At 38.6% G+C, this 57671-nt stretch carries 41 protein-coding genes and 1 pseudogene (1 of these 42 running past the window's edge); 16 read left to right on the top strand and 26 right to left on the bottom strand.

Annotation, left to right across the window (positions count from 1 at the left end):
- Positions 1-787, top strand: the 3' portion of a protein-coding gene (locus AC2SLP_RS08195; protein ID WP_486536185.1) for an endonuclease/exonuclease/phosphatase family protein. The gene continues 365 nt to the left of window position 1, outside the view; only the last 787 of its 1152 coding nucleotides appear in the window; its start codon lies off the left edge, out of view; the stop codon is at positions 785-787.
- 685 nt (positions 788-1472) lie between these two features.
- Here AC2SLP_RS08195 and AC2SLP_RS08190 read toward each other — a convergent pair.
- From AC2SLP_RS08190 to rodA, 4 genes are all read right to left on the bottom strand, one after another.
- Positions 1473-2675, bottom strand: a complete 1203-nt coding sequence (locus AC2SLP_RS08190; RefSeq protein WP_486536184.1) for a glycosyltransferase — start codon at positions 2673-2675, stop codon at positions 1473-1475.
- Positions 2676-2949: 274 nt separating this feature from the next.
- Positions 2950-3942, bottom strand: coding sequence for a TIGR03915 family putative DNA repair protein (locus AC2SLP_RS08185; protein ID WP_486536183.1), 993 nt, complete (start codon positions 3940-3942; stop codon positions 2950-2952).
- A gap of 89 nt (positions 3943-4031) precedes the next feature.
- Complete coding sequence (locus tag AC2SLP_RS08180; RefSeq protein WP_486536182.1) at positions 4032-5300, bottom strand: putative DNA modification/repair radical SAM protein; 1269 nt, start codon at positions 5298-5300, stop codon at positions 4032-4034.
- Positions 5301-5534: 234 nt separating this feature from the next.
- Complete coding sequence (gene rodA / locus AC2SLP_RS08175) at positions 5535-6677, bottom strand: rod shape-determining protein RodA (RefSeq protein ID WP_486536181.1); 1143 nt, start codon at positions 6675-6677, stop codon at positions 5535-5537.
- Between the two features lie 518 nt (positions 6678-7195).
- Between rodA and AC2SLP_RS08170 the strand changes: the two genes are divergently transcribed.
- On the top strand, positions 7196-8068 hold the full coding sequence (locus AC2SLP_RS08170; protein WP_486536180.1) for a D-Ala-D-Ala carboxypeptidase family metallohydrolase: 873 nt from the start codon (positions 7196-7198) through the stop codon (positions 8066-8068).
- Between the two features lie 193 nt (positions 8069-8261).
- On the top strand, positions 8262-8858 hold the full coding sequence (locus AC2SLP_RS08165; RefSeq protein ID WP_486536179.1) for a hypothetical protein: 597 nt from the start codon (positions 8262-8264) through the stop codon (positions 8856-8858).
- 149 nt (positions 8859-9007) lie between these two features.
- On the opposite strand, the gene AC2SLP_RS08160 is transcribed toward AC2SLP_RS08165, so the two are convergent.
- Together AC2SLP_RS08160 and AC2SLP_RS08155 are read right to left on the bottom strand one after the other, a co-directional pair.
- Positions 9008-10543: a M16 family metallopeptidase gene (locus AC2SLP_RS08160; RefSeq protein WP_486536178.1), complete on the bottom strand. Its 1536-nt coding sequence runs from the start codon at positions 10541-10543 to the stop codon at positions 9008-9010.
- A gap of 226 nt (positions 10544-10769) precedes the next feature.
- Positions 10770-12239 carry a M16 family metallopeptidase gene (locus tag AC2SLP_RS08155; protein WP_486536177.1) on the bottom strand — a complete coding sequence of 490 codons (1470 nt, stop codon included), beginning with the start codon at positions 12237-12239 and terminating at the stop codon, positions 10770-10772.
- Between the two features lie 634 nt (positions 12240-12873).
- Between AC2SLP_RS08155 and mnmG the strand changes: the two genes are divergently transcribed.
- The 4 genes from mnmG (at position 12874) to AC2SLP_RS08135 (ending at position 16560) form a co-directional block, all read left to right on the top strand.
- A complete protein-coding gene (gene mnmG, locus AC2SLP_RS08150) occupies positions 12874-14769 on the top strand; it encodes a tRNA uridine-5-carboxymethylaminomethyl(34) synthesis enzyme MnmG (protein ID WP_486536219.1) in 1896 nt (631 codons plus the stop codon).
- Between the two features lie 67 nt (positions 14770-14836).
- The gene (locus AC2SLP_RS08145; protein ID WP_486536176.1) at positions 14837-15046 is read left to right on the top strand and encodes a ChaB family protein; all 210 of its coding nucleotides are present in this window, start codon (positions 14837-14839) and stop codon (positions 15044-15046) included.
- A 34-nt stretch (positions 15047-15080) separates the two neighbouring features.
- Entirely contained in the window at positions 15081-16067 is a 987-nt protein-coding gene (locus tag AC2SLP_RS08140) for an AEC family transporter (protein WP_486536175.1), read from the top strand.
- Positions 16068-16209: 142 nt separating this feature from the next.
- The gene (locus tag AC2SLP_RS08135; protein WP_486536174.1) at positions 16210-16560 is read left to right on the top strand and encodes a hypothetical protein; all 351 of its coding nucleotides are present in this window, start codon (positions 16210-16212) and stop codon (positions 16558-16560) included.
- Positions 16561-16685: 125 nt separating this feature from the next.
- Here AC2SLP_RS08135 and AC2SLP_RS08130 read toward each other — a convergent pair whose 3' ends face one another.
- Both AC2SLP_RS08130 and AC2SLP_RS08125 read right to left on the bottom strand, forming a co-directional pair.
- Positions 16686-17687 (bottom strand): LLM class flavin-dependent oxidoreductase, encoded by a 1002-nt coding sequence (locus AC2SLP_RS08130; protein ID WP_486536173.1) that lies wholly within the window; start codon positions 17685-17687, stop codon positions 16686-16688.
- 250 nt (positions 17688-17937) lie between these two features.
- On the bottom strand, positions 17938-18870 hold the full coding sequence (locus tag AC2SLP_RS08125; RefSeq protein WP_486536172.1) for a LysR substrate-binding domain-containing protein: 933 nt from the start codon (positions 18868-18870) through the stop codon (positions 17938-17940).
- A 216-nt stretch (positions 18871-19086) separates the two neighbouring features.
- On the opposite strand from AC2SLP_RS08125, the gene AC2SLP_RS08120 reads away from it, so the two are divergent.
- Both AC2SLP_RS08120 and prmC read left to right on the top strand, forming a co-directional pair.
- Positions 19087-20979 carry an AmpG family muropeptide MFS transporter gene (locus AC2SLP_RS08120; protein WP_486536171.1) on the top strand — a complete coding sequence of 631 codons (1893 nt, stop codon included), beginning with the start codon at positions 19087-19089 and terminating at the stop codon, positions 20977-20979.
- A gap of 18 nt (positions 20980-20997) precedes the next feature.
- On the top strand, positions 20998-21942 hold the full coding sequence (prmC, locus tag AC2SLP_RS08115) for a peptide chain release factor N(5)-glutamine methyltransferase (RefSeq protein WP_486536170.1): 945 nt from the start codon (positions 20998-21000) through the stop codon (positions 21940-21942).
- Between the two features lie 139 nt (positions 21943-22081).
- Here the strand turns inward: prmC and rlmKL are convergent, their stop codons facing one another.
- The 11 genes and pseudogenes from rlmKL to trmB all read right to left on the bottom strand — a co-directional run bounded on the left by rlmKL (position 22082) and on the right by trmB (position 37178).
- Positions 22082-24484, bottom strand: coding sequence for a bifunctional 23S rRNA (guanine(2069)-N(7))-methyltransferase RlmK/23S rRNA (guanine(2445)-N(2))-methyltransferase RlmL (gene rlmKL, locus AC2SLP_RS08110; RefSeq protein WP_486536169.1), 2403 nt, complete (start codon positions 24482-24484; stop codon positions 22082-22084).
- 259 nt (positions 24485-24743) lie between these two features.
- Entirely contained in the window at positions 24744-25922 is a 1179-nt protein-coding gene (locus AC2SLP_RS08105; protein WP_486536168.1) for a mechanosensitive ion channel family protein, read from the bottom strand.
- Between the two features lie 217 nt (positions 25923-26139).
- Positions 26140-27699, bottom strand: coding sequence for a dihydrolipoyl dehydrogenase (locus tag AC2SLP_RS08100; RefSeq protein ID WP_486536167.1), 1560 nt, complete (start codon positions 27697-27699; stop codon positions 26140-26142).
- Positions 27700-28050: 351 nt separating this feature from the next.
- Positions 28051-28546, bottom strand: a pseudogene (locus AC2SLP_RS08095) (peroxiredoxin).
- A gap of 493 nt (positions 28547-29039) precedes the next feature.
- Positions 29040-29375 (bottom strand): hypothetical protein, encoded by a 336-nt coding sequence (locus tag AC2SLP_RS08090; protein ID WP_486536166.1) that lies wholly within the window; start codon positions 29373-29375, stop codon positions 29040-29042.
- Positions 29376-29684: 309 nt separating this feature from the next.
- Positions 29685-30458, bottom strand: a complete 774-nt coding sequence (gene queC / locus AC2SLP_RS08085; protein ID WP_486536165.1) for a 7-cyano-7-deazaguanine synthase QueC — start codon at positions 30456-30458, stop codon at positions 29685-29687.
- 179 nt (positions 30459-30637) lie between these two features.
- Entirely contained in the window at positions 30638-31441 is an 804-nt protein-coding gene (locus AC2SLP_RS08080; RefSeq protein ID WP_486536164.1) for a DODA-type extradiol aromatic ring-opening family dioxygenase, read from the bottom strand.
- Positions 31442-32271: 830 nt separating this feature from the next.
- A complete protein-coding gene (gene cydB / locus AC2SLP_RS08075; protein WP_486536163.1) occupies positions 32272-33288 on the bottom strand; it encodes a cytochrome d ubiquinol oxidase subunit II in 1017 nt (338 codons plus the stop codon).
- Positions 33288-34781, bottom strand: coding sequence for a cytochrome ubiquinol oxidase subunit I (locus AC2SLP_RS08070; RefSeq protein ID WP_486536162.1), 1494 nt, complete (start codon positions 34779-34781; stop codon positions 33288-33290). The genes cydB and AC2SLP_RS08070 overlap by 1 nt, the downstream gene beginning before the upstream one ends.
- A gap of 455 nt (positions 34782-35236) precedes the next feature.
- Positions 35237-35725, bottom strand: a complete 489-nt coding sequence (gene rlmH, locus AC2SLP_RS08065; protein WP_486536161.1) for a 23S rRNA (pseudouridine(1915)-N(3))-methyltransferase RlmH — start codon at positions 35723-35725, stop codon at positions 35237-35239.
- Positions 35726-36392: 667 nt separating this feature from the next.
- Positions 36393-37178, bottom strand: a complete 786-nt coding sequence (gene trmB / locus AC2SLP_RS08060; protein WP_486536218.1) for a tRNA (guanosine(46)-N7)-methyltransferase TrmB — start codon at positions 37176-37178, stop codon at positions 36393-36395.
- Positions 37179-37409: 231 nt separating this feature from the next.
- Between trmB and AC2SLP_RS08055 the strand changes: the two genes are divergently transcribed.
- Positions 37410-38360 carry a DUF2628 domain-containing protein gene (locus AC2SLP_RS08055; RefSeq protein ID WP_486536160.1) on the top strand — a complete coding sequence of 317 codons (951 nt, stop codon included), beginning with the start codon at positions 37410-37412 and terminating at the stop codon, positions 38358-38360.
- A gap of 220 nt (positions 38361-38580) precedes the next feature.
- Here the strand turns inward: AC2SLP_RS08055 and AC2SLP_RS08050 are convergent, their stop codons facing one another.
- Both AC2SLP_RS08050 and AC2SLP_RS08045 read right to left on the bottom strand, forming a co-directional pair.
- On the bottom strand, positions 38581-40431 hold the full coding sequence (locus AC2SLP_RS08050; protein WP_486536159.1) for a monovalent cation:proton antiporter-2 (CPA2) family protein: 1851 nt from the start codon (positions 40429-40431) through the stop codon (positions 38581-38583).
- 27 nt (positions 40432-40458) lie between these two features.
- Positions 40459-41181 carry a hypothetical protein gene (locus tag AC2SLP_RS08045; protein WP_486536158.1) on the bottom strand — a complete coding sequence of 241 codons (723 nt, stop codon included), beginning with the start codon at positions 41179-41181 and terminating at the stop codon, positions 40459-40461.
- 426 nt (positions 41182-41607) lie between these two features.
- Here AC2SLP_RS08045 and der point away from each other — a divergent pair, with 426 nt between their 5' ends.
- Complete coding sequence (der, locus tag AC2SLP_RS08040; RefSeq protein ID WP_486536157.1) at positions 41608-43029, top strand: ribosome biogenesis GTPase Der; 1422 nt, start codon at positions 41608-41610, stop codon at positions 43027-43029.
- A gap of 150 nt (positions 43030-43179) precedes the next feature.
- Here der and AC2SLP_RS08035 read toward each other — a convergent pair whose 3' ends face one another.
- Both AC2SLP_RS08035 and AC2SLP_RS08030 read right to left on the bottom strand, forming a co-directional pair.
- Positions 43180-44376 carry a D-alanyl-D-alanine carboxypeptidase family protein gene (locus AC2SLP_RS08035; protein ID WP_486536217.1) on the bottom strand — a complete coding sequence of 399 codons (1197 nt, stop codon included), beginning with the start codon at positions 44374-44376 and terminating at the stop codon, positions 43180-43182.
- 390 nt (positions 44377-44766) lie between these two features.
- Complete coding sequence (locus tag AC2SLP_RS08030; protein ID WP_486536156.1) at positions 44767-45204, bottom strand: MCR_0457 family protein; 438 nt, start codon at positions 45202-45204, stop codon at positions 44767-44769.
- Positions 45205-45741: 537 nt separating this feature from the next.
- Between AC2SLP_RS08030 and AC2SLP_RS08025 the strand changes: the two genes are divergently transcribed.
- Positions 45742-46527 carry a peptidoglycan DD-metalloendopeptidase family protein gene (locus AC2SLP_RS08025; protein WP_486536155.1) on the top strand — a complete coding sequence of 262 codons (786 nt, stop codon included), beginning with the start codon at positions 45742-45744 and terminating at the stop codon, positions 46525-46527.
- Positions 46528-46629: 102 nt separating this feature from the next.
- Here the strand turns inward: AC2SLP_RS08025 and AC2SLP_RS08020 are convergent, their stop codons facing one another.
- Positions 46630-48102 carry a peptidylprolyl isomerase gene (locus AC2SLP_RS08020; protein ID WP_486536154.1) on the bottom strand — a complete coding sequence of 491 codons (1473 nt, stop codon included), beginning with the start codon at positions 48100-48102 and terminating at the stop codon, positions 46630-46632.
- A gap of 116 nt (positions 48103-48218) precedes the next feature.
- A complete protein-coding gene (locus tag AC2SLP_RS08015; protein WP_486536153.1) occupies positions 48219-51248 on the bottom strand; it encodes an LPS-assembly protein LptD in 3030 nt (1009 codons plus the stop codon).
- Positions 51249-51750: 502 nt separating this feature from the next.
- Here AC2SLP_RS08015 and AC2SLP_RS08010 point away from each other — a divergent pair.
- A complete protein-coding gene (locus AC2SLP_RS08010; RefSeq protein WP_486536152.1) occupies positions 51751-53121 on the top strand; it encodes an aminoglycoside phosphotransferase family protein in 1371 nt (456 codons plus the stop codon).
- 92 nt (positions 53122-53213) lie between these two features.
- Positions 53214-53984 carry an N-acetylmuramate alpha-1-phosphate uridylyltransferase MurU gene (gene murU / locus AC2SLP_RS08005; RefSeq protein ID WP_486536151.1) on the top strand — a complete coding sequence of 257 codons (771 nt, stop codon included), beginning with the start codon at positions 53214-53216 and terminating at the stop codon, positions 53982-53984.
- A gap of 189 nt (positions 53985-54173) precedes the next feature.
- Here the strand turns inward: murU and AC2SLP_RS08000 are convergent, their stop codons facing one another.
- Positions 54174-55085: a hypothetical protein gene (locus AC2SLP_RS08000; protein WP_486536150.1), complete on the bottom strand. Its 912-nt coding sequence runs from the start codon at positions 55083-55085 to the stop codon at positions 54174-54176.
- Positions 55086-55922: 837 nt separating this feature from the next.
- Between AC2SLP_RS08000 and AC2SLP_RS07995 the strand changes: the two genes are divergently transcribed.
- Both AC2SLP_RS07995 and AC2SLP_RS07990 read left to right on the top strand, forming a co-directional pair.
- Positions 55923-56861, top strand: a complete 939-nt coding sequence (locus AC2SLP_RS07995) for an OmpA family protein (protein ID WP_486536149.1) — start codon at positions 55923-55925, stop codon at positions 56859-56861.
- 63 nt (positions 56862-56924) lie between these two features.
- On the top strand, positions 56925-57671 hold a 747-nt coding region (locus AC2SLP_RS07990; protein WP_486536148.1), incomplete at its 3' end, for an Ig-like domain-containing protein.

Genomic DNA, 57671 nt, shown 5'->3' with positions numbered 1-57671 from the left:
AGTTAATTTAGTTAAGCAAAGACAGCCTGATGTTTTGATCACACTGGAGTCAGATAAGAAATGGCAAGATGCTTTGAGCGCGATTGAAACAGATTATCCATACACTGTAAAAGTACCACTGGATAATTTATACGGTATGCATTTATATTCTAAGCTTGAGCTTATTAATCCTCGAGTAAAGTTCTTATTAGTAGATGATATTCCCTCAATTCACACTCAGCTGCGCTTACGTAATGGGAAGGTTATATGGCTATATTGTCTACATCCCATGCCACCAAGTCCCACAGAAGCGGACAAATCTACCACGCGTGATGCCGAGCTATTGATGGTAGGACGCCATATTAAGGAACACGGTCAAACGGCGATATTGGCAGGTGATTTAAACGATGTGGCTTGGTCTAAAACTACCCGAATGTTCCAGCGTATTTCGGAGCTATTAGATCCACGCGTCGGACGATTCTTTATCAACACTTTTCATGTCGATTATCCTTTTTTGCGCTGGGCGCTAGATCACATCTTTCATAGCGCTTGCTTTACGTTAGTGGATATTGAACGATTACCTTCAATTGGGTCGGATCATTTTCCTGTTTTAACTACCTTACAATACGAACCTTCCTCCAAGAATGAGCAAGAACAAAACGCCCCAGTGGCTAGTGATCAAGACAAACAAAATACTGAAGATAAAATCGAAGAGGGTAAGGTTGAGGGAATAAAAGAATCATCAAAACGTAGTAACAAAGACTTAGATACGGTGCCAGCAGTATCAATCGCGATATCGCCGCAATAACTCGGCAATAACTTAACGTAAATAGTGAGTTAAGTTAATAATGAGCCTGCGAAATTCAATTATGTTTAAAAGAACAGCTTGTATTGGATAAATACTATGAATTTCAATAGCTTAGCGGTGTAAGCATTTACTTACATTAAAATGAGTTTTTTGCTGCTAGTCACTCATTAAGCTTAAGCATACAATAGGCTCATCAACACATGGATGTCAGGGATAGCAGTGTTGAATTAGCAGCATAATTTATAGATGAAGCCATCTAGCTAAGCTTAACTAAATGACTTTATTGCCCTGTAAGGTTATATATGAGTTTAGTGTTATGGAAGCTAATACGACTTAGGATGAGTCTAAATATAATAACTATAAAACGCGCCTAAAACCCAAGTCTCTGCCCTAGACTTGGGTTTTTTCTTGTCTGGATTTTAATATGTTGCCTATTCGAAAGTTGGCTATACAGTCTGTATCTTTAAAAGTTTATATTATGATTAACTTTGCAGATTTATCCCTATAGTGACTTGAAATTATTTATACGGGTTATAGGCCAGACTTTGGCAGCTTCTTATATCACCCAGTTATTAGCCTGATAACAACCATATAGCAACGAGTAAGCAACTAATTTGCTCAAAACACTTATCTTAAACCTATTGATTTATCCTTCAAGCAATACACTTATCTTAAACCTGTTAATTTATCCTTCAAGCAATTCATCTGAACGATCATTTTTAACCTCAATCTTAGTCTTAAAAGAGTCAGTCGTATAAGATTTAAGCTGCTTTGACTCGTATAATGTCGTATAAACCTCAAGGGTTTCTTTAATCATTTGTTGGATGGTGAATTGATCGGTGATGTAGGGTCGCATGGCATTTTCTAACTGATTGCTAATCACCTTACATAGTGCAAACGCATTATAATCTCGTACCAAACCTTGAGGGTATAAAGGCTCTAAAATCTCTGTAAATGCCGCTCTGTTCCAGCCAATAACAGGCGTACCTAAATGAACAGCTTGAATAATATTAATACCAATAGATTCAGGCTGATCAGCAAGTGCTAATACCACATTAGATGCTGCTAACCACTCACGCATATCATTGCGTTTTGTTCCAATAAAAGTAAAGAAATCATAGAGCTCTAATGCATTGATACGCTGTACAAACTCTTCATGCAGCACTGAGGGTTTAGACTCTTCATCCATGATAATAACATGTATATTGGGGAACTCTTCTTTTAAGTTGCCAACCACGTCAATCAGCCATTCTTGACCGTATTCTGATCCAATAACGGTGGGAAATAGTAGCCATTTTTTATTTTCAAGTTGCGGATATTCGGCGAATGTACTACGAAGCCAATATACTGACGGATTGTGACGATAGGGGAATTTGCGGGTATCAACTCCGCGGTATATACGAGTAATCACTTTGGGAGGCATTTTAATTTCATTCAGCGCATTTAGCAAATAGTCTGTCACGCTGTCAGAAACTGTAATAACTCTATCTACATTTAAGATTGCCCGAGAGTAGCCATTAATTGGATAAAAGCCATACATGGTCGAGACAAGCTTAGGCTGTGTTCTTAATTTTGCGCCCCTTAATGCCCAACGAAGAATCCAAGCAGGGGTTCGTGAGTGTATATGAATTATGTCTGGCTGGTGTTGCTCAATTAAGCGGCGTAGCGGATAAATCTGACGCAGTGCAAGCCATGATTTTTTTTCAATCGTTAACTGATGATAGATGTTGCCGTCACGTTCTAAACGTTTAACCAAGTCATTATCTTCATTAGCAGCTGAGACGATAATAGAGGTGTATCCGCGCTTTACCAGCGCACGACCCAAATGGAATATTCCCCGTTCGGATTCATCGTGCTTTAGGGAGGAGAGCAGACGCATAACTTTCATAATAGTAACGATGCTTTTTAAATAAGTATGGATGTATTAGATATAGAACTGCGCATTTATTTAATCTATATATATAATGGCAATATAGTCAGCTAAATAAAGCTTCACTCAACTTGAATATAATAGCACTTTATAAAAGCTGTGCGTGCTTTTCTGTATAATTGTAATATTGAAAAATTATTTTCTGAGCAGTTTTTATTCTGAATAAATAATAGTCTGAACAATTTATACAGCAAATTATTAAAACAATGCAAAGATCTGTCTTCATCTAAAATCAGCGTTTTTTAGCTAAGTGTTCTGCATTAGGTAGTACCTGTTTTTCACTTAAATACTTCCAGTAGCGCTGCGGTAAATACTGTTTATGGAGTTTGGGGTTTTTACGCTCTTTGATATTAACATTCGTAAAATATCCTTGCCAAAATCTCTGATATTGCTGTTCTTGTTCACTATAAACACTACTTGGATTAGAGATGACGCCGTCATCAATATCCGTAATAGTTTGAAGGGGAGCAGGCTTAGTAGCTGTAGATAACGTCATGTCAAAAAAGATACCATAACTTCGACGTATATCATATATTGCCCAATGCTGGTCTTGATACCTCTGGCGGAAATGTTCACCTATGAGAGGTAACACATTAAAGTCAGGTTCTACGCGCGCAAAATAGACATCTTCAGTTGTATGCTCAAACCGAACAAAAGCTTCCATACGGTGCTTTTCCCGGCCAACAGATTTAACGGTTTGAGCCAGCTCTAACACATCTAAATTACCTAAATCCTGTAATACTTGACGCTGTGGATAGTCGATAGCGTACTTCACGACACTAAACAAAGTAGAGCCTATATCGATTTTTTCAGATAAAAACCCCCATAACAATTGACGCATTCCTCTTCGGCCAAATAGAGCATTTAGCTTTTTTAACACACGTGCGGATTTGATGTCATCAAGAGGCGCATAGACAGCAGTATCAATTAATGAGGGCGTATAATCACTTTTATCAATAAGCTTTAGGTAGGACGCATGCTGAAGCTTATGCTCATAGATATAAAACACAGCGCTGAGCCAACCCTCAAAGCTTGGCTCATAAACAATAATAGTTGGTTCAACATGAACAGGCAGCTTTGAGTTCGCAGCTTTGTGTTTGGACGATGTCCTACTGTTTGATGACGTATCTTTGATCGATGATGCACTACTGGACGATGAAGCACTACTGGTTGATGATGCACTAATGGTTAAAGAACCAAAGTTTGACGCTGTAGAGTTATTCATCGACACCTCGTTGTATAGTGAGTCTGTATTGCTAAATTCTGCTTAAATAAAGCCTGTATAAATAGAGTGCGATTGAAATAAAAGCTGGATTAAAATAAAGCCAGTTGTCCACTACGTTCATCGTTAAATTTGGTTTGGGTTTGCGCCAACACGTATTGTCTAAAGTTATCACGTGTAAGATGAGCTAAATGTTCATTCTTCCCTGAGGTTGCGATAAAGAACTTAGCACGATTAACCGCAGCGCCCATTTTCTTAAGGTGATCTAAGGTGATTTGATTAAATTTACGTGCTTTAACGATTTTTATAGCTGTCTTGATACCTATACCCGGAATACGGACGATAGCTTCATAGGGCGCTTTTTGAATGTTAACCGGGAAGTGTTCGCGATGACGTATGGCCCACGCAAGTTTTGGATCGCATTCTAAATCTAAAAAAGGGTCGTCTGGCTCTACAATTTCATGCGCTCCAAAGCCATAAAATCGCATTAACCAGTCCGCTTGGTATAATCGGTTTTCACGCACCATAGGCACAGGCGTACCAATTGCAGGCAAGCGGCTATCCGACAACATGGGTACATAGCCTGAATAATAAACACGTTTAAGGTCATACTTTTTGTAAAAATGACTGGATAATTGAATAACTTGCAGATCTGTTTCGTTACTGGCACCGACAATCATTTGGCTGGTTTGCCCAGCAGGGGTAAATTTAGGGGCAGATTTGTGCTTTTTACGACTCTCCTTAATCGTAATAATTTCTTCTTTAACCGTCTCCATTGGAGCTTTGAGCTCATCATGGCTTTTTTCAGGTGCCAATAGTGCCAAGCCAGACTTGGTAGGGATTTCAATATTTGAGCTGAGTCTGTCGGCGTATAAGCCTGCTTGGTACAAGAGCTCTTTACTTGCACCAGGAATGGTCTTTAAATGGATGTACCCATTGAAGCGCTCACGCGTACGTAATAATTTGGCGACTTCAACCAGTCGCTCCATAGTGTAATCACCACTTTTGAAGATACCAGAGCTTAAAAACAATCCTTCGATATAGTTACGGCGATAAAACTGCATAGTAAGTTCAACCACTTCTTCAACAGAAAAAGCAGCGCGCGGCGTATCATTACTACGTCGAGACGTACAATACGCACAATCGTAAATACAGTGATTGGTTAATAAGATTTTGAGTAAACTAACGCAGCGTCCATCTTCGGTATAGCTATGACAAATACCTGTTTTGGAGGCATCGCCAAGACCACCGCCTTGATTCTTACGTTTGCCGCCTGATGATGAGCATGACACATCGTATTTAGCGGCATCTGCAAGTATATTTAGTTTACCTTGAAGTCTTTCATAATTGATTGTAGCCATAAGCATTTAAACCAGTTACCAATAGATGGATATCATAGCAAATATTAGGTTAAACGTATGTTATAAAAGGGTTTAGATGGTTTATAAACGACGGTGAGTGTCGTGAGAAAAGGTATAAATTGGTAATGTAGTCTATAAAATTACATTTAAAGCATGCGTCTTTAGGGATATGACTAATAGATTTGGTTTTAAAAAAATATTATGCAATTAATTAGGGGCTGTCTAGAATAATAGCTATTTAGTATTATGTGTATAGATAGACATGAGTAAACCAAACCCAGCCATTAGAGTAATCACCGCAGTACCGCCATAACTTATCAAGGGTAGAGGTACGCCAACAACCGGTAAGATTCCGCCTACCATACCAATATTAACAAAGATATATACAAAAAAAGACATGCTAATAGCACCTGCTAACAAACGGCCATAGGTATTGAGATGAACGGCAGCAATATACAATGAACGGACAAGTATACATGCATAAAGAAATATCAATACACTCACACCTGCCAGTCCAAATTCTTCTGAAAATGCGGCAATAATAAAGTCTGTGTGTCCCTCGGGCAAAAATTCTAACTGAGATTGGGTGCCTTCTAGATATCCTTTACCCGTCAATCCCCCTGAGCCGATAGCAGTCTTTGATTGAGTGATGTTCCATCCTGCTCCTAGTGCATCGGCCTCGGGGTTAAACATGGTCATTACCCGCTGCTTTTGATAGTCGAGCATATAAAAATTCCAACCTGCCCATCCAACCGGAATCATTAAACCAATCGCTGAACCGATAATCCACCAAGGTAAGCCTGATAGAAACAAAACAAATATTCCACTGGCCGCAACCAATAGAGAGGTTCCTAAATCAGGCTGCTTTGAAATAAGTAGAGTAGGTACCAAAATAATAACAAGGGTAGTTGCCACTGAGACTATATTAGGTGGTAACTCTCGCCTAGATAAATACCATGCACACATCATAGGTAGCCCAAGCTTCATAAACTCAGAAGGCTGTACGCTACCAAAGCCTGGAATCCTAATCCAGCGCTGTGCACCCATCCTCACTTCACCAATCAGCTCTACAACGATCAGTAAGAAAATACCTAAGATATAAAAAATAGGGGTAAAGTCACGGTATACCCCAGGCGGTATTTGAGCCATGCCAATCATGACGCCAAAGGCTATACCATAACTGACCATTTGGCGGGTAACCATAGAAACATCTTGTGTAGACGCACTATATAAAATTGCCAACCCAATAAAACAGATGGTTAATAATAGGATCATTAACCAAGGGTCTATATGCACCCGTTCCCAGATGCTTACCGTATCATCACGACCAAAGTGATGAGATTGTCTAGAAAACCGATAATGCTGTTGCTTTGACATAGGGGAAAGTTTATATTGAGTCAGCTTATAAAGGATGCGTAAGTCCATTCGCATTTATACGACAAGGACCGTAGGCATAAGGTGTTTTGCCTGTCACAGATAATTAAACCAACGAAGTGAATTAAAGCCAGTTATCGCACTATTGTAGTTTATACACACTGTTCTAAGTTTAAACATTAGGCGTTAAGATACGCTATTAGCAAATCATACAAACTAGAGCAATAGTCTGGTAATATCTTGGGCGCTATATTTTAGCGTGGCTGGACAAAATTTGATAGTATCGAATAGAAGATAATTTTAAGGTTACTTTTATAATGCCATAATAAGCCATCCTATACTTAGTTGACCCTCTATAGCAAATATACATTATAGCGATTAAATTACTTTGATTCGCTATTGACGCTATTGTTCAAAGCTAGAGCTAATAGTTATGGAAGGTTAAGCTTGTAATTGCTCTGATCTCTAAACTCACATTGTTTATTCTTATTAAGCTCAACCCTACTAAGCCAAAACCTACTATGCTAAAACCTATTTTAAATAACACAGACAAGTCAATGATTTCAATGTTGTCAGCGGCTTTAATACTAGTTGCTGGGTGTACCTCAGCGCCTACAAAAAATAATCATGAGGTAAATCGCACCCCAACTAATACGAAGTATCCAAATACGCAAAGCTCAAATCATAGTTCCAAAAGCAACAATACTAATGATGCGATTGATGCATTGATAACTGATAAAGAAGAGCGCTATGTTGGATATGGATTAATAATTGAAGAAAGAACCCGTCGAGGTCAGCAAAGCAATACACCATATCCCTCAGAAGGCGGAATCATATTTGATAACTTAAGTTTTGATCAATGGTTGAGTGTTTCCTCATACCGTGCCAATCAAGTGGCTCAATACCAAAGCTATCTGGCCAGTTATGTCGGAATGTACGCTGTACCACCTATGAAGCAATTACTGACAACAGCGCGAAGTTGGGAGCGCTGCGGGTATGAACCTTATCAGCTACCGCCGCGTGAGCTTTGGTCTAATATGATCAATACGCTGACATTGTATGATACGCTTAAAGCAAAAGGCGTATTGCCGCAGACGACTCAAATACGCTCCGTATATCGTTCACCATCACTTAATTCATGCGCCGGCGGGGCCCGAGCTAGTAAACACATGACAAATGGGGCTATAGATATATGGGTGCCTGAGTATGATGGGCAGCCATGGTATATTAATCCAATGCAAGATAAATTATGTCAGTTTTGGAATATGGAAGGACAATCTTTTGATTTTGGACTCGGCTTATATGCGACAGGCTCGGTACATATAGACACTCAGGGATATCGCTTGTGGGGCGCTTCTAATGCTTCGTATGATTCATATTGTCGGTATTTATAAATTACAATTTTGTAATCTTTAACGGTATAATACGCGCTGTATATTTTATCAAAGTCTTAACTTGGCTTAGTATAGTACATCATGACTGTCTTTAAGCATAAATTGATAAACATCGATTAATACATGCCGATTAAAATCACCGATTGAAGCAAACCGCACTAGCAAACCGTACTAGCAAACTAAGAGGTTCGAATTGAAGCTAAATTCACCATCCTATTATGGCCGAATAACCATATGCGCAGCAGCTGTTTTACTCGCCTCATGTGATGAACACAAGAGTTTCTTTGAAAGCGTTACTACCTCCAATCAGGGTGAGTGGAAGGATATTTCCAATAGCCAAGCATCCGAATTGTCCGATTTGGTTACGACCTTGGATGTCAATCAAAGAATGGCTTCCATTGGTCGAATCAAACCTATTGAAAATACGCAGAATCTACAAACTATCAACATCGATAGGTTTCAATCTTATCAAGATGACATCGCCTGCGATCAACTTATGATAGAAAACAATACAAATGATTCGATTGAACGTATCACTCAAAACCCTGTTGATAATATCTGTGATTATTATTTATATGCTGATAAAGGTGAGAATGTTCGTATTGAATTATTCACTGATGATATTAAGGCGACACTGCTAAAACCTTCATTCCATGACTTCGAAAATGGGTCTTATAGAATCAAACATTCAGACAAACATGTGATACGCTTTGAATTTGATACTAATAAGTACCGTTCTCAGCCTATGGACGATGATATGATCATCACTATTGAAGACACGTTAATTTAAATGTGTTCATAAAAAATTGTAACCATCAGCATAACGTCGTTATCTTAATTTTGTTGTTATATAAATAAAAATCAAGACGCCTAATTAAATTGGCGTCTTTTTTATGCAATCAAAAATTTTGAGTAAATCATCTACAATACTCTAATCAATTACTCTTCTTTTAAGTCGTGCAATGGTGAACTTTTAGCTATCTCAGGGTTGCCAACAGTCACAATGATAAATTTCTCTGGCGTTAAAGTTTCTTTAAGCACTTGGTTCACCTCATTAATATTGGCACTTTCAATACGGTCTATATAATTGGTTACATAGGTATCAGGTAAGTTATTAAAGTTAAGTAGCCCTAGCATTTGATTGATGCCTTTATTGCTTGAAAAGCTCATAGGATAACTATTTATTAAGCTCTCCTTGGTAATAGTAAATTCTTCTGGGCTGACACCATTTTCAAGCGTGTTATTAATCGTTTGTAAGGTTGCATAAATAGCATCATCAGCTTTTTCATTACGCGTTGAAAAACGAATAGCATAGGGGCCATTGGTTTGCATGGCAGTCATACCACCACTGATGCCATACGTATAACCGAGCTCTTTGCGTACCTTACCCATAAGTCTGGAATTAAACCCACCACCCGCTAGTATTTCATTGCCGATACTAAAATTGGTGTTGCGTTTTATATTCGCTTCACTATTTTTTAATTTATAGCCTAATTGGCCAATTAAAACTGAGGTTTGATCGCTATCATAGTCCACATGTATCCATTTACTGTCAGCGATGGGCGTAGGGGTTGGGAGCTTGTCAGCGGATTCTCCTATTGGTAAATCTTTAGTGATTGTCTCGGCGATGGCTTTAGCTTGAGCGGTTGTTAAATCCCCTGTTAGACTCAATGTGGCGTTATTAGCAACTATATATTTTTGATGGAACTTTTGTAGATCATTAATACTTAGCGTTGGTATGGAGTCAACCGTGCCATATGAGGAATGCGCATAGGGATGGGAGCCATACAAAGCATTACTAAAAGTGTTACTGGCAACAAAAGATGGATTTTGCTGCATTTGTTTTAAAGCCAGAACTTGCTGGGCTTTTGTGCGCTCTAGTACCGAGTCATCAAATCTTGGTTCATTCAATACTCGGCTTAGTAAATTTATTGCAGGTTCTAGATGGCTGTCATCCGATAAGCTACGTAAGCTTATAACAAATTGATCTTTATATGCTGAGCTTTGAAGCTCAATGCCCAACTGTTCTATTAATTCAGCAAACTCTGTTTCATTCAACTGTGATGTGCCTTTTAATAATAGATTGGCAGTCATGTTAGCAAGTCCATAACTGCCCTCACGTATACTTTCATCGCGAGCACTGCCTGCATTAAATCGTAAATCAACATCAACAATAGGCAGTTGATTGGTTTTGAAGAAAATCACAGGTACGCCATTTTGAGTCGTAAAATGCTGAAACTCAGGTATTTCCATGACGAGCTTTTCGGTGTTTTTTAAGCTCTCAAGGGTATTTAAGGCAGCTATGGGTTCAGCGATGTCTACATTAGTATTACTATGTTCGCCTGTGATTATAGGGCCTGCATCTGCATAGGCTTGACCTATACTTAATAGGGAGCTTAAAACAATGATGGTGTACGTTAATAACGATCTTGAGCGTCGTAAATCAAAATGGTGGGCTGAGGTAAGTTTTTTCATTCTAATTTTAATCCAAGGTTGTTATAAGTAAAAAGAGTTCAAATAATGAATTAGTTGTAAGAACCTATATTCACAAACTACAATTGACTATTTATGCCTATAATGCGCCAATACTTCGTTAAAATTTGGATTAAATAGAATGACTATTCAACTAAACTTTGTCTTGTAGTGACGCATTCTATGCTAAAAATATCCTAAAGTTAGCTTAAGAATACAGGTTCTAAATTTAACGGTTTTCTGAAGGCTCTACATGCATCACAGTTAAGTTTTCAGCAACTAAGTATTTTTTTGCAGTCGCATTAATGTGGTCACTATCGACTGCTTTCAATTTGTCTTCTAATATGTTTATTATGCGGTCATCTAAGCCACGAGACTGCATGCTACCTATGGTGGATGCCTGTCCAGAAACGCTATCTTGACTAAAGATTAAACCTTTCACCAAATTGTTACGGGCACGCTCAAGCTCAGTATCGCTAATGGTTTCGGTTTTAAGATTAGAGACTTCTTTCAAGATAATGTCTTGAGCTTGTTGCAGGCTGATGCCTTGACGCGGCGTCGCTTGAATCAAGAACAAGCTGTCGCCTCGTTCGAATAGGTCGTAATGTGACCCTATTGACGCCAATGCACCTTGGCTACGGACTAAGTTTTTCTCGAAGCGCGCCGCATAACCGCCATCCATAATATATTGCAGCATGAGTAAATCATAAGCGTCTTCTTCGGGGACATCAGTTGCAAGCGCAATGGGTAGCGTAGGGACGTTAAATCCCATTATTAAGGTAGGAATATTGACAGACTCTACGATGGTTTGTTGTTGATAGCCTCGCCAACCTGGCTGTTTAAGTAAAGATCGGTTAGGTATTGGTTTGGATTTAAGATGACCAAAGTATTTTTGAACTTTCTTAATGGCATCTGATGGTGTGACGTCACCGACTATCACTAATGTGGCATTGTTGGGTGCGTACCATGTTTCATACCATTCTTTTAAATCACTAATTTCAGTATTGGCTATATCTTGCATAGGACCAATGACCGACTCGCCCTTAGGACTGTCTGGCAAGGCTAATTTGCGAAACTTCTCAAAGGCTCTGGCTAAGGGGTTATCATCAGTGCGTTGACGCCTCTCTTCCATAACCACATTGCGCTCTTGAGCAAACTCTTGAACAAACTCATCACTATCAAAGCGTAAATTGGTCATGCGATCCGCTTCTAGCTCTAAGGCCAACTCAAGGCGATTAACGGGGAACATTTCGTAATATCCGGTGTAGTCATAGCTGGTAAAAGCATTGTGATTGCCACCGTACTTAGCTATTAGTCGGTCAAAATCAGCACCAGAGACCTTTTCAGTGCCTTTAAACATCATGTGTTCTAATAAGTGTGAGATACCGCCTTTATTTTCCGGTTCATCAGTAGCGCCCACACCGTACCAAATCTGGGTCATGGCCACTGGCGCTCTATGGTCTTCTTTAATAATGACTTTTAAACCATTATCTAAAAGATATTCATGGCGATTCGCGTCTGCTGGATATTGAGTTTCATTGGAGCTTACTAAGTTATGTACATTAGAAGTGTGAGATGAGGAAGGGAAGCTGTTACAAGCACTTAAGACTGTAATAGTTAAGCTTGCAGCTATTAAGTTCTTAACAGTCGTTATAGGGGCTTTGTTTAATATTGAAGTCTTAATTTTTTTTGTATTCATACCTTCCTCAGTGAAAAAATTATTTTAATATACAAGTAATAGGGTGGTACGCGATCAGTCAGCGGCTTTAAAATCTCGCATTTAATATCATAAATATAAATTGTTTGTAACCTGCAATTGTAATTTTAACAATTATTGAAGTTCAAACTACAGTACATAATGTTAATTCTATTCATGGTGCTTATTATTTCAAGGTATACAGAATAAAGGCAACTTAAAATACAAATAGATAACTTTAATTAGGGCATACCGATAGATTCTTTAGAACGGAGTGAAAATTTTGGGTAAAAAATTCGCTAATTCGCTTACCAATTGGATTTATAACTAACTTATACTAACAAGTTAAACCTTATTTATAGCGTGGTTTAAATAAAGTGTTAAAACTATTGAAAGATAAAAAATTGACTCCAGATAAACGGCTTATTTTGTTATAATCATCTGTTACTCTAAATTAAATGGCTTTTGCATAATTAAGCTATATATCAGTCATTATATTAGCACTTAAAATTTAGTACTCTTAAATAATTACTTCTCAATTAGTAATTTCAATCAATACTTTTTCTACCCAGTAATTGCTATAAACAGCAGACGAGGCGTCTTTATGTCATCTACTACTACATCAAATACCGCTGGTATTACTTATCCTAAATCGTATGATGTTGTCGTCATCGGTGGCGGGCATGCCGGAACCGAAGCCGCCTTAGCCGCTGCACGTATGGGTGCCCAGACGTTACTATTAACCCATAATATTGAGACTTTGGGTCAGATGAGTTGTAACCCTGCTATAGGGGGCATCGGCAAGTCGCATTTAGTTCGCGAAATTGATGCGCTTGGCGGGGCAATGGCACTGGCGACTGATAAAGCGGGTATCCAGTTTCGAGTGTTAAACAGTCGTAAAGGGGCTGCGGTACGTGCTACCCGTGCTCAAGCAGACCGTATCTTATATAAAGCTGCCATTCGCCATACTTTAGAAAACCAGTCTAATTTGGACTTATTCCAACAAGGGGCTGATGATATCTTGGTAAATAATGGGAAAGCATATGCTGTGGTAACTTCTACCGGTATTGTTTTTAACACCAAGACCGTAGTATTGACCTCAGGCACCTTCTTAGGCGGTGTTATTCATATCGGTATGGATAATGCGAAAGGAGGTCGTGCAGGGGATCAGCCTTCAATCAAACTTGCTGAACGCTTGCGTGAACTAAAACTGCCTGTAGGACGATTAAAGACGGGGACACCGGCGCGTATTGATGCGCGATCTGTTGATTTTAGTGTGATGAAAGTTCAGCCTGGTGACACACCCATGCCTGTCATGAGCTTTATGGGTAATATTGATATGCATCCAGAGCAGGTGAATTGTTATATCACGCATACCAATGCCAAAACTCACGATATTATTCGTAAGCATTTAGACCGATCTCCCTTGTTCTCAGGAACCATTGAAGGGGTGGGGCCTCGTTATTGTCCGTCCATTGAAGATAAAATTCATCGCTTCGCTGATAAAGACAGCCATCAAATATTTGTTGAGCCTGAAGGGTTAACCACCAATGAGTTGTATCCTAATGGTATTTCGACTAGCCTGCCATTCGATGTACAGATTGAGTTTATCCGTACCATGGCTGGGTTTGAAAATGCACATGTTACCCGTCCAGGTTACGCTATCGAGTATGATTATTTTAACCCGCAAAGCTTGAAGCCTACCTTAGAAACTAAGTCTATTGATAGCTTATATTTTGCAGGCCAGATCAATGGCACTACCGGTTATGAAGAAGCTGGGGTCCAAGGACTGCTGGCAGGTGTAAATGCCGCCTTATCGACTCAAGAGAATCCCGTGATGGACAGCTGGACGCCACGTCGTGATCAAGCCTATTTAGGCGTATTGGTAGATGATTTAATCACTCATGGTACCAAAGAGCCTTATCGAATGTTTACTAGTCGTGCAGAATATAGACTCCTGCTACGCGAAGACAATGCCGATCAACGTCTAACCGAAATTGGACGTAAATTAGGTCTGGTAGGTGATACTCGCTGGGCGGCTTATGAACAAAAAATGGAGTCTATCGCTACTGAATCAGCACGACTTAAAGATATGTGGGCGACACCAAATAATGAGCTTGGTAAAAAGTTTGCTGAACAAACCGGAGAACAGCTGTCTAAAGAAGCCACTGCTTATGACTTAATGAAACGTCCTAAAGTCGGCTTTAATGATATTGCAGCAGTTACTGGCGCAGATGTCGCCCCCGATGTGGGTGAGCAAATTGAAATCTCGGTAAAATATGCAGGCTATATCGATCGCCAGCAAGAAGACATTGATCAAATGAAGCGTTTGGAAAATACTGAATTACCTGATGATTTTAATTTTGATAATGTCTCCGGCTTATCTAATGAAATTGTGCAGAAGCTGCAAGAAGTGCGCCCAGCAACATTGGGTCAGGCTAGCCGAATAAGCGGTGTGACACCTGCTGCTATACAGCTTTTGGGCATGACTTTGAAAAAACAACGTAAAGGGAAGTCAGCCATAAACACTTAATCTAATAGGGTTAAAACTGACGATAATATAGCTGATAAGTTTTAGAATATTTAAAAGGAGTACTATTATGCCATACGATAAGCTTTCTGATTTGCCTGATGAAGTTAAAGACAACTTGCCTAAACATGGGCAAGAGATTTTCCAAGCGGCGTTTAATAGTGCATCAGAACAATATGATGACGAATCTCGTTGGTTTGCTACAGCTTGGTCTGCGGTTAAAGAAGTTTATGAAAAAAACGACAAAGGTAACTGGGTTAAAAAGCCAGATCATAAATAGTAAAACAATCTGTTAAGAATGGTTTGATTATATTATGCTTGACGCCATTGTTTTTGCTCTAAGTATAGTTTTACCCAACCTTGCTTTGATGGGGTTGGGTTTTTTCATGCGCCGTAAAGGGCAACTAACCAAACCCTTTATAGATGAAGCCTCGAAACTGGTTTTTAATTATGGTCTGCCAGCGCTATTGTTCTTTAGCATAGTGCATAGTGAGGTTGAGCTGGCACAACAAATAAATCTATTATCAGCGGGATTGGTGGCTACCTTAACTTTATTTGTAGGTGCTGAGGTTTATGCCAAACGATTTATTGAACGTGCTGAGGACAAAGGCGTTTTTGTTCAAGGGGTATTCCGCAGTAATATGGCGATTATCGGCTTAGCTACTGTGGCTAATGCTTATGGTAAGGATGGGGTTAGTATTGGTGCCGTCTATATGGGTATCATGACTTTGGTGTTTAACATATTAGCTGTGATTACTCTTAGCCGAACTAGTATTGATAGTGGTGATAATAAAATCAACGCTCGCCGTGAAAACTATGTGATTATGCTAAGTAAACGGATGCTGACTAATCCGTTGATTATTTCTTTAATCACGGCTTTTACTTACAAAGCGTTGTCATCTTTACTGGCTTTTTCTGCTATACCTGACATGATTACCAAAACTGGAGAGCTTCTAGCTGCGATATCTTTACCGTTGGCACTCATATGTGCTGGTGCCACTATTGATGTTAAATCCATGCTTAACTTTTCAGGATTATCCATGCAGGCCAGTATCGGGCGTATTGTTATAGCGCCTTTATTAGCGATAGCTGTGGGTTTCGGCTTTGGATTAACAGGAGTACATATGGGGGTACTGTTTTTGATGGTAGCCTCTCCGACAGCCGCCGCCAGTTACGTCATGGCTAAAGCAATGGGCGGTAATGAAGTGCTTGCGGCAAACATTTTAGCGTTCACCACCGTAGTATCCTTGTTTGGTATGGCGATAGGTGCTGCGGTATTGAGAACTTTAGGATGGATGTAAAATTAAAATCGAAAGTCGAATCTGTGATTTTTTATATATAAATGTTAATTAGATACAGTGGTCGCTTAAGTGATAACTTAGTAACTATTTATAAAAATAGTTGCTATATAAATAGTATTCAAATTTTAATGGTGTTATTAATATGATGTTCAGAACGAAAAGCCCACAAATATGTTTGGCTATTATCAGTATTTTATTAGCATGTTCAGCCCAAGCTATGCCTACCCATGAAGTGATCTTTGAAACCGGTAGTGATTGTGTTAAGTATGAAGGCGACTTAACCCAAGGTAGCTTGTTTCAACTAGAGCTTGAAGACAATCAACAATTGATAGTAACTACAGATGGCCATGTACAGTCGATAATAGACAGTAGCGGGCAGGCATTAAAGGATAAAGGTGGGATAAACTATAGTTATGACTCTACAAGCAACGGTACCCATACTTTAAAAATGGTGGGTAGGAGTAATAGCGAAGTTGAGTTTTGCGTTCTGTAATTTATTAGCTCGTCCAATAGTCAATTCAATAGCTATTAATTTAAATTACCATTAAAAAAAGCCGATACATGTTTATCGGCTTAATATAATTATTTGTTTATAGTTTATTCATAAGTTCTGATGGCTTAAGGTTTTAGGTCAAAAACACCTAGCTCAGGTATTAACTCTAACGAGTTTAAGCGAGCTTGCTGATCATAGATATTTGCTGTCACCATTAATTCATCAGGTTGATATTGCTCAATAAAACTCTCAACTTGAGGTCGAACAGTGCTGACACTACCAATGAAAGAGACCGATAAAGCGTCATCGACCATCGCCTTTTCAGGGGCACTCCATATATTGTCCATAGACTCTACAGGTGCAGGGACTTGACTTCGACCACCACGGCGCAGACGCACAAAGCTTTGCTGAGCAGAGGTAAAGTGATACTCAGCAGTTTTATCATCTTCTGCCAATAGCATATTGGCCGCAAGCATCACATAAGGTTTGTCTAAATATTGAGAAGGCTCAAAGCTGTCGCGATAAGTCGAAATGGCTTGAGTCATCATCCGTGGTGCAAAATGAGAAGCAAATGAATAGGGCAAACCAAGTTTTGCAGCCAAGGTTGCGCCAAATAATGAGGAACCTAAAATCCAAATTGGCACATTACTGTTTGCACCTGGGAACGCTTGTACTGGACTATTATCAGAGTCTTTACCTAAGAAAAATAGCAACTCTTGAACATCTTGCGGGAAGCGTTCAGCATCTTGCATTTGGCGGCGCAGTGCTCTAAAGGTAGCACCATCTGTTCCAGGTGCTCGCCCTAAACCTAAGTCAATTCGATTACCGTATAAAGCTTGCAGTGTACCAAATTGTTCGGCGACAACTAACGGAGCATGATTAGGTAACATTACGCCGCCAGAGCCAATACGAATTTTATTGGTTTTAGCACCTATGTGTGATAATAGTACGGAGGTAGCAGCGCTGGCAATACCTGGCATATTATGGTGTTCTGCCATCCAAAAACGGTTCATGCCTATAGCTTCTGCTTTTTGAGCCATATCAACGGTATAACTGACCCCTTGTCCGGTAGTATCACCTTCAGGAACTGGGGCTAAATCTAAAAAAGAAATAGGAATTGTAGTCATAGTTATTCACTCATCGTTATCATATGTATTTAAGTTATACCTAATGATATGACTGTTGAGCCCCTGATTTTCAAGTATATTATGACGCTATTCATAAATCGTAATAATGAGTATGAACCAATAGAAATATTGATGAATTTAAAAAAAACTCTTGATAGATTCAAGAGTTTAAATAAATTTGATTAGAGTTAAGTAGGTAACTAATCTTTAATTAATAAGTCTAAAACTTTAATTTTATTTAAATTAAATGTTATTTACTGTCAAACTGCTGTTGGCACAATTTTATAAAGGCTTTACCAAAATGTCTTATTTCGGCATCGTCTCTTACTGCTATCCAACTGGTAAAGCGACCAAAATGATTAACAGGAATAGCGGTAAGATTCTGATAATGACCTGGTTCAAAGGCCATCTCTGCAATAATACCTACTCCCAGACCTGCGCCCACATACGTACTAATTACGTCTGCATCTAAAGCTGCTAAAACGATTTCAGGATCTAGTCCAGCCTCATGAAAAGTTTGATCTATCACACCGCGACCGGTGAAACCGCCGTGATAGGTTACTATAGGGTAGCTGGCAAGTGTAGGTAAGTCTATGTCTTCATCATTGGCTAATTCATGGTCTTTTGGCACAATCACACGGTGCGACCAGTCATAATAACGATAGCATCTGAGATAAGAATTTTGTAATAAAGACTCCGTTGCAATACCAATATCAGCTTGGCCTCGGATAACCATATTGGCTATGGTTTCTGGATCAGCTTGCTGTAGTACCAGTTGTACTTTGGGGTATTGCTCTTTAAATTTTTTAATAATCTCAGGCAAAACATAGCGTGCTTGGGTGTGAGTGGTGGCTAGAGTCAAAGTGCCCGTTTGTGGATTATTATAATCCAAACTGATATTTTCGATGGTTCGAATCTCAGTAAATATAGACTCAATATGTGGCAATAAAGCTTCACCTACAGGGGTTAGCCCAGTTAATCGTTTACCTTGACGCACAAATACCTCAGCTTTAAGCTGATTTTCTAAAGCAGAGATGTGTTTTGATAAGCTTGATTGGCTTGTGTGCAGTACCTGAGCTGCTTGGCTTAAATTGTAGCCATTAATAACGGTATGCCATACCGTTTCTAATTGCTTCAGCTGAATTTGTAAATGTCTTTGGTTAACGACGACATCAATTGCCATAAAAATATCCTGTTGCAAGCTATAAGTGAAAAGCACATGATTTAAAGTAGGGTTAATTTTAAGGAATTATAAACACATATTCCAATCATTATACCGTTATTTTAGGTTGATATTGCTATTCGTAGCTTTATATATGCCAGATGCGATACTGCTAGTCAATTTTGACATTCTCAAGTAATATAACTGTTTTATATTTTTTATAATGATAGGTCTGCTATGTCTGTATCGACCCCTTCTAATAATACTCATTCTCATACTGATCTCACTGCGCCTCCCAAAAAGTCATGGATAGCGTCCTTAAAGGCATTCAAAGACATACGCGTATTAATTATGTTCTTTTTAGGCTTTGCAGCTGGTCTTCCTATTATGCTGATATTTTCAAGCTTAGGGCTTTGGCTCAATGAGGCAGGGGTTGATTTAAGTATTATTACTATGTTTAGCTGGGCAGGACTGGGTTATGCGTTTAAGTTTATTTGGTCACCATTAATCGATGCGATACCCTTACCGATATTAACGAAGTGGCTTGGTCGACGACGGGCGTGGATGGTGGTGTCACAGCTGTTGATCGTATTGGCTATATATCTTATGGCCAGTATTAACCCTGTTGAGCAAAGTGTACTGAGTATCATGGCCGCGGCAGCAGTATTGTTAGGCTTCTCTGCGGCTACTCAAGATATTGTTATTGATGCTTACCGTATTGAACTTGCGCCTCCAGAGATGCAGCCGGTGTTATCCTCTATCTATGTGACGGGTTATCGAATCGGTATGATTGTAGCAGGGGCAGGGTCGTTATATCTGGCGGTATTTTTTGGTTCAACCGAGACCCAGTATAGCTATGAGGCGTGGAGGAATACCTATTATGTGATGGCGGTGATTATGACACTGCCCCTGCTGACGACGTTTGCAGGGTATGAGCCGACCGCACAGATTTTACAAGTTAATAAACAAAAGCGTAATTTAAAATTATTCTTAATATATTCAGTCTTGTTGTTGGTACCTGGTACGCTGTTTGGTCTGCCTTATTTAGTAGAAACGTTATACAACAGATTGTTTGATAGCAGTGTCGTCATTATTCCTCTATCCATTTATCCTATTCTAAAAAACTACTTTGCGGTGATCATCGGTTTTGCCCCGCTTCTAATGCTGTTTTTTATAGCAAATCAATCAAAAATTATTAATAAAGCGCCTACTGTAACTGAGTCACGCAATGACTACGTTAGATTGGTGTTAGTGTTTATATTGTCCGTTATTGTGTTTATATACGGCTATCGGTTATTTGGTCAGATACAGCCAGCGTTTGAAGATGCATTAGCGAAGTTCTTAATGGCTGCTCTACGCTTATTGACCAGTTTGGCGCTAGCACTAGTCACAGGCTTCTTGTTGGTCAAAATCGGCTTAGTTAAAAAAGAAGTGGCGATGGCAACGTGGATCAATCCGATTATTGACTTCTTTCGCCGCTATGGCAAAAAAGCGCTTTTATTGTTGGCCTTAATTGGCTTGTATCGTATTTCAGATATTGTCGCAGGCGTTATCTCTAATGTCTTCTATCAAGAAATGGGTTTTACCAAGACGCAAATTGCTGATGCGGTCAAACTTGTCGGCGTGATAATGGCCATAGTAGGTGGCTTCTTAGGAGGTATACTTGCCCAACGACTCCGTGTGATGCAAGTAATGATGATCGGTGCCATTATGGCCTCAGCTACTAATTTGTTATTCATTCTGCTTACCTACCATCAAGGTAGTGTCGAGTATATGTATTTTGCGGTTATTTTAGATAATCTAGCATCGGGATTTGCCAGTATGGTGTTTATTGCGTTTTTGTCTGCCCTAACCTCTATTAAATTCACGGCGGTTCAATACGCTATTTTCTCATCGTTAATGACGCTTATTCCAAAGGTGATAGGGGGTTACTCAGGGGCAATTGTTAAGGTAACAAGCTGGCCGTTCTTCTTTACATTTACCTTTTTAATTGGCATACCTATACTGCTTCTGATTTACCTCGTTGATAAATATATTGTCATTGGTGGTAATGACGATATATATGGTGATAAGGAGTTAGTTAGTGATAAGGTATTATCCGGTCAGTCTGACAATAAAGCCTCTTTATAGATGAAGGATGTTCAAGCTGTGTCCGACAATCTGTCCAATAATGTGTCCGATAATCTGTCAGAAAAGGCCATCACTATTCATCAGATTAAACGAACTCACTATGCTGGTCTGCCTACGCATTGGGTAAACGATTGGTTGCTTTATGTGCTCAATAAGCCTGCCTCCTATTTGATTACCGATAAGGGTTATGTGCTAACTGCTGAGGAGCAAGCACAGTTTGCCGCAGGCATTGCTAAGATGCAGGCTGGCACGCCATTGGCTTATTTAACGGGGAAGCAGTCGTTTTGGTCACTAGAGTTTGAAGTCAATGAACATACGCTGATACCGCGTCCCGATACCGAAGTGTTGGTGGAGCAGGTGATAGATTGGATAGCCAAAAACTACTATGCAAATAATACTAAAAATAGCCTAAGCAAAGCTGATATAAAAACAGACTCTATATTAAATCCTAATTTCAAACTATTAGACTTAGGCACAGGTTCAGGCTGTATTGCGATTAGTTTCGCACATGAGCTGGATAATCTATACCCGAAACAGTGGCAAGTCACAGCTATTGATTACTCAGAACAAGCACTGGCAGTTGCTAAACGTAACGCTCAGCTTAATCAAGTAACTAATATTAAATTTGCCCAAAGTGACTGGTTTTCAGCAATTGAGCCAAATTTTAAGTTTGAGGTTATCGTCTCCAATCCACCTTATATTGATAGTGATGACACCCATTTAAGTCTACTGCAAGCGGAACCTGTTACCGCTTTGGTGGCTGATGATAATGGACTGGCAGATATCAAACTGATATGCGGTCAATCTAAATTGTATCTCGTTAGCGGTGGGTTATTGGCAATCGAACATGGCTATGATCAAGGTAATAAGGTCCGTGAAATTTTTAATAAAAATGGATATGCTTACGTCAAGACCATAAAAGATTATGGGGGTAATGAGAGAGTGACGATGGGGGTACTTTAGCAGAAATCATAATAGAACCCATGTTAAGACTTATGCTAATCAATCTAAAATATATAAATAGTTAAGATATTTTACTCAATAAAAAAGCGCCATTATATTTGGATAATGGCGCTTTTTAACATTGACAGTATTTTATTACTTAAAGCTTATGACGAATCTCAAAACTATGATGGATTGGTTTTTTTGGATTAAAATCAAACCCAATTGTTTGAGAGGTAATCTCAATGACATCATAGCGCTCAAATAATTCTTCATCCATTTCAAATTTGCTAAAGTTATTTGAGAAGTAAATCACGCCTCCATTGGCTAAGCGATTCATAGCACGGTTGATAAGTGCCGTATGGTCACGTTGCACATCAAAGGTACCCTGAAACTTCTTCGAGTTTGAGAAGGTCGGTGGATCAATGAATATCACATCAAACTGGTCGGTATTGTCCTTAATCCAATCAAATATATCCGAGGCAATAAATTGATATTTCGAAGTATTAACGTCCAGACCATTTAAGGCGAAGTTCTGCTTACCCCAGTCAAGATAGTTTTGAGATAAATCGATACTCGTAACCGATTTAGCACCAGCTAAAGCGGCATGCACACTGGCAGTACAGGTATAGGCAAATAGGTTTAGTACATCGGAGCCACGACTGGCTGAGCGAATCATACTGCGCATATTTCGGTGGTCAATAAACAGACCAGTATCCAAATAGTCGGTAAAGTTGACGTAAAAATAAGCGCCATCCTCGAACACCACATGCATTTTACGTTTCTTTTTTGCTTCTTCACGCGCCGCTTGTCGTTTTGCTTCTTCACGTGCTTGCTGAAATTTATTGCCTTTATAGCGGTTACGATTGTCTTTCTTCGGCTCAAGGGTATCGTTTTTCGCTTTCTTATTATTATAAGGGCTTCCCTCAGGGTTACCATACTGTGTATTACCCACTTGACGGGCACGAGTCTTGATAAACACTTGCTCACGGTTAATACCAAACACTTCACGGATACCCATTAATGCTAGGTTAAAGCGTTTACGGGCTGTCTCTGGCGGAATGGTCTTGGGTGGCGCCCATTCTTGGACGTGCACATAGTCACCATAGACATCAATAGCAACTTTATAATCAGGCAAATCGGCATCATAAACCCTTAGGTTAGTCACGTCTTCTTTAGCCGCCAGTTTTTTGAGATGATTGACATTTTTTTGGAGGCGATTAACAAAATCTTGAGCTTCATCTACTTTAATTTCAGTTTTTTCAAAGCGAGTGATAAGGTTGTGGTCCTCTGACGGGATGAGCTGACCATAACGGAAATAAACGGTTATGGCGCCGTTGTGACAGCGTAAAGTTTGTGGTTCCTCAATAGGCAACACATCAGCTTGCTCGACATGGGCGGCCAACAAACCGAGCAGGGGCTGATATTTTTGCTTGTTGAAGATATCCTGTAAGGTTAATCCTAGGCCTTGATATAAGGGCTTAATAAAGTCTACATCGCCCAGACGCTCACCGTATGGGGGGTTGGTAATAATTAACGGACGTTTCAATTTACGCTCTTGTAGCGGTTTAGCGAGTGCAATTTTAAGTTGCGACAGCGATCGTGTTTCAAGCGTAATGTGTTCAATTATATCTTGAAGCCCAGCTGCGATTAAGTTTTTATGGGTGGCTTTAATTGCGCCTGCATCGGCATCAAAACCTAGGATGGTAGGCAGTTTCCCACTTGCTGCTTTTTCTAAGCCATTATGAAAACGCTGCTGGGCATCAATAACGCACTGCTCCCATAGCCCAGAATCATGCTCATGCCAGTGATAAAAGCCAAACTGTGACTCAGATTTATCAATACCTACCGCATAATCACAATACATCAGTAGCGCTTCAATAATGAAGGTGCCTGAGCCGCACATGGGGTCAATCAGTGCACTATAACTGTTTTTAGTTTTGTGCCAACCTACGGTGTACAACAGACCAGCGGCCAAATTTTCTTTTAACGGGGCATCGGTCATGGCAACACGATAACCACGGCGATGCAGACTGGTCCCTGATAGGTCCAAAAAGATTTCCGCTTGCTTGTCATTGACGGTGGCATAAATAGGGAAGTCAGGCTGGTTACTATCGACATCAGGACGGGCATCAAGTTTTTCACTAAAGGTATCCGCGATAGCGTCTTTGATACGCAGCATGGCAAATTGCTGGCTAACTTGGACGCGCTTGTCAACATTCATGCGGATGGCGAAGGTATTGTCTAGACCAAACCACTGAGTCCAATCTACCGTTTTTGCCAAGCCATTTAATTGTTCTGCAACGTCATATTCAGCATTAATATTGCGTTTTTTTATGGGCAGCAAGACACGAGATGCCACACGTGACCACAAGCATATTTTGTATATTTGCTCCAAGCTTGGGCTTACCGCAATTCGGCCGGTGCTTTTAAACTCACTGGTAATATCAAAGCTGTCTAACTCTGTTTGCAAAGCAGCTTCTAAGCCATCTGCACAGGTAATAATGATGTCGTAGCAGGTATGGTTTGATACAGAAGGATTTTCGAGGGTAGGGGTGGGCATATTTGGCCTTTACGTTGTAAGTAGCTCTATAAATTCGTTTAACATTAAAATCGAAATTGAATACCAATACTATTAGATATAACTATTAAAAAAGCCGCCTATATATTAGTGCAAGCTTTAATAGTATAGTCATTAAAAAATAGACGTAAAAAATGATTTTTAAAGTTTAATAAATGAGCGATAGCGATTTAGAAGTAGAATAGTCTTTAAGAGGATAATAGGTGTGATTTTATCATATTTAGTAGTGTCTCTACACGTCTTAAGAGTCTTTGTCTTGACTTAAATGTGTGGTGACCTCGAATGGTTTGGTTTCGATGGGATAGGAAACATCCTTAGGCATGAGTATACGCATATGAGGGTATGGAATACTTATATTTGCTTGTTGCAAACTGGTTTTGATACATTCATGCAAAGATTCTTTTAATTTAGGAATCCGTGCTACTGTCGCAGGCGTCACCCAAAAACGAACAATAAATACAGTGCCAAAATCACTAATATGGTCAACAGTCGCTGAAGGTTCTGGTCGTTTTAGTATGTCTTCATTATCTTCCATAACGTTTAATATAACGTCACGCGCTTTTTGAATGTCGGCTTCAAGGGCTATTCGAGCTCTAATATCAAAACGGATAAAGTTTTTAGAAGTGATGTTGACTACTTGAGAGGAGGCAACCGTATCATTTGGGACGATAACCGTGATGTTATCACGAGTTAAAATGCGTGTCGTTCTGAGCGAAATGAGAATAACACGGCCTTCGATGTCACCTATACTTACCCAGTCACCTACTTGAAAAGACTGTTCAAGCAAAATAGTAATGCCCGCTATAAAGTTTGCTAAAGTGGACTGAGCTGCAAAACCAACTGCTAAACCCACAATACCAAGACCGGCTACAATAGAGACAATATCGAATCCAAATTGAGCCATGACGCTGGCCAAACCCAGAACGATAATAAGTACGAAAAAAATGTTTTTTAATAACTGCTCAATCGAGGCATTAAGTCCGTAATGATTTAATACTCTATTTATAACATGATCGGATGAAGTCCATAGTATGTAATAAATACCCGCCCAGATACTGGCTTTAGCCGTTGCAGTTATTGTTTCATGCTCAATAGCTGTTTGACTCATGATAGCTATCACACAACTGACGACCCAAATATAGCGTAAAGCCGAGCGCGCTATATTCAAGCGTTTTTCCGAAAGTTTAAAACGCTCACGGCTGTGTTTAAGTACGTATATTAATAGCCAATATATGCCGCCTAATAGTGCAAGTAAAATGAATACTTTAATAAGGGTACTAATTAACTCAACACCATGTCCAGCCCAGTCGCGCGACTCTCCTTCTAAGTCGCCTCCGATAGCTATATAAAAGCTTGAATATAAATCTTGCAATATATCTTGAAAAAATGCGCCGATCTTTGAGCCAACATTTTCAGCCATTGGAGGTTCCGTCGAAAAAGATAAAAGTGCTAAATTGTATGTTTAAGTAACTCTAATATACAATATATTTAGATAGAGTTGAAATTTAGATAAAGCTTGGGACACTTTATGGGGAAAGTGTACTCACTTATATAAAAAAACACTCCAAATAATGATAATTCGGAGTGTTTTTTATTTATATTAAGTTAAAACTATTAAACTAAAGATTTGTGCAATTTTAAGACTCGTAATTGCGAATTTTACCGATAGTATCACGAAGCGCGGTTCTTAATCCTTCGAGTATTGTAGGATGATAAAAAGGACTGGCAAGCAAACCATCGATAGTCACCTCATTTGTTACCGCCGTGGCTAATATGTGAGCCATATATTCAGCATCAGGTCCAACCATAGAAGCACCTAATACTAGACTGGTTTCAGGGCATGCATAGATGCGTAGTAATCCACAGTTCACACCCATAATACGGCTGCGACCTTGATTATCGAAGCTGACTTCCCCAATCACATAAGGTAAGTTTTCATCTTTAATATCTTTAATCGACTTACCGATATTCATAATTTGCGGAGAACTAAAAGTGACCGTCATTGCAGTCGCTGCAGTTTTAGATTTCTCTGGGGTAATGTCTGTTAAAAAGTCACTGTCTTCTTCGCAATCAGGATTTTTAGCGATTGCTTCACTAACGCTTATCCTATCTGCTTTACCGCTGATTTTAAGAGCAATCTCTTTACCCGCTAAGTAACCTTCATTACTTGATACATGCAAGATTGGCATGTATGCATTGGCATCCCCAACGATATAGATATTAGAGTCTTTTATGTGTCCCGTTGTCTTATCTAAATTCTGAGGTTTGTTTTTATCATCAAGCTTTACGCCGACATGTTCAAGCCCAAGCGTATGCAGTGAGTTGCGTCTACCCGTTGCAACCAACACCTTCTCTCCCTGCCAGGTTTTGGCGTTACCGTCTGAATCCGTATAGTTAATAGTCGCTATGGCTGGTGTTGAGGAGTTTTCATCTGAAGGCTTATCGCATGAAACACTGTCAATACTTGAGCCAAGGTACATATCAAGGTCTTTTGAATAGCAATCAATGGCTTTTTGATTGACTGACTCATCACTTAGGCCGCCCACTCGTACTGATTTATTAAACATCACCACATCCACACCTAAGCGATTCATGGCTTGAGCCAGCTCAAGACCAATAGCGCCTGCACCAATGACCGCCATTGATTTTGGTAAGTCAGGTAATTCAAAAATTGTATCTGAGGTGATAAGCGTCTCGCCAAGAGACTCTTTCCAGCCATCTGGCACAAACGGATTTGAACCGGTAGCAATAACAATATGATCTGCTTTAATTAATTGTACCTCACCCGTGGCAGTATGGGCTTCAATCAAACCAGCGTCTTTAAAAACAGCACGGCCATAAATTTTGTTGTTCTCATCCCATTTTTCCACATTATCTAGCGCAAACCCGGCAAAACGGTCCCGTTCTGATTGAACGCGGTGCATGACTTGTTTACCATTAATGCGCGCTTCTGCTTCCACCCCAAACTCACTCGAATGATTGGCATGATGAGCTCGTTCTGCTGCAGCGATAAGCAGTTTACTAGGCATACAGCCCATGGTTGTACAGGTAGTCGACCAAATCCCTTCATTGATAATAACTGCATTATCGGTGGCTTTACTTATTTGTCGATAAGCATTGTGTCCCGCTGTTCCTGCGCCAATGACAGCAGCATCTACATGACGTATATTTTTTGAGTCTTCAATAGTTTGTGACATTCTTATAATTTTCCTAATCTATTTAAAATGTATAACGTTTATTTAGGGTCTGTTGAACATTCAAATATTAGGACTGCTGATAGCTACCAATTAATCAAAGCTGTGTTCCAAACTAGGCATAAACCGACGATAATGCCCGAAGCGTATTGGAGCTTAGCTAGGTTTATAACAACGTTTGGGTCAATTTTAGCATCAGCCCTACGGGGCGGGTCTATTTTTTGTCAATATATTGTGAAATTTTCTAACTTAGAATAACTAAGTGTCTAAAATTTCCCTGCATATTGCCTTAAAAATAACCGCCGCCAGTTCCATATTTGAATGTTCAACAGACCCTAGTTTAAGATTTACAGTCTAAGATAACGTTTCAATTAATCTATCGGCATACTCTTTAGCGCGAAGATTACGCTGTGCATGGGTTAGCTTACCTTCCTTATTAAATACAAAGGTGGAGCGCACTAATCCTAAAGTTTTTTTACCATACATATTTTTTTCTTTAATAACATCAAAGTGCTTGCAAAGCTTTTCATCAGAATCACTTAAAAGAGGTATTAGTAATTCTTTTTTCTCAATAAACTTTTTGTGCGATTCAATACTGTCTTTAGATACCCCAATAATGTCATACCCAAGTTTATCAAAGTCTTGAAGCTTATCGGTAAAATCTACTGCTTGCGTAGTACATCCAGGGGTATTGTCTCTGGGGTAAAAATAGAGGATGAGACCAATTTTTATTGTTTTTAATTAAATCTTTTAAATTGATTTCACTTTCAATCATCTCGTCATTTATTCTTTGAACCATGGGCATACTAAAGTCTGGTAAAGTAATGTTTTCGTTAGTAGGTTTTGCCATAATTATTTCCCTTGTGATAATAGCAGTAGTCTCTAAAAAATAGTGATAAAGCAACTAGTTATTAAGCAACTAGTTAGTAAGCAAGTAGTCATTATGCACGTAGCCTTTATATAAAATAGTCAAAGGCTTAAAGACAACTAAAACGAATTTATAGATTAAAATAAGGTTTGTAATACAATTTTAATCATTTGATTTTAAATTTTATGAGCCAAAAACGAATTTAGTTAACTGCAAGCATGCAAATAATCCTATAAAAAAAGACTGGCGGTTGCCAGTCTCCTTTCGTAATACTTAAGTGAATTCAAGTATCAATAATAGTGATAACACCAAATATGTGATAGTAAAATGTATAGGATAGTCAACTGTCAATCTACATAGCAATACAAGAGTCAAAACCTTATGTCCAAGAGCATGTTTAACTAAATATGCATTTGATCAATTGCTAATATCATAAAACTACTTAAGCTGCCGTTAAATGAACACCAATTAATTCTTATTGCGGTTTTTGAGGTGGGTTTAATGTCAGCCCCGTCGTACATTGTTGAAGCTCTTGTTGCATGGTAGCGGCATAAGGGAGGGTAGCAGGATTTTCGCCACTCTGCGCATAGCTTTCAATTTCCCATATTTGTCCAAGTGTCATATTTGCTCTTACATTAACCTGACATTCACACAACTTCATCGCAGTAGAACGATCTGCAATCTTGTATTCTTGCACGCCACTTACGCACTTATCTATTTGATCTTGTTTAATATCTAGCGCATGAGCAGGCGCTCCTATCACAGAACCTAAAACAATAAGAGAAGCTAACTTTTTATTAAACAATGTCATAATTTATATCCTGTATGTTTCGTTTACTACTAGCTGCATAAGAGAAAAGTAAATATGTGAGACTAAAATAGAGTAACAACCTTAACAATTCAATCTATTAAATCATAACTATATTTGCTATAAGGTTGCAAAGTTATGTTTCTTATTAGTTACAACGTACATAGAGTGCCGTTTGAATAACGCTACGATTATAAACGTTACTATTTTAACGTTACTAGTTTAAATGCTATTAATTTAAATGATACTAATTGAATCGGTACTAACTTAAACGCTACTAATTTAAAACAGCCTGTATATATAGCAGCCTTCTTATACAGCGGCATAGCGAGTGGGGTCCGGTAGTCCTGCATCAGCAAACCCTCTTTTTCTAAGCGTGCAACTGTCACAAACGCCGCAAGCCCTACCTTGTGCATCAGCTTTATAGCATGAAATAGTTTGTTCATAATCGACGCCTAATGAATGTCCCAGTTCAATCGTTTCCGCTTTAGACAGTTTCTGTAGAGGTGTTTGAATATGCAGTTTATGACCTGTGACACCTGCTTTAGTGGCTAGATTTGCCATGGTCTCAAAGGCATTAATATATTCTGGTCGACAGTCAGGGTAACCTGAGTAGTCAACTGAACTTACGCCAATGACGATGTGATTGCCGTTGGTAACTTCCGCCACAGCCAAGGCATATGACAAAAATATCGTATTACGCGCCGGCACATAAGTGTTAGGAATGGCTTGATTATCAATCGTATCATTATGGGTTGGAAATTTGTCAGCATCACCATCGGGTACGCTTAACTCATAATCAGTAAGCGATGAGCCACCTAGCTGAGCGATATCGATATCAATTATTTTATGATCAACTTTTGCTTGTTTGGCTATGTCTTTAGCGGCAACGAGCTCACTATTATGACGTTGACCATAATTAAAGCTCACCGCAGTCACTTTAGCATATCTATCTTTCGCCCAATACAGGCAAGTCACAGAGTCTAACCCCCCAGAGAGTAGTACCACTGCATTTTGTGAAGCATCTAATAGTGATGGGTCGCTAGGATTGTTAATGTGAGATGCAGAAGTATCGAGATTCGTCATATTTAGGGTCCTGAACATCATACAATGTTATAAAGTTAAAGTTGCAAAAAAGAGTAGAGGGTTACGCTGATTTACTACTCGCTAAATCGTAGAACGCTTTATTAAGATTTCATAGTTATAGGATTTTACAGCCGTAGAATTATACGGACATTGCTATACAAAAGCGTTATATTATTGACTTAGTCAAACCGATAAATGTCCATGCCTAAACTATGGTGTGCCATACTTTCATGGATGACAGACATTCGCTGACCACACCCTAAGGCAAAAAACAAAGGTAACAAATGCTCAGAGCTTGGATTGATGGCAGTTATGTTATCAAAATTTTGCCATTCTAAGGCTTTAGGTATGTCAGTTTTGAGTTGAGATAAAAGCCACGTCCTAAAATTTTTAGCGGCTAAGTCTTCGCTAGACGCATCCCATTTTAGTCGTTTTAAATTGTGAGTGATACTACCAGAACCTATAATCATTATTTGCTGATGCCTTAATAATGAGAATAGACTTCCTAATTGATAGCAAGCATAAGCGTCATAATGCTGCGGCAATGAGACTTGCACGATTGGAATGTCCGCTAAAGGATAAAGATGCATGAGCGGTGCCCAAACACCGTGATCTAAAGGACGCAATGGATTTAAACTATTTAAAATTCCCATATCGTTTAGTTGATGAGATAAAGATTCAGCAAGTTTGGGATGACCTTTGGCTGGATATTCAAGATCATATAAAGCATTATCAAAACCTGAAAAGTCATGCCAAGTAGGGGGCATAGGGTTACTTGATATTTCTAAAGATCGGCTAACCCAGTGTGCGGACATGATAATGATAGCATTGGGTTTAGGTAAGTTATGCCCGGTTCGTGCTAAAGCGTTAGTGTTGGTATTTCTATCTAGGGCGAATGACGGCGCACCGTGAGATATAAATAAACTGGGTAACGTGCTGGCAGGACTAAGCGGCGCCAACACATCACTAGCATCAAGCGTCACAACCTTCGTTAGATTGCTTAATGCTATATAATTTTTTCTTATTGTCTTTCTCTTTTTACTAGACATAGATATTGATCTATCAAAATTATGAGATAGTACTGTATTATGAAAAGTGCTTTTAGACGACTCTGCACGAGCCAACACTCTACGATTCGTCTTTAGGTTTGAATTAGTAGTATGTGCTTTAGAATTGGTCATCTAGAAAATATGGGGTCAAGATAAAGCATTTTAAATAGGGTATTTTCTTAAAGGTTGTCAAAGTCTTTTTATGTTGGTCAGTTACAGTTTGAGATATATTAGATTTAATATTTAAATTAATTAATTAATGGCTGTTTTGAGTAGGGTTTATTAAATGATGAGTCTACTGAGTATTTATGTGAAAGTTATTTTGTAGAGGTATTTTTGGTTTAATCAATATTTGAGTAACTTAATCCTTACATGCTTTATTGCCAAGACTATAAAGCGCCCGTAGAAGAAGTTGATAAAGAAACTGTATTAGTAGTTAGAATCAGTAGTTAGAAATAGTGTTTACTATTAGCTCTTTAAAACTTTATTTGCAAGCTTGGATTTTAAATCATTGAATTAAACTACTATATAAATAATAACGACTAAAGATCTATAATTTATTTATATGTATATAAACCTCAAATCCCCATACCCCATTTTATTAGCTTAGCGATTAATAAAACAGTTAGCAATCCAGTTAGATAAAGACCCACAAACCAAACCCACTGGGACTGTTTTTTAGACAGTCTTTTAATGGGTTTAGGATTAGAGGCGGAATACCTCTCCTCAGAATTTTCTTTAATACGTTTCATACACAAGCCCTGTTAATACATGTGTTCATGCGAGCTCTTACCCTTAAAGACGTAATAGCCATAAGCGGTATAGCTCAAAATAATGGGTAGCATAATAGCTGCACCAATCAACATAAAGGACAGCGAAGTGTCGGCAGCGGCTGCTTCATGCATCGTCATCTCATACGGTACGATATAAGGGAATACTGCGGAACAAACACCTATATAGCCCATCAGAAATAATAAAATCGTCAATAAAAATGGACGGTATTCACGCTCACCATGTAAGTCTTTACGCATAACAAAAAACAGCGCAATGGCAATCAGCGGCATCGGCGCAAGGTACAATAACGTTGGGAATTTAAACCAATGCGATGTTGCTTCAACATTTAAGAAGAACATGGACACGGTTACCACACCCATCGCAACAAGTAGAGCAATAAGCAGCCAATAAGCGACTTTACGCGCCCATGCTTGTAGCTTATCTTCAGACTTTATAATCATCCATGTTGCACCTAATAAGGCGTAACCGATAATTATTGCAATACCACAAACAAAGGCAAAAGGCGTTAACCAGTCAAATTGTCCACCTGCAAATAAACGGTCTTTAACTTCTAAACCTTGAATCAGCGCGGCTAACATGACACCTTGCATAAACGCAGCTAGAACAGAGCCAATATGAAAACATAAGTCCCAAATATATCTGCGTTGTTTGGCTTTAAAACGGAACTCAAAGGCAACACCGCGCAAGATTAGCCCGAATAGCATAAAAATAACGGGTAGATATAGTCCTGTCATTATAATGCCATATGCGACTGGAAACGCAGCAAACAAGCCGCCACCGCCCAATACCAACCACGTTTCATTGCCATCCCAAAAAGGGGCAATAGAGTTCATGATTCGACTGCGGTTCTTGTCTGATCCTGCAAAGGGGAATAGGATGCCGCAGCCCAAATCAAACCCATCAAGTAACACATAGACAAATACCGCCAGTGCGATAAGCCCGCCCCAAATGAGTGGTAAATCGAGTACATCACCAAAATTCATCATTAGCGTAATCCCTTTTCATTATCATCAGCAGGCGATGAGAGGTCTTTACCTTCTTTGGTATGTTCTTCTGGGTTGCTATCGCCACTTAAAGTGCGACCCTGACCTTCTGTGATTGAGTGTTCGAAGAAATTATCATCATCGACATCTTCAAAAGGTTGTGGGCCTAATGCAATTAAACGCAAAATATATATCGTCGCTGAACCAAAAATGAAAGTATACACGATAATAAATCCTGCCAAACTGGTCGCAATTTGCGAGCTAATGAGGGGTGACGCACTATCAGCTGTCCGCAATACACCATAAACAGTATACGGTTGTCTTCCTGTTTCGGTGACAAACCATCCAGCTAATAATGCGATAAATCCTAATGGCGTCATTGCCATCCAAGCGTAATGAAATACTTTATTATCTCTATCAAAATGGCGCTTTTTAAAATAGTTGTATGCGCTCATAAGCCCCACCACAACCATCAATAATCCAATACCAACCATAATGCGAAACGCCCAAAACACAATGAGCACTGGAGGTTGATCTTCAGGCGCCCAGTTCTTCAAGCCTTTTACCTCACCATCCAATGAGTGAGTTAAGATGAGTCCAGACACATATGGAATTGAGAGCTCATAGTCGTTACTTTGGGTGTCTTGATTAGGAATCGCAAAAAGACGCAAAGCAGCGCCTCGCTCATCTTCCCAAATACCCTCCATTGCCGCTACTTTTGCTGGTTGATGTTCTAAGGTGTTTAAGCCATGCTCATCTCCAATAAACACCTGCAAAGGCGCAATAAGCGTCGCCATAATCATTGCCATGCCCAGCATAACCTTACCGTGCGGGCGGTGGTCAGCATGCTTTTTTGACTGTAGATAGTAGGCACCGATGCCACCGACTACAAAAGCGGTGGTTAAAAAGGCTGCTGTCATCATGTGTGCATAACGATACGGAAAAGAGGGGTTAAAAATAATTTCCATCCAACTTTCAGGATATAACAGCCCGTCCGCCCCTATAGAAAACCCTTGAGGCGTTTGCATGAAGCTATTCGCTGACAAAATCCAAAAACCAGAAATCAACGTGCCTATTGCAACAATGGCTGTAGCTACAAAGTGCATTCTTTTACTAACACGTCCCCATCCGAATAGCATGATACCCAAGAAGGAGGCTTCTAAGAAAAAGGCAGTCAGCACCTCATAGGCAAGCAGTGGCCCCAGTACGTTACCGGTTCTGTCCGAAAATACAGCCCAGTTAGTGCCAAACTGATAGGACATGACTATGCCTGAGACCACACCCATACCAAACACAACAGCAAAAATCTTTGACCAGTGTTTATACACTTCAGCATAGATAGCATCTCCAGTTTTCAGCCACCGAAATTCGAGTACGGCCAACCAACAAGCCAAGCCAATACTAAATGCTGGGAATACAATATGAAAAGACACAACATAGGCGAATTGTATGCGAGCCAGAAGAATGGGGTCTAACTCGGTTAAAAAAGAGAACATTATGATCACCGTTGTACGATAAAGTTAAGACCAGTATAGCTATAAATAATTAAGACTTTAGACTCGCTTAGCCTACGTTAGTAATGTCTAAGATGATTGCCTAAGTCTTCTTTTAATAGCTAGCAACTACAATTATAAGTTGAAAAAGGTTATATATTGAAAGTTATGGATTTAAAAAAGGCAGGATGAACCACGCGATAAACCTAATTAATCTTAATAAACGAATACACACTCATTTTGTTCAATTAAAAGTTAAAAACTAATATAGAATGTGATGCTAGAATCAATAGAATGGCGTCTAGAATATATCAATGACGTAGGGTTTAACATTAGTAAAAGTGTTAAACCCGATATGAAATTATAATGGCTATGTTTGCCAGTCATTTATAGCTTATCAATTATTAGATTAGTAGTAGATTAGCAACAATCAGTAGAATATCAATAAGGGTCATACCTTAATTACCTCGATGATAGGGGTGATTATTATTAATGCTCATGGCCCTATAAAGCTGCTCCATTAAAACTACTCGCACTAAAGGATGAGGTAAGGTGAGTGCAGATAGAGACCATTTAAAATCTGCAGCGGCTAAAACTTCAGGAGATACCCCATCTGCACCGCCTATGACTATAGCAATATCATCCCCAAACTGCATTGCTTCATCTAATTTAGCAGCCAACTGTTCTGTAGACATCATTTTGCCTTTAACATCTAGTACCCATAGCTTTTCACGTTTATTAGAAGCATGGGCAGATAAAATTGTTGACCCTTCTTGCTCTCGGTATTGAATTAGATTCACTTCTGACGGTTTGTTAGAGCGTTTAGCAGGCGATAAGTCTAATATCTCAGTCGTTAGCATCGGTTGTATACGCTTATGGTATTCATCAAAACCTGTATAAACCCATTTGGACATTTTTGAGCCTATACTTAGGATGCGTAACTTCATTATAACCTCTATATGAGAAAGATGTTTTAAGGGTGAGCGGCAAGTCAATATTATTATTGATCTATATAGAAATTATACTTGCTTAATAGGGTATATATTTTAAATATCAGTCTTCCTAATAGCTTGATAATTAAAGCAAAGCGCCTCTGTATATGTCTATAATCCACAATTAAATAGTAATGTAAAATACATTTATCCACAAGTAACAAAATAATATTCACGCTACTGTGAATCTTAATTTATAGATTAATAAAAGAATAAAATTAATTTTAAAAAATTAATAATTAATATTATATGTTTATAAACTATTGATTTTATTAGATATTTTTTTTGTTTAAATTTTATACAATCTAGTTCAATCTACCTCATACCGTAGGTTTAAACTTGTCAATGCCTTGGTTATCCACAAAGTTATCCACAGTTAATGGGGAAAACTTTTGAACCCCTTATAATTGTTAGCTATGCGCGTATAATTTTCTAACATTCATAAAGTATAAAAATTATATTTATTAAAATTTTTTAAAGTTACTGAACTATAAAATCATAATTTTTAAAGGTTTCACATCCTTTTATTAATTGTTAATCTGATTAATAAGCTAATACATAAGTGAGGTCATTTTGTGGTTTATATATCTATCTATTTAAGTCAGAGTCAAACCATAATAGATCAATCTTTAATATATATTAAATCCCAAACTCCGTGACCACGTTCAATACCTCTTTGTTCAAATTTAGTTTTAGGCCGAAAATCAGGACGCGGTGTAAAGTTGCCCTTGCCAGCAGTATTAGTCAGTCCTTCAAAATCATCAAGAACGTCTAACATCCAAAAAGCATAATGCTCCCAATCAGTTGCCGTATGGAACCAACCTCCCTGTTTCAAACAGCGGGTTACTATCTCCATACGTTTAGGACTAACGAACCGGCGCTTATAATGGCGTTTTTTTTGCCATGGGTCGGGAAAATACAACTGAATTCGATCAATATGATTTTCTGGTAGCTGCTGCATTAGCTGAATGGCATCACCATTGATGATTTTTAAGTTAGTAAGCCCTTCTTCTTTGGCCATAAACGCACATTTACCGATACCTGGCTCATGTACCTCTATCCCAACAAAATTGCGCTTAGGATCAGCCTTTGCCATGTCTATCAATGACCCACCCATGCCAAAGCCTATCTCGAATGTCAAAGGAGCATCAGGACCATTGGGCGTTAGATTTGTATCGGTAAATAAAGAACGTAAACTTGTAATACCACTGACAATACCTTGTCCTCTTTCATCCGTCGTATTAACAATATATTTAGTATAAGCGGGATCGGTTAAAGCTTGTTCAGCATGTTTACTAACATGAGTACGGCGTTTCATAAATGTATTAATCATACGGCGATGTAACACCTCATCTTTGCTTGAGGTAGTAATAGTGCTGTCTTGTGATTCTACATTTTTAACCTCCATATCATGAGACTTAGGTGAGATTTTTTCAGGCTCAGATGGCTTGGTCGTTATTGAATTATCGGTGCTCATATCGGTAATGTATGTCCTTTAACATTTACATAAAAAAGTAACTAAAAAAAAGGTTAGATTTGGCGTATTATAAACACAAACCCTTTATAAAACGATGTTTAACCCTATAGTTTGTATAGTAGAGCAATTAAGAATTTGTCATATAACTACAATTAGGTTGTTATGTTATTTATCGAAGAGACGTCACCTCCACCTTTTTATCAAGAACAGCTAAGCGATGAGCAGCGTACACAGCTTGATAAATGGTTTATTGGTAAACGTTCACAGTCTTATTATTTGAAACGCTTTAAAGCATTTGATGAGCAAGGGTATTTATCCGCTAAGTGGCATTGGGCGGGTTTTTTTGCCACATTTGGTTGGTTATTATACCGCAAGCGCTATATGGACTGTATCGTTTATACAGTTGCAGGTTGGTCGTTCGTCCAGTTGAATGTCGCTATCATCCTTAGTCTTTTTGAATTTTTGTTTGTGTCTTCATTTCCTGATGCTTATCAAATGATTTTCCGTCTAAGTGTTGCAGGAATTATATGGTTATTTTGGTCGTTTATGGTGGCGCGGTGGTCCGATGCTTATTACTATCGCATGGCACGTCGTGAAATTGCAGATGTTCTGCAGGATTACCCGCGTGACCCTGAAAAACAAAAACAACACTTGCAGCGTGAAGGCGGGGTTAGTGTGGTAGGTTTGGCCATAGCTTTTGGTATGTTTTTATTCACGTTGCTGGTGATACAACAACAGTTTTTACCACTGTATGCGAAACCTAAAGAAAATGGCATTATCCAAGATACTTTTATTGAAACGCGCATTGCAACAACTCAATTAGAAAAGTTTTATAGCTCGCAAGGCTATTGTCCTGTAGATATAGAGTTTGATAATGATATTAATAATTTAACAAACTTAACGTTTGATGTGACTCAAAATACGCCTTCTTTAGGTAACCTACAAACCAGCTGTGTGCTTATCGCCACCATTCAAAATGTACCATTCCCCAATCGAAATTTAAACAATCAAACCTATATCATGTACCGTACCAGTACTAATAAAACCGAAGAATGGAAATGCATGACTACACTAAATGACAAACAAAAGCCTTCAATATGCCGTAAAGACTAGTATCTCAATTCAAACCTAATAAATAACTTTGGCAATCGACTTGAACCAACACCTTAAACTGATTGATAGGGACTTGCCCTATATCTTTACAATCAATTTGCCGTTATTCCCTTTACATTTTAGTACTTTAGTACTTTAGCACCTTAGTACCTTACAACTTGTCTCTAAGAAGGGCGACGGTTAAAATGCTATTGATTAAAAGTACTATTGGTTTAAACGTTTATGATTGGTGCTTGTTTATACCTACCGCCGTTTCAATTTCGTCTAAATCAAGCTTTTTGCCTTCGGTGTGATCGGCATCAAATAGACTTTCAAGCTCCATCATTGAGGACTGTACAGACTCAATCATTTTGGCTTCGTCATCATATATGGCTTGTTGTTGAGCCAATAACTTATCATCATAATCTCTAAACGCTGTAATGGTCTCACGCGCTTTTTCAGCTGAAATACCTAGTAGCTTTAACGACTCTTTTGACATATCGAGAGAAGATAAATAGGTCTCACGCCATATGTGCTTTACCCCTGCATCGCGCAATCTATAATAGTGATTGCGGTTTCTGGCGCGGGCTAGGATTTCTAAATGAGGATAATGATTATGAAGGTATTGCGCTGTTGAGATAGATCGCTCAACATTATCTATAGCAATGATGAAAATTTTAGCTTTATCTATACCTGCTGTTCTTAATATTTGCGGGTTTTGCGGGTTACCATAGTACACTTGGTTACCAAATTTGCGGACAAAATCAACTTGATTTGCTGAGCTTTCAATGGCTGTAAATTCGATATTATGCATACGTAGTACGCGCCCAATAATCTGACCAACGCGTCCAAACCCTGCAATAATCACTGGGTGCTCGTGGTCTGGAATACTGTCGTACTCTCTTGTGGGTTGACGTTTGGCAAATTTAGGCTCTGCAAACTTTTCAAGTAATACAAATCCAAGCGGGGTTAAGGCCATAGATATGGTAACAACAAGCGTCAGTAAGCTTGAGTATTCCTGACTAAGTACGTTTTGATTGGCTGCTGTACCGAATAATACGAAAGCGAATTCCCCTCCCTGCGCTAACGTCACCCCAAGTCGTATACTGGTAGGTAGACGATTGCCTAACAGCCGAGCAATAATACTGATTACCCCTAACTTTATAAACATTAGCGCCAGGGCGGCACTAATGATAATGAATGGGTGCTCCATAATAAGCTTAACATCAGTAAGCATTCCCACAGACATAAAAAATAAACCTAATAACAGACCTTTAAATGGCTCAATACTGGCTTCAAGCTCATGCCGATATTCAGAGTCTGCGAGCAATACTCCGGTCAAAAAAGCACCCAGTGCCATGGACAATCCAATCTGACCCATAAGGATGGACACGCCCATCACTATAAAAAGTGCTACTGCGGTGAGTAGCTCATTTGCACCACTTAGCGCCACAAATTTAAAAAATGGACGCACGACATAGCGACTAACAAAAAAGAGCCCCCCAAAGACTGCGACTACTTTGGCGAAATAGATTAAGTCATAGCTTTGTTCTCTAATCCCTGACAAAAAAGGGATGGCTGCTAGAAGAGGAATGACGGCGATGTCTTGGAACAGCAAGATAGTAAATGCTTCACGACCATGCGTGCTAGACAGTTGCTGCTTTTCATTCAAAACTTGTAGCACAAATGCGGTAGAGGATAACGCCAAACCAAAGCCCACTATAAAAGCAGTATCTAATTTTAATTGGGTAAATTGATATAATAAGCCCATCAATAATAGGCCAGTAATACCCACTTGTAGACCACCGAATACAAAAATTGAACGCCGTAGCGCCCAAAGCCTTGACGGTTGTAACTCAAGTCCAATGACGAACAAAAGCATTACGACGCCAAACTCTGAAAAATGTAGCAGGCTTTCTGCATCACCCGCAACATCAAATACACTGGGCCCCAATAGCAACCCTGTAATTAAGTAACCAAGCACAGTGGAGATATGCAGCCGTTTGCCAAGCGGTACGAGCAATAGTGCCGCACCTAAGAATATTGTCGCTTGTAACATTAAGCCTGGTTGTAAAAAAGAGGCTGCAAACATTAAAAGTCCTTTATCTGGTAGGGTAGTTTATTTCTTTTTATAAACTTTCCAAACGCCATTATCAGCTAACGGATGGGTATAAGCATCGTTGCGTCGTTTGCGCGGTTTTTGACGGCTGTCAACTATTTTAAAATCAGGTAGGGCATGAACAATCAGTCCAGTTCGATAGAAACGCACACGCTCAGGATCTAACATCTCGCCTTTATGATTGCGACAAAATATATAAGCCCTTAAGTCTATAAATTCACGGTGAGCGACTAAACGAGCCGTTTCATCCTGTTCAAACACGCGTTCAAGGCGGAGACATTCTTCAGCGGAGAATTCACCACATTTATCAATCAGTGCTCCCACAGAACCAAAGTTTTTGGACTCTTTTGCGCGGGTTTTGGTCAAGTGGAGACGCTGTACGTGATAAATAAACTGAGGTATCTCTAAACTTGCGGGTAGTGGTAGGTTGTCAGGAGGTAGATATGCTGCTGGGTAAAACTGCATGGCTCTATCTATAAGCGGCTTCCAGCGTTTATGATAGGCTGCTACTTCATCGTAATTACCTTGATATATAGGCATATCACGGACTTGGCGTAAGATGTCGGGCGGAAATTGATTCTCTTTAAAAGCAGCAATATCGGCTTGAAGCGTAGACAGTAGTTCTTTGGCTCGTTTCTGACGCGTCTTTTTATCCCTTGCTTCTGATGTAGGGCTTAGATGGAGATCTACTGGAACAACAAATGGAGCGGAACGTCTTGACATAATTGTACTATCGTTATTAAGAGTAATAAAACCATGTTATCATAACCTAGCGATATAGCATTAATAACTAACGACATTCTATTAAATTTTAATAGGGGTTGTATAGACTTAAATTTGCTATCATTTTTAGCTTTTTATTTTTTGTCTGACCATGTTTAGATTGATAATATTTTAACAGATTATGAGTTAGACAATCGGGCAATTTGTACGTATACCTTACTACTCCTTAATCAAAACTCTGTCTTTTATTCATAGGCTGAGCATACCCTAATATAAATTATGCTACCAAACCCTGAACCTAAGCTCTGTAAAAGCCTTACAGTAAAGTCTTATGGATAACAGCTATTAAAAATAACGTTACGAATATTTATAAACGTCGTTAAGCATTCAAGTTTAGAAACAATGTAAAACCAAGAGAGATAAAAAATGTCCATGAAACCTGTCGTCGCCTTAATTGGCCGCCCTAATGTGGGTAAATCGACAATATTTAACCAATTAACAAAATCCCGTCAAGCCCTAGTCGCTGATCTATCTGGTTTAACACGTGATAGGCAATATGGCGACGCCACTTACGACAATAAGTCATTTATTGTCATTGACACTGGTGGTATCGGCGAAGCTGACGATGGACAAGGTAGTATTGATGATTATATGTCGGCTCAATCTCACACGGCAATACACGAAGCAGATATAATTGTATTTGTGGTTGATGCGCGCGCGGGCATGGTAGGCGCTGATGCTGACATAGGTAAAATGCTTCATACCCTCGGCAAGCCTGTATTTTTAGTCGCTAACAAAATAGATGGCGTACATGATGCTGCGCCAGCTGAGTTTTATGCGTTAGGACTTGGTGAGCCTTATCCAACCACAGCAAGTCACGGCCGTGGGATATCAAATTTATTAGATGACTTAACAAAAGACATGCCAGAAGATGTCGAAGAAGAACCAGAACAAGGGCTTAAACTTGCCATTATTGGCCGCCCAAATGTTGGTAAATCGACGCTAGTTAATCGTATGTTAGGGGAAGATAGGGTCGTCGTATATGACATGCCAGGCACGACTCGTGATAGTGTTTATATTCCTTTTGAGCGCAATGGCAAAAGTTACGTATTAATCGATACAGCAGGTGTCAGGCGCCGAGGCCGTATTGGTGAAAAAGTTGAGAAGTTCTCGGTCATCAAGACCCTACAAGCCATCAAAGATTCAAATGTGGTGATAGCTGTTATCGATGCTCAAGAAGGCATTGTAGATCAAGATTTGCATATGCTCGGTTATGCGCTTGATGCAGGGCGTGCCATTGTAGTGGCTATCAACAAATGGGATGGGCTGTCAGAGGATAAAAAAGACATGATTCATTCTGAGCTTGAGCGCCGGTTTAGTTTTATACCGTACGTCAAAGTTCATTTTATATCCGCCCTACATGGGACAAATGTGGGGAATTTATACCCCTCGATTCACAAAGCTTATGCCTCTTCAATGTTTAAAGTTTCAACAAGTCGTCTAACCCAAATTTTAGAAGATGCTGTTGCTGCTAATCCCCCACCTATGTCTGGTGGTCGCCGTATTAAACTTAGATATGCCCATTTAGGAGGACACAATCCGCCTATTATTGTGATTCATGGTAATCAAACTGGCTCGCTACCAAAAAGCTATCAGCGGTATCTTGAGAATGAATTTCGTAAAGTATTTAAATTAGAAGGCACGCCTCTTAAAGTAGAATTCAAACTCAATACCAATCCCTATGCAGGCAAGAAGACTACCAGCGCTACTAGTGAGAGAAAAGGGGTATCAGAAGCCCGTAAGAAACGCCGTAAAATGAAGTATAAAAAAGGTTCACATAAAAAATAGTCTTAAACTAAAATAACCATACATTCTAAACATAACACTCTAAATCTGTTGAATGAAAAGACTAAAAAATAAAGTATAAAAAGAGGCGCTGATATTTCAGCGCCTCTTTTTAATTTACAGTAACGACTGTGTTTAATATTAATCAATTAATTAGAAAAGATCACCAAACCATTTAGCAATGTGTTGCCAAGCGCGTTTGAAGATACCTGATTCAGCAACATCTTCAGTAGCTACAACAGGCACAGAAGCGACTGTTTTGCCATCAAGAACCGCCATCATACGACCAATTTCTTGACCTTTAGTCAATGGTGCTTTTATTTCATCTGACATATTAATAACGGTAGTAAGTTTGTCTTTTTGAGTTTTGGTAGTTAAGACTTTGAGCGCCTCACCAGTAGCTGCTTTGACTGAGTTTTTTTCACCAAAATATACAGGCATGTTGTCTACAAATTGATTTTCAGGGGCAACAATCACGGTATCAAAGTGACCATATCCCCAACCTAGTAGTTCACGCGACTGATCAGCACGATCTTGCATACTGTCTGCACCCATAATGACTGATATCAGGCGCATATCACCACGTTTGCTAGAAGCCACCAAGCAGTAACCTGCTGCATTGGTGTGTCCGGTTTTCAAACCATCTACAGTAGAGTCTGTACGAAGTAGGGCGTTTCGATTACCTTGGGTGATATCATTGAAGGTGAATTCTTTTTCAGCATAAATATCGTAGTATTCACCGCCTTCTTTAATAATAGCACGTGCTAATAACGCTAAATCACGCGCGGAAGCTTCATGTCCTTCTGCAGGCATGCCAGTCGCGTTTTTAAACGTGGTATTCGTCATACCGATACGCTTAGCTTCTTCGTTCATTAGTTGTGAAAATGCTTGTTCACTACCAGCAATGTGTTCCGCCATTGCTTTTGATGCATCATTACCCGATTGAATAATAATGCCACGCAGCATATCTATAACCGAGGCCTTTGTATTAACTGGAACATACATACAAGATTGATTGCTACTACCTCGGCACCATGCATTTTCGCTCATTAGCACCATATCATCTTCTTTTAAATCGCCAGATTGCAGCTTTTTTTCAATAATATGGCTGGTCATCATTTTAGTTAATGAAGCTGGCGGTAGAGGTTGGTCTGCATTCTTTTCAGCTAAGATAACCCCAGTATCGTAATCCATTAATACATAGGCGGTATTGTCCATCTCAGGTGGGTCTATTGCAGCCATAGAGGTGATAGAAGCTAAACCAACGACTGAACCGATTAATGAGGTTTTTACAGTTAAGAGGGTTCTTTTAAGGAGGGTATTGGGAGAAATTGGCTTTTGTGAAAGCATGGTCATATCTAAGACACCATAGTTAGGGATATATAATTTAGAGCACAGTTATTTTCTTTAAGATTTGATCAAATAATGCTGCCTGAACGAGACAATATATTAACAAATTGCCTTAGTGGGTAAAACAGAAATTTAAAAAGTTTTGATAGTATTGATAATATTTAGAGTGCCTTATAAAATGTTGTCTTTTTAGCCAGCCTATTTAGAGACTGATTAAACATAGAGACTGGTTATCAAATGGAGACTGGTTATCAAATGGATACTGGTTATGAATATCTAATAAAAAAGGATCAGCTACTCTATAACTGATCCTGATGCTTGATTTATTACATTAGGCTCATCAATGTTTTGTTCATCAAAGACATGTTAAATAACACGCTGTTGAGAACTCTATTGTAGTTTAGCATTAGCAAGATCTGTACATAAGGCCAAATTTTCTTCATGTGAAAAGCCCATTGTCCAATCTCGCATACTGCTTAATACCATTTTATAGTCTTGCTGAGTAGACAAATAATTTATTGCAGCGGCTGGATTATTAATGGACGCAGGCAACATTTTTTTTAACTCTGCATTATAGGTACGGCGAAAGTTAACACTCTGAGCAGGCGTTAACATCGAAGGGCATACTTCTGATAATACTTGCAGAACAGCAATTTCGTGTTTGGTCGCATTGGCTCCAGCAAGATCTAGAGGAATAGTAGTCTGATTGGCAGCTTGAGCAGACATGAAAGCACAAAGAGCTATAGCGCCAAAAGCGGCACCAAATTTGACTTTAGAAACCATTTTATGTGTCATATTTTTGAATGAATGAGTTATAGAATTTTTCATAGTATCCACTGTTTTCGCTTAAGTTTGAACCATACTTATATTCTAATCTATTCATAAAGTTACTGGTTATGAAAAATTATAATCGGTTATGAAAGATTATAATATTTATATGATTAAAATACGTCAGTATGTCATGATGTTTTGAAGAATTTAAAAAAGAAATTTAAAAGTTATCCAGTCTATTGTTATTATTCTTTATTTAGTGATTGATATCAGGTCGTCGTCAATATTAATACAATTAAATATAATTGTATTTTATATTAATTGAACATGGTTTTAATTTGATTACTTATAACAATTATTTAATTTTCATAAATAGGTTTTCAATTATTATGACATCGTTTTGTGTACGGGATGTTTAGCAACTGTGACTTATCTTTTTTAAATGCGTAAATCATATGTCTAGAATATAAAATTTTAGTAATGTTACGCTTAATTTACTAGGGTAGATAGAAATTTTATCCATATTAATTATAATACTATGAGTGACAATGGTATGATAGGCCATTAAAAATATTGTTCCTATAGGAGATCTCCATGTCTAAGCTAATTAATTTAGACAACACCCCTTCATTTAAATTTAAAGCTTTAGCAGCATCATTGCTCGGGTCAACGATACTGCTAGCCGGCTGTGCGACTAAGCCTACATATAATAGTACTGGACCCAAGGTTCAAGTGAATGCTCAAGGCATTCCTAATATGTATAAAGTGAAACGAGGGGATACGGTTAGTGATATTGCCGCCAGATATGGTTTAAACTATAGACAGATCGGTGCATTAAATCGTTTAGATAGTCGCTATACCATCTATACTGGACAATGGTTAAGATTGTGGGATGATGGCAATCGCACCGCTCAGAACAATCCACCTACGCGTCGCCCTACCTATACACCACCTCAGACTAGACCTGTAACACCCGCGCCTGTACCTCAGCCAACACCTTCGCAGCCATTGAATCAAGGCTATATTTATCCTAGTACCAATTCGGTCATCAAAAACTATAATGCCAATGCTGGCGACATGGGCATGTGGTTTGGTGGGCGTGTTGGAGATCCTATTGTTGCGAGTAATGCAGGTACGGTTATGTATGCTGGTAATGGACTTCCAGAATATGGCAATCTCATTATGATACGTCATGACGATCGCTACGTTACAGTATATGCACATAACAATCAAATGTTAGTTAAAGAAGGGGATCGTGTCCAAAAAGGGCAACGTATTGCTACGATGGGCAGTTCTGGACAAACCAATCAAGTGGCATTGCAATTTCAGATCAGAGAAAACGGCAAACCAATTGACCCTAAAGCCGTCTTAAATTTCTAGAAGTACAGTTACTACGATGCATAAATACTAAAAAGAAGGCTTCGCAATTTGCGAAGCCTTCTTTTTTAACGCACTAAACGCAAAAAATTAAAATAACAGACCCTAGTTATAAATACGGATAAAGGCGTTAGCACGAAGTTCTTGCAACCAGTCTTCTTGTGCTTGTACTGCTAGACGTTTATAAAGCGTATCTCTAGCCATTTGACGCGTCAATTCATTGGTCATGTCCTTTTGACGTGTATCTTCAACTTTTAATATGTGCCAGCCAAACTGAGATTTGAAGGGGGTAGAGTAGTCACCTTTTGGGGTACGTAACATCATAGCTTCAAATGCAGGTACCATTTGACCCTCGCTTACCCAATCTAAATCACCACCACGACCAGCCGATCCTGGATCATCTGAGTATGTCGCAGCCAATGATGCAAAGTCTGCATCACGGCGGAGTTGTTCATATAAATCATTTATTTTTTGTTCAGCAATCGTACCGCCAGTAATATCATCAGGCTTTATTAGAATATGACGTACTTTCCACTGCGGCACGAGCATACTGTCATTACCACGCTTGTCTACCAGTTTGATTATATCGATACCTTGTGGCGTGATTTGAGGCTGTGTTACCTCGCCTTCTGATAAATTGGTGATACGCGTCGCCATATCTTCTGGTAGTCCAGCGGCAGGATGATAACCCATATCGCCACCTTGGATTAAAGCGGCGTAATTTTTGGCAATACCTGCAGACACAGCATCGAGGACACTTTGTACATTATCAGTAGATTTTAGTTGTTGTTGGATGTTTTGAGCGATTTTCATCGCTTGTGCTTTTTCATCATCACTAATGCGGCTATAATCATCGCTAAAAGGAACTCTGATATGAACCGTACGGTATTCGGTGTTTTGTAAACGTTGTCCTTCTGGAGATGCAAGTAAAGCATCGACATCTTGTTCACTAATACGCACACGATTAGCAATTTGACTCTGTTGCAATGTTCTTAGTGATTCTTCTTCAATAATTTCGGCACGCAACTGAGCATAACTACCAGGCTTGCTAGAATCTAAATTTTGCTGAAATCCAGATAAAGAGTTAAACCCTTGTGATTGAGCAATTCTAGCTAGCGCTTGATTAACTGTTTCAGAATCAGGTCTTATACCAGCACGCTGTACCAAATCTAGCTGTAAGGTTCGTATAATTAACGAGTTTAAGACATCATTTTGAATTTGAGCTGTACTCGGCATGGGCTGACCTGCAGCATTGAGCCTAGCTTTAGTTAATTCTAACGCGTCTTTTAAATCGCTTTTCAGAATTGGGGTGTCGTTGACTAAAGCGACTATACCATCTTTACTGCGTCGAACAGATAACGCGTTAGAGCGCTGCTGCTCCGTTGAACTACTTATATTTGAACCGTCTTGCTGTACATTTGATGTTTGTGCGTTGGAGGTTACGGCATGCGTAGGCGCTATTAGTAAACCTAATAAAGCACTTGCTAAAATAGAGGTTTTAAAATATTTAGAGGCAGTCTTAATTTTATATTTTTGAGGGTGCTTTGTACCATATGTCGTCTGATTTAGCATTGTCATAATTTGCCTGTATGTTATTCGTTAAGTTTAATATTTAGTAGGGATATTTGCAGTCAGTTTTAAGTTCAAAAACTATGAAGAGTTAATTAAGATAAAGGGCTATTTAACCCAAAGGCTTATTTAACCCAAAGGCTATCAACAGGTTCAAATCCTAGTATCTTATCATCTAAGTGCCTGCTCAAACGACTATTTCTACTCCCCAATCCATTAATTCTAAATTCGCCCATAATGGCTCGCGTCGGTTCGTCTTTAAGATTTAAGTCATTATAGTAGCTGCGACCATAGACTGAAAACCCATAACAGCAATCTTCATAATCAATACCAAGCGTGCTGTCGATAAACTTATCATTTCTACTATCGAACTGGGTTTGACCCATTACTCGCCAATTACTATTAATAGGTATTACCGCAGATGCAGTTAACGCTGATAATTCCTCTTGATCAGTTACTTTGTCTTCTTTACGTTCAATAATACCAACATTAAACAAACTATTAGGGGTAGGCCGATATCTTAGCTGACTGGTGATGTAGTTGAGATCATTATCAGAGTTTAGCGCACCATTAAAATCAAACCATATATTGCGATATGGCTGAACACTACTGCGCCAAGCAACACCAGTTGAGTCTGCATCGAAGGTATCGTCGTTTGGTTCAAGTTTAACTTTAGGTGACTTTATAAAAAACTGATCACCAATACTACCATCAAATCGAGTCACACCTACGGCATCAACATAACGATAATTGAAGCCAACTGCAAGAGAGTTACTATCATTCAACCGATCATGACCCAAAAACCAACTGTCAGAAAATAGTTGATCATAACCATATGAAGCCACCCTAGTATCAAAGTTTGGAAGAGTTGATTGGTCTTTGTAGGGTGCATAGGTATATTTAAGACGCGGGCTAAGTAAGCGGTACCCACCCAAGGTTTGGTCAAACCAACCAAAAGGTGAGCCGGCCTTATAAAAATCCAACCCCGAGTCCAAACTAACTTGAGGAACAAAAACGGCTTGATCCCTATCTTCTTTAGCAATATTTTGATCGATGCGGCTCTCTTCATCATAAGCGGTATATAAACTTCGCAAACTTACTTTAGGGATAACATAGCCCCAGCTTTTATCAAAGGGGTAACTAAAACTAATGTCATTGTATAGCCTAAAGCCGCTTTTCTCACTCTCTGATCCATCGTTAATAGATTTTTTAAAGTAAGCAGAGTCATTCGTGCCTTCAATGACTACATTATTAAATGGCCCTTCAAAAGTAGGAATACGGTAGTCTACAGTGAACTGTGGTAAACGTGAATAAGGCTTATCTTTATCTTCAATGACATTGCCTTGCGCATCTTTTGCATCCAAAGTCTGGAAAGTTTCGACTTTTAACTGAGTGTCAATATATTCATTGATATAGTTAACCTGAGCGCGTCTCGGTAAGTTTAACTGATTATTGACCACGCCAAAATCATCAAAATCATTTAAGTAATCAGGGTCTGATACATAACTATAGACTGCATTAGCAGTTAGTCTTGGAATACTATCAGATGCCCAGTCATGAGTATAAAATACGCCTTTACGGTCTTTATCCTCATATTCCTTATCATTCGGTAGATAGGCGGCTGTCAATGTCCCTTGACCATAATGCTCCGTCAGATAACGCATCTCTCCAGTTAACATGGGATTACGACTGGTATAGATGTCAGTCGTTAATGTCGCATCATAATTTGGCGCTAGATTCAGGTAGTATGGTACGCCAAGCCTAACCCCTGTATCACTATCAATCCTAAGGCTTGGGGTTAATATACCGCTACTGCGTCTGTCATCAATAGGGAAGTTGAAATAAGGTAAATACAATACAGGAACAGAACCTAATCTAAAGGTTGTATCATAGGCTTCACCGCGGCCGGTATCGGTATTTAAATCAATTTGCTGAGCTTCTAACTGCCACTTCCTATCATTAGGCGGGCAAGTTGAAAACATGACTTTATCAAGCTCGTACAAACTATCGTTAGGTTTGTTTAATTGCTGTGCATAACCATGAGCCTGCATGCCAATACTAGCAAAAGCGACATCATAAGCAGTTGCTCGATTGTCTTTAGTACTAAACGCTAGTTCATCAGCGACAGTTATAAGACCTGAATTATTTTTCTTAGTATGTGACCCAACGCGCTCACTATCATTTCCATTATGCTCACCATTTAAGTTATTTAAATCATCAGCTTTATCGGAATTAGAACCCACACCGGCAAGTAGTACTTGACCTTTAGCACCTGCAACGCCACTGTTAAGATCGAGGTTGAGCGCATCAGCAACTATCAGTTGACCCTCTTGTATGACTTCAACATTACCAGCCAGTTCTACATAGGATTCATTGTCATAGTATGCGTAATCGGCTTGAGCATATAAAGGCAATCCTTCGTCTGTAGATAGGCCATCATTACGTTTGGCGCGCTCAATGGCTGCATAATAATCAGAGTTAATTGATGCTTCGCCACTTAATGTATTATTATTAGATGCATTGCCATTTGACTTGTAGTTTGCGTCCGCAGGGCTAATCCATACGCCCTCACAGCGATAGGACGATGTACCTTGATCTATGAAATCAAAAACATTGATATCCGCTACAGGTGAAACTTCATTGGCATCAATAATGGTGTCAGCCTCGACATCATTAATCCTGTAACCATGAGTAGTGTTAGGAGTACGATCTCTTAATTCATCCGCCTGCTGCTGATAAAATTGTGATAAGCGTTCAAGACTCTTATGAACTTTATCTTGATTTAAGGTTGTTGAGAGTTGTTTGGCATTATAGAGTTTATTACTGAATGATTTAGTATCCGAGTCATTTAGGTTATCTGAATCTAAAACAGTTTGTTGAGACAGACTACTTTGAGACAGACTTTTTTCATCTGTATTAGGCTTATATAACTGTCTATCAGCTAAGGATTGAGTCTCTATAGGTCTATTAATTGAAGTTGGATGAGTATGTTGATTTTTTTCTAAACCATTTACAGGACTTACAATGGCGCCGTACGCACTAGGCATACTAATAAGTATAGGTAAGCTTAATACGAGCGAAGTTTTTGAATACGAATGAAAATCAGTATCGTAGCAAATACGCCGTATACTTTGATAAAGCAATGAGTAAAACAAAGAGTTACCTTATTAAATCTTCAATTAAATTAAAAACAGACTCAATAAATCTAAAGAGTCATCTAAATATGTAGTCTATAATTATTGTAGATTATGAGTATAAAAAAGGTATATGTATATCATCTTTTTAAATTTTGCTGATTATTTATGCAATATATTTGGGTGAAATACATCTGTACATGCTACATCCATGTTTTAAAAAGATACGCTTATATTATATAACCAATTTTTATCATCAAATCCCAATTAAATGCATTATTGGCAATTTTATTATATTTCTACTATGAAACGCTCATATAAAAGTTTTGAGCAATATCGTATCATAGTCAAAAAAAAATATATCAGCTACACTATAATCGTTTCATTTTACGCCTTCTTTGCCAAATTGTTAATTAGATTGATTTGCATGAGAGGTTTAAATAAAGAAACAAAATTTATAGCTTTTATTATAATTTAAATCTTAAAAATTTATGAAGGTTAATATTCTCAAAAGCCTTAGGTTATGACTACAACTACTAAAACGCCGGATAACATGACATCAAATACTCAAAACAATATTAGCACTTTTCATACTCAAGAACGGTTTGAAAAATTAGAAAGGTTTGTGCAAGCTGCTTTTTCTAATCTTCATATCAAAATTAAAAGTCTACCTGGTGATGCAAGCTTTCGTCGGTATCATCGTGTTTATTTAAATGAAGATGAATTTAGCGATAGTTTAGCTAAAAATAATACCAATCCAACCACTACTAATCAGTCTAATCGTACTATTTCTGATCGAATTAGTTTAAATGTTGATTCTAGTACCAAATCAAGTAGCCATTTAGACCCAAGCTATATCGTTATGGATGCGCCGCCTCAATTAGAATCAATTGAAAGTTTTGTAAGAATTGCAAAGCTAATGAATGATAAGATAAATGTACCCACATTGCTAAATAATGACTTAGAAAATGGGTTTTTGATATTACAAGATTTTGGTAATACTGAATTTGCTCATCTTGTCGCGGATGCTAAGGTGAAGCAGGAGCATACAAAAATTGATAAATTGTATCGCTGGGCGATTGATTGTTTAATTGATTTGCAAGGTATTGATACTCAGTATGCTAAAAAGAAATTTGGAGTACAAGATTATGATAAGTCAACTTTACAACGAGAGATAGACTTATTTACTGAATGGTTTTTACCCTATATTGGTATTGAACTAACTGATGATATAAACTCAAAATTAGCATTATTTAATACGCATTTGATTGAAGATATTTTGAAGCAGCCTACTGTCGTTGTACATCGGGATTATCACAGTCGTAATCTTATGCTTGATCAATATCACCACGAGGCGTTGGGCGTTATTGATTTTCAGGATGCACTTATCGGTAGTTATGTATACGATTTAGTATCCTTAGTTCGTGATGCCTATGTTGATTGGCCTGAGATGCAAATTGATAGCTGGGTTGAGTATTATTGGCGACAAGCTAAGCAGTTAAATTCTGATCAACATGATCCTAATCAAACCGCTCTTAATCAAACCGCTCTTAATCAAACCGCTCATAATCAAACCGCTACTAATCAAAATGAATCAACTCACCTTGATTTCATGGATAACATAACTTTAGAAACTTTAATGACGGATTTAAATCTCGTTGGTATTCAGCGTCATTTAAAAGTATTAGGGATCTTTATAAGATTATCTGAACGTGATGGCAAGTCTCGATATTTAACAGACATACCTAAGGTTTGGCGCGATCTTATGTTTGAATTAAGATGGTTGAATGAACGTGCGAATGAAGATATCAAGTCATATATCAATCCAATTTATACGTGGTTAAATGAACAAGTTGAGCCTAATTTTGATATCAAGTTTTCTAAGCTTAAGTAAAAGATCTAAAACCCTTATCCAAAGATATTTGATAGGTTTGTTATAACAATATTTTTAATAAAACTAGGGACACGCCCTAATTAAGGTTAAATATGACTTCTAAAAATTCATCAGCTTCAACACCTAAAGCTTCACAGCGTATAAATCAAGCGATGATATTGGCTGCAGGTAAAGGAACAAGACTTAGACCGTTGACGTTAGATACGCCTAAACCTTTGATACCAGTAGGTGGCCAGCCGCTAATTGTTTGGCATATTAAAGCTTTAAAAGCTATAGGCATTACCAAAATTGTGATTAATACCTCTTGGCTTTCGGACAAATTAATGGATGCGATAGGTGATGGAAGCAAGTACGGTGTTGAGATAAGTTGGTCTATTGAAGATGATGAACCTTTAGAAACAGCGGGAGGTATTGCAAAAGCGCTACGCACTCACAAATTAAGTCATGAGCCATTTATACTTATTAACGGTGATGTTTGGACTGATTTTGACCTTTCTGCATTAACGTCTTACAAAATGAATGCAGATCAAAAGGCTCATCTAATAATGACTACTAATCCCCCTCACAACAAGGAGGGTGATTTTGCGATCAATAATGGATTGGCCAGTGAAATAGCGGTTGCCAATAGTCCTAAATATACATTTGCTGGTATCAGCGTGATATCACCAGATTTAGTCGAGGGTATTGCAGAGGGTCAAGCAGCACCATTAGCACCTTTACTTAAAAAATCAATGTTGAAGATGCAAGTGACAGCCCAACTCTTGGACGCGAATTGGATAGATGTAGGTACTGAGGAACGTCTGCAGTCTGTCAATCAATTGATTGATTCGGGTAGTGCAGCATTACATGCTGGGCGTCCATAGACTATTTGAACCTTAGTCGTATAGCCATTCATTTATTCTATCTCTTACTTATATGTTTTTGATTATGCGGCCTTTAACTTATATGGTGTTTAGTTAATTGACCTTTAATTAATTTGCCCCTTGCAAATCGTTTTCACTATCGATTGTTATTTTCGTATTCGTTATTGAGTTCGAATTATGTGATTCGTTTTATTTAGCAGCTACTTCGCTTGGCTTATCTACTTCGCTTGGCTTATCAACGGTATTATTAACTGATTTCGATTCAGGTACTGATGATTGATTTGTAGAAGATTGGTCATTATTTAATTCACCTTTGCTTAAGTCAGTATTGTAAGAATTGTTGATAGAATCATGGATAGAGCTGTCGATTGAATTGTTTGTTGAGCCACTACTTTCTAATTTTTTTTGTCTTAAATATTGCAATCGTGCCGTTTCTCTTTCAGCTTTTATTTTATTCATCTTCTCATCTTTTACTTGAGCGATACCCTCACTAATTTTATTATTTATATCTTCTACCTCTTTTGCTGTTTTCTCATATTCCTCATCTATAGTGATGTCAGTTGAATCTTGACTGGGTAAGTCTCTATCAAGTAGTAATCTTTCGTTTGGATTAGTGTTCTGACGTCTATTCACAATCAAATTTTGTGCAGTATTAGGTTGCTGATTTGAAACAGATGCATTGTCTAATTGAGATGCTTTTTTTTGCTGAGAGGTATTGGTTCTATCATTTAAATCATTGGAGTTATAAGCAGGTGTTTGAGGTGCAATCCCTTTTTTAGATAAGTTATCTGTTTTTATAACAGTTTCTGCATTTTCACTATTAACAGATGAATGAGTAGCTTCAGAATTAGGCACTTGATCATTTAATAATTGTGTAACCTCTTTATGGTTTATTTTAGTATAGGTAGATACACCATTCTGATCAATTTCTACTTCGCTACCAGTTTTAATGGGCTGCTCAGTATTCATTCCTGTTTCGAAGCTATTTGATACGTCAGCGCTCGATTCGGTTTCTTTATTTTGATTGAGGAAAAAGCCTACAATTAAAACTATATGCAAGGTTATTGCGAATATGATTGCTGGAAGCCATTTTTTTAACATAAGTTAATTCACTTGGTTTTAATACACATTTTCGATTCAATAGTTATCTTTGTTGAATACTTATCAACATTTGCGATTGTTAGCTGTTTATATGTCTTTTTAATAGTATACCAATAACTTATTGCAAATCCTTTCTTTATATAAAACTCTTTTCTAGTAATGCATCTAAGCTTAGTATTAATCCTAAATAGTAATTCTCTTTTCAAATATTAAAATTTTGAAATATTTTCAACGGTTAAATTTTGCACATATCTTAGCAAAGTCCTATAACTGCATTTCAATGTTTAAAATATATAAATTACTAATTTAAGAGAAAAATTAGCTTAATTTTTAGGCTTATTAATGTTGGCAAGTTGTTTCTAAAATTAGATGGATTAAGATTTAAGATTTTTTTAATTTTTTGATTTAATTAGATTTATTTAAAATAATTCAAATTTATTAAATTATATTAAACAAATATTGTTATCTATTTTAATATTCAGTTACGTATTTATGTTTTGCAGGTGTTTAATAAATATCTATCAAGGTCTATACTTACAACAATAATTATCTCAATTGTAAGTAATTTATTGGTACAAGTAATAATAAATCATGTTAGATCATGATTATTTTAGTTTTATATTTTAAACGTGTTTGTTTAATTTTATTTTTTGAAACTTAAATGGTTTTTTATGGTCTTTTCAATGTCATTTATAAATATGTACGTTTACTTTGTAACCTTATTTATCGTAATTTCCGTTTATTAATTTTATCTGATTTATATTTTAATGGATTAATCTCATTAACAAGTTTTTAAAATATAAGTTAAATACAACATTTATTTGAGGTGACGACGCTATGAAAAACACAAAATATAAACTACTAACCAGCGCAGTCCTACTGGCTATATTAACAACACAACCAGCAACAGCAGAACCAACAGAAGCGTCAGTAGTCTATAATCCGAATAGCATGCAGCACGTACAATGGTATAAATCAGGTAACACCGCCTATCAAGAAGAGGTCGCGCTTAACCTGCCCAATAACGAAACCAACCTCATATTCGTCAGACCCCTAGACGCTGATGGGATAGACACCAGTGCCAACATCGCCATCGATGACAGATTCCAAGTCAGCCTACAACCAGGACACTACTCGCAAATCAGATATTGCAGTGGCGTGCACAAAATAGACATCGCCACCACCGAAACCAACCTCAACAACTTTGAATTAGCCACAAGCTACCAAGTAGACTTTCCCGCCCAGCAAAACAACTACATCTATGTCGACGTAGATGACAGCACAAAGCAGCCACAGCTAAGCAAGCTCACACCAGAGTATGCCAAAGAGCTTATCAGCACCTATCCAGAACAAACCCATCAAATCAGCCGCGTACAGCGAAACTGTCCAGAAGTAGTCGTACCTGAGCCTGTCATCAAAGTAGAAATAGACAAACCAATCAACCTAGAAGTCCTATTTGAATTTGACAAAGCCATCGTACAACCCGTATTCAACCAGCGCATCGAAGCGGTTGCCAACTTCATGAAGAAATATCCAAACACAACCACACTCATAGAAGGTCATACAGACAGCATCGGTAACGACAGCTACAACATGGACCTATCACAGCGCCGCGCAGAAGCTGTCAAACAAGAATTTGTCAACAAATTCGGCATAGACGCTACAAGATTAAGCACGCAAGGCTTTGGAGAAACCAGACCTGTTGCGACAAACGCTACAGAAGATGGGCGATATAAAAACAGACGCGTCGTCGCCACCGTAAGTGCAACCGAATAAGCAAACTAATATAAGCAAACTAAAGAACAAACAAAATTAAAATTCAGAAAATAGGAACACCTCATGAGCACAGTAATCGTAAAAGTAAACAACGCCGTACAAACCATAGCAGAACATCAAGTTGTCACCAAAGACGGACAACCAACAGTCATAAAAGCGACTGAAAAAGCAAACTATGAGCTTGTCAATCCGCAAACTGGCGTAGCGCCTGATCACATAGTGACCAAACGAGTGGGTAAAGATCTACATGTCTCAATGGAAGATGGTGGTCAAGAAAGCGATCTAATCATAGAAGGATATTATGATCAGCCAGATGGCGCATTGATTGGCCAAGCAGAAGATGGCAGCTACTATTACTATGTACCAGATACAGGTGAGGTGGCCGATTATGTGACTGAACTTGAACCTGGTGCAACAGAGGGTCAAGCCTTAGGGGGTAATGCGCAGCCTACTCCTTACTGGGTAGGTGCGACTGAAGATGGCGGATTTGCATGGTGGCCATGGCTTGCAGGTCTAGCGGGTATTGGCTTGATAGCTGCGGCGCTTGATGACGATGATGATACACCTACGCCTGCACCTGCACCTGATACCACCGCGCCTGACGCGCCAACCGTAGACAATATCATCAACACTGATACAGATGGAGATGGCGTAGAAGACACCACAACATTAACCGGTAAAACAGAACCAGGCGCTACCGTCACAGTTAAGGACGAAGATGGCAATGTCATTGGCACCACAACTGCGGATGAAAATGGCGATTACACAGTAGACGCACCTGTAATTGATGAAAACGAAACCGTAGACGTG

This window comes from Psychrobacter sp. CX21 (assembly GCF_057396255.1).
This window is presented reverse-complemented; position numbering and strand designations above follow the sequence as displayed.

Excerpts from the sequence above, each read along its gene's own strand:
- rodA (WP_486536181.1), bottom strand. The coding sequence starts at position 6,677 with ATGTCAAAGCAACAGCATTATCGGTTTTCTAGACAATCTCATCACTTT.
- cydB (WP_486536163.1), bottom strand. The coding sequence starts at position 33,288 with ATGATGAATTTTGGTGATGTACTCGATTTACCACTCATTTGGGGCGGG.
- AC2SLP_RS08130 (WP_486536173.1), bottom strand. The coding sequence starts at position 17,687 with ATGACTACAATTCCTATTTCTTTTTTAGATTTAGCCCCAGTTCCTGAA.
- AC2SLP_RS08100 (WP_486536167.1), bottom strand. The coding sequence starts at position 27,699 with ATGTCACAAACTATTGAAGACTCAAAAAATATACGTCATGTAGATGCT.
- AC2SLP_RS08000 (WP_486536150.1), bottom strand. The coding sequence starts at position 55,085 with ATGTTAAAAAAATGGCTTCCAGCAATCATATTCGCAATAACCTTGCAT.
- AC2SLP_RS08155 (WP_486536177.1), bottom strand. The coding sequence starts at position 12,239 with ATGAATACAAAAAAAATTAAGACTTCAATATTAAACAAAGCCCCTATA.
- AC2SLP_RS08010 (WP_486536152.1), top strand. The coding sequence starts at position 51,751 with ATGACTACAACTACTAAAACGCCGGATAACATGACATCAAATACTCAA.
- murU (WP_486536151.1), top strand. The coding sequence starts at position 53,214 with ATGACTTCTAAAAATTCATCAGCTTCAACACCTAAAGCTTCACAGCGT.
- AC2SLP_RS08135 (WP_486536174.1), top strand. The coding sequence starts at position 16,210 with ATGATGTTCAGAACGAAAAGCCCACAAATATGTTTGGCTATTATCAGT.
- AC2SLP_RS08160 (WP_486536178.1), bottom strand. The coding sequence starts at position 10,543 with ATGAAAAAACTTACCTCAGCCCACCATTTTGATTTACGACGCTCAAGA.
- queC (WP_486536165.1), bottom strand. The coding sequence starts at position 30,458 with ATGACGAATCTCGATACTTCTGCATCTCACATTAACAATCCTAGCGAC.
- der (WP_486536157.1), top strand. The coding sequence starts at position 41,608 with ATGTCCATGAAACCTGTCGTCGCCTTAATTGGCCGCCCTAATGTGGGT.
- AC2SLP_RS08090 (WP_486536166.1), bottom strand. The coding sequence starts at position 29,375 with ATGACATTGTTTAATAAAAAGTTAGCTTCTCTTATTGTTTTAGGTTCT.
- AC2SLP_RS08020 (WP_486536154.1), bottom strand. The coding sequence starts at position 48,102 with ATGACAATGCTAAATCAGACGACATATGGTACAAAGCACCCTCAAAAA.
- AC2SLP_RS08045 (WP_486536158.1), bottom strand. The coding sequence starts at position 41,181 with ATGTCAAGACGTTCCGCTCCATTTGTTGTTCCAGTAGATCTCCATCTA.
- rlmKL (WP_486536169.1), bottom strand. The coding sequence starts at position 24,484 with ATGCCCACCCCTACCCTCGAAAATCCTTCTGTATCAAACCATACCTGC.
- AC2SLP_RS08055 (WP_486536160.1), top strand. The coding sequence starts at position 37,410 with ATGTTATTTATCGAAGAGACGTCACCTCCACCTTTTTATCAAGAACAG.
- AC2SLP_RS08035 (WP_486536217.1), bottom strand. The coding sequence starts at position 44,376 with ATGCTTTCACAAAAGCCAATTTCTCCCAATACCCTCCTTAAAAGAACC.
- AC2SLP_RS08125 (WP_486536172.1), bottom strand. The coding sequence starts at position 18,870 with ATGGCAATTGATGTCGTCGTTAACCAAAGACATTTACAAATTCAGCTG.
- AC2SLP_RS08105 (WP_486536168.1), bottom strand. The coding sequence starts at position 25,922 with ATGGCTGAAAATGTTGGCTCAAAGATCGGCGCATTTTTTCAAGATATA.
- AC2SLP_RS07995 (WP_486536149.1), top strand. The coding sequence starts at position 55,923 with ATGAAAAACACAAAATATAAACTACTAACCAGCGCAGTCCTACTGGCT.
- AC2SLP_RS08185 (WP_486536183.1), bottom strand. The coding sequence starts at position 3,942 with ATGAATAACTCTACAGCGTCAAACTTTGGTTCTTTAACCATTAGTGCA.
- AC2SLP_RS08170 (WP_486536180.1), top strand. The coding sequence starts at position 7,196 with ATGCTAAAACCTATTTTAAATAACACAGACAAGTCAATGATTTCAATG.
- AC2SLP_RS08120 (WP_486536171.1), top strand. The coding sequence starts at position 19,087 with ATGTCTGTATCGACCCCTTCTAATAATACTCATTCTCATACTGATCTC.
- trmB (WP_486536218.1), bottom strand. The coding sequence starts at position 37,178 with ATGGAGGTTAAAAATGTAGAATCACAAGACAGCACTATTACTACCTCA.
- AC2SLP_RS08030 (WP_486536156.1), bottom strand. The coding sequence starts at position 45,204 with ATGAAAAATTCTATAACTCATTCATTCAAAAATATGACACATAAAATG.
- AC2SLP_RS08025 (WP_486536155.1), top strand. The coding sequence starts at position 45,742 with ATGTCTAAGCTAATTAATTTAGACAACACCCCTTCATTTAAATTTAAA.
- AC2SLP_RS08190 (WP_486536184.1), bottom strand. The coding sequence starts at position 2,675 with ATGAAAGTTATGCGTCTGCTCTCCTCCCTAAAGCACGATGAATCCGAA.
- AC2SLP_RS08070 (WP_486536162.1), bottom strand. The coding sequence starts at position 34,781 with ATGTTCTCTTTTTTAACCGAGTTAGACCCCATTCTTCTGGCTCGCATA.
- AC2SLP_RS08180 (WP_486536182.1), bottom strand. The coding sequence starts at position 5,300 with ATGGCTACAATCAATTATGAAAGACTTCAAGGTAAACTAAATATACTT.
- AC2SLP_RS08140 (WP_486536175.1), top strand. The coding sequence starts at position 15,081 with ATGCTTGACGCCATTGTTTTTGCTCTAAGTATAGTTTTACCCAACCTT.
- AC2SLP_RS08145 (WP_486536176.1), top strand. The coding sequence starts at position 14,837 with ATGCCATACGATAAGCTTTCTGATTTGCCTGATGAAGTTAAAGACAAC.
- rlmH (WP_486536161.1), bottom strand. The coding sequence starts at position 35,725 with ATGAAGTTACGCATCCTAAGTATAGGCTCAAAAATGTCCAAATGGGTT.
- AC2SLP_RS08050 (WP_486536159.1), bottom strand. The coding sequence starts at position 40,431 with ATGTTTGCAGCCTCTTTTTTACAACCAGGCTTAATGTTACAAGCGACA.